At 53.0% G+C, this 50,423-nt stretch carries 47 protein-coding genes, 1 tRNA gene and 1 pseudogene; 18 read left to right on the forward strand and 31 right to left on the reverse strand.

Annotated features, from left to right (window positions below):
* The first annotated feature begins 279 nt into the window (after positions 1-279).
* Positions 280-1,578, forward strand: a complete 1,299-nt coding sequence (locus DXU84_RS22405; RefSeq protein WP_013574070.1) for an MFS family transporter — start codon at positions 280-282, stop codon at positions 1,576-1,578.
* A 189-nt stretch (positions 1,579-1,767) separates the two neighbouring features.
* Here DXU84_RS22405 and pssA read toward each other — a convergent pair whose 3' ends face one another.
* The 4 genes from pssA to trxC form a co-directional block, all read right to left on the reverse strand.
* Positions 1,768-3,123 carry a CDP-diacylglycerol--serine O-phosphatidyltransferase gene (gene pssA / locus DXU84_RS22410; RefSeq protein ID WP_153376683.1) on the reverse strand — a complete coding sequence of 452 codons (1,356 nt, stop codon included), beginning with the start codon at positions 3,121-3,123 and terminating at the stop codon, positions 1,768-1,770.
* A gap of 84 nt (positions 3,124-3,207) precedes the next feature.
* Positions 3,208-5,928, reverse strand: coding sequence for a bifunctional acetate--CoA ligase family protein/GNAT family N-acetyltransferase (locus DXU84_RS22415; protein ID WP_153376678.1), 2,721 nt, complete (start codon positions 5,926-5,928; stop codon positions 3,208-3,210).
* 31 nt (positions 5,929-5,959) lie between these two features.
* Positions 5,960-6,664: a tRNA-uridine aminocarboxypropyltransferase gene (locus tag DXU84_RS22420; RefSeq protein WP_013574073.1), complete on the reverse strand. Its 705-nt coding sequence runs from the start codon at positions 6,662-6,664 to the stop codon at positions 5,960-5,962.
* Between the two features lie 129 nt (positions 6,665-6,793).
* A complete protein-coding gene (gene trxC, locus DXU84_RS22425) occupies positions 6,794-7,213 on the reverse strand; it encodes a thioredoxin TrxC (protein ID WP_013574074.1) in 420 nt (139 codons plus the stop codon).
* A gap of 244 nt (positions 7,214-7,457) precedes the next feature.
* Here trxC and DXU84_RS22430 point away from each other — a divergent pair, with 244 nt between their 5' ends.
* A complete protein-coding gene (locus DXU84_RS22430; protein WP_013574075.1) occupies positions 7,458-8,561 on the forward strand; it encodes a tRNA/rRNA methyltransferase in 1,104 nt (367 codons plus the stop codon).
* A 75-nt stretch (positions 8,562-8,636) separates the two neighbouring features.
* Here the strand turns inward: DXU84_RS22430 and emrB are convergent, their stop codons facing one another.
* The 15 genes from emrB to DXU84_RS22505 form a co-directional block, all read right to left on the reverse strand.
* Entirely contained in the window at positions 8,637-10,172 is a 1,536-nt protein-coding gene (gene emrB / locus DXU84_RS22435) for a multidrug efflux MFS transporter permease subunit EmrB (RefSeq protein WP_015689403.1), read from the reverse strand.
* 17 nt (positions 10,173-10,189) lie between these two features.
* Entirely contained in the window at positions 10,190-11,365 is a 1,176-nt protein-coding gene (emrA, locus tag DXU84_RS22440) for a multidrug efflux MFS transporter periplasmic adaptor subunit EmrA (protein WP_013574077.1), read from the reverse strand.
* Positions 11,366-11,390: 25 nt separating this feature from the next.
* Positions 11,391-12,845: an efflux transporter outer membrane subunit gene (locus DXU84_RS22445; protein ID WP_126124629.1), complete on the reverse strand. Its 1,455-nt coding sequence runs from the start codon at positions 12,843-12,845 to the stop codon at positions 11,391-11,393.
* A gap of 23 nt (positions 12,846-12,868) precedes the next feature.
* Positions 12,869-13,390 carry a transcriptional repressor MprA gene (gene mprA / locus DXU84_RS22450; RefSeq protein WP_013574079.1) on the reverse strand — a complete coding sequence of 174 codons (522 nt, stop codon included), beginning with the start codon at positions 13,388-13,390 and terminating at the stop codon, positions 12,869-12,871.
* A gap of 174 nt (positions 13,391-13,564) precedes the next feature.
* Positions 13,565-13,903 carry an L-valine transporter subunit YgaH gene (gene ygaH, locus DXU84_RS22455; RefSeq protein ID WP_013574080.1) on the reverse strand — a complete coding sequence of 113 codons (339 nt, stop codon included), beginning with the start codon at positions 13,901-13,903 and terminating at the stop codon, positions 13,565-13,567.
* Positions 13,893-14,654 carry an AzlC family ABC transporter permease gene (locus DXU84_RS22460; RefSeq protein ID WP_126124630.1) on the reverse strand — a complete coding sequence of 254 codons (762 nt, stop codon included), beginning with the start codon at positions 14,652-14,654 and terminating at the stop codon, positions 13,893-13,895. The genes ygaH and DXU84_RS22460 overlap by 11 nt, the downstream gene beginning before the upstream one ends.
* A gap of 174 nt (positions 14,655-14,828) precedes the next feature.
* The gene (locus tag DXU84_RS22465) at positions 14,829-16,013 is read right to left on the reverse strand and encodes an MFS transporter (RefSeq protein ID WP_119261265.1); all 1,185 of its coding nucleotides are present in this window, start codon (positions 16,011-16,013) and stop codon (positions 14,829-14,831) included.
* Positions 16,014-16,182: 169 nt separating this feature from the next.
* On the reverse strand, positions 16,183-16,614 hold the full coding sequence (locus tag DXU84_RS22470) for a type II toxin-antitoxin system HicB family antitoxin (RefSeq protein ID WP_013574083.1): 432 nt from the start codon (positions 16,612-16,614) through the stop codon (positions 16,183-16,185).
* Positions 16,615-16,635: 21 nt separating this feature from the next.
* Positions 16,636-16,818, reverse strand: coding sequence for a type II toxin-antitoxin system HicA family toxin (locus DXU84_RS22475; protein WP_013574084.1), 183 nt, complete (start codon positions 16,816-16,818; stop codon positions 16,636-16,638).
* Positions 16,819-16,934: 116 nt separating this feature from the next.
* Positions 16,935-17,930 carry a glycine betaine/L-proline ABC transporter substrate-binding protein ProX gene (proX, locus tag DXU84_RS22480; protein ID WP_013574085.1) on the reverse strand — a complete coding sequence of 332 codons (996 nt, stop codon included), beginning with the start codon at positions 17,928-17,930 and terminating at the stop codon, positions 16,935-16,937.
* A 24-nt stretch (positions 17,931-17,954) separates the two neighbouring features.
* On the reverse strand, positions 17,955-18,965 hold the full coding sequence (gene proX, locus DXU84_RS22485) for a glycine betaine/L-proline ABC transporter substrate-binding protein ProX (protein WP_153376679.1): 1,011 nt from the start codon (positions 18,963-18,965) through the stop codon (positions 17,955-17,957).
* A gap of 105 nt (positions 18,966-19,070) precedes the next feature.
* Positions 19,071-20,270, reverse strand: coding sequence for a glycine betaine/L-proline ABC transporter permease ProW (gene proW / locus DXU84_RS22490; protein ID WP_013574087.1), 1,200 nt, complete (start codon positions 20,268-20,270; stop codon positions 19,071-19,073).
* Entirely contained in the window at positions 20,267-21,463 is a 1,197-nt protein-coding gene (proV, locus tag DXU84_RS22495) for a glycine betaine/L-proline ABC transporter ATP-binding protein ProV (protein ID WP_013574088.1), read from the reverse strand. Before proV ends, proW begins: the two co-directional genes overlap by 4 nt.
* A 588-nt stretch (positions 21,464-22,051) precedes the next feature.
* Positions 22,052-22,765 carry a response regulator gene (locus DXU84_RS22500; protein ID WP_112152328.1) on the reverse strand — a complete coding sequence of 238 codons (714 nt, stop codon included), beginning with the start codon at positions 22,763-22,765 and terminating at the stop codon, positions 22,052-22,054.
* The gene (locus tag DXU84_RS22505; protein ID WP_119261267.1) at positions 22,758-24,410 is read right to left on the reverse strand and encodes a sensor histidine kinase; all 1,653 of its coding nucleotides are present in this window, start codon (positions 24,408-24,410) and stop codon (positions 22,758-22,760) included. Before DXU84_RS22505 ends, DXU84_RS22500 begins: the two co-directional genes overlap by 8 nt.
* Before the next feature lie 319 nt (positions 24,411-24,729).
* Between DXU84_RS22505 and DXU84_RS22510 the strand changes: the two genes are divergently transcribed.
* Both DXU84_RS22510 and DXU84_RS22515 read left to right on the forward strand, forming a co-directional pair.
* The gene (locus DXU84_RS22510; RefSeq protein WP_013574091.1) at positions 24,730-26,085 is read left to right on the forward strand and encodes a 2-hydroxycarboxylate transporter family protein; all 1,356 of its coding nucleotides are present in this window, start codon (positions 24,730-24,732) and stop codon (positions 26,083-26,085) included.
* Between the two features lie 296 nt (positions 26,086-26,381).
* Positions 26,382-26,840, forward strand: a complete 459-nt coding sequence (locus DXU84_RS22515) for a C40 family peptidase (RefSeq protein WP_223510322.1) — start codon at positions 26,382-26,384, stop codon at positions 26,838-26,840.
* Positions 26,841-26,887: 47 nt separating this feature from the next.
* On the opposite strand, the gene mgrA is transcribed toward DXU84_RS22515, so the two are convergent.
* The 6 genes from mgrA to DXU84_RS22545 all read right to left on the reverse strand — a co-directional run bounded on the left by mgrA (position 26,888) and on the right by DXU84_RS22545 (position 32,541).
* Positions 26,888-27,931 (reverse strand): L-glyceraldehyde 3-phosphate reductase, encoded by a 1,044-nt coding sequence (mgrA, locus tag DXU84_RS22520; protein WP_112152331.1) that lies wholly within the window; start codon positions 27,929-27,931, stop codon positions 26,888-26,890.
* 117 nt (positions 27,932-28,048) lie between these two features.
* Positions 28,049-29,032 carry a class 1b ribonucleoside-diphosphate reductase subunit beta gene (nrdF, locus tag DXU84_RS22525; RefSeq protein ID WP_013574094.1) on the reverse strand — a complete coding sequence of 328 codons (984 nt, stop codon included), beginning with the start codon at positions 29,030-29,032 and terminating at the stop codon, positions 28,049-28,051.
* Positions 29,033-29,053: 21 nt separating this feature from the next.
* Complete coding sequence (gene nrdE / locus DXU84_RS22530; RefSeq protein ID WP_112198036.1) at positions 29,054-31,216, reverse strand: class 1b ribonucleoside-diphosphate reductase subunit alpha; 2,163 nt, start codon at positions 31,214-31,216, stop codon at positions 29,054-29,056.
* A complete protein-coding gene (gene nrdI, locus DXU84_RS22535; RefSeq protein ID WP_013574096.1) occupies positions 31,198-31,602 on the reverse strand; it encodes a class Ib ribonucleoside-diphosphate reductase assembly flavoprotein NrdI in 405 nt (134 codons plus the stop codon). The genes nrdE and nrdI overlap by 19 nt, the downstream gene beginning before the upstream one ends.
* A 10-nt stretch (positions 31,603-31,612) precedes the next feature.
* Positions 31,613-31,852, reverse strand: coding sequence for a glutaredoxin-like protein NrdH (nrdH, locus tag DXU84_RS22540; protein ID WP_013574097.1), 240 nt, complete (start codon positions 31,850-31,852; stop codon positions 31,613-31,615).
* Positions 31,853-32,109: 257 nt separating this feature from the next.
* Positions 32,110-32,541: a carboxymuconolactone decarboxylase family protein gene (locus DXU84_RS22545; protein ID WP_013574098.1), complete on the reverse strand. Its 432-nt coding sequence runs from the start codon at positions 32,539-32,541 to the stop codon at positions 32,110-32,112.
* 123 nt (positions 32,542-32,664) lie between these two features.
* Here DXU84_RS22545 and DXU84_RS22550 point away from each other — a divergent pair, with 123 nt between their 5' ends.
* Positions 32,665-34,116, forward strand: a complete 1,452-nt coding sequence (locus tag DXU84_RS22550) for a PLP-dependent aminotransferase family protein (protein WP_131638645.1) — start codon at positions 32,665-32,667, stop codon at positions 34,114-34,116.
* Positions 34,100-34,273 carry a hypothetical protein gene (locus DXU84_RS25425; RefSeq protein WP_015689408.1) on the forward strand — a complete coding sequence of 58 codons (174 nt, stop codon included), beginning with the start codon at positions 34,100-34,102 and terminating at the stop codon, positions 34,271-34,273. The genes DXU84_RS22550 and DXU84_RS25425 overlap by 17 nt, the downstream gene beginning before the upstream one ends.
* A gap of 237 nt (positions 34,274-34,510) precedes the next feature.
* Here DXU84_RS25425 and DXU84_RS22560 read toward each other — a convergent pair whose 3' ends face one another.
* Positions 34,511-34,816, reverse strand: a complete 306-nt coding sequence (locus DXU84_RS22560; protein ID WP_013574100.1) for a YqjD family protein — start codon at positions 34,814-34,816, stop codon at positions 34,511-34,513.
* Between the two features lie 272 nt (positions 34,817-35,088).
* On the opposite strand from DXU84_RS22560, the gene DXU84_RS22565 reads away from it, so the two are divergent.
* Both DXU84_RS22565 and DXU84_RS22570 read left to right on the forward strand, forming a co-directional pair.
* Positions 35,089-36,285: an MFS transporter gene (locus tag DXU84_RS22565; RefSeq protein WP_153376680.1), complete on the forward strand. Its 1,197-nt coding sequence runs from the start codon at positions 35,089-35,091 to the stop codon at positions 36,283-36,285.
* 126 nt (positions 36,286-36,411) lie between these two features.
* Positions 36,412-36,747: a DUF2002 family protein gene (locus tag DXU84_RS22570; protein WP_013574102.1), complete on the forward strand. Its 336-nt coding sequence runs from the start codon at positions 36,412-36,414 to the stop codon at positions 36,745-36,747.
* A gap of 64 nt (positions 36,748-36,811) precedes the next feature.
* Here DXU84_RS22570 and DXU84_RS22575 read toward each other — a convergent pair whose 3' ends face one another.
* The 3 genes from DXU84_RS22575 to pfkB all read right to left on the reverse strand — a co-directional run bounded on the left by DXU84_RS22575 (position 36,812) and on the right by pfkB (position 39,370).
* Positions 36,812-37,699, reverse strand: a complete 888-nt coding sequence (locus tag DXU84_RS22575) for a GyrI-like domain-containing protein (protein WP_153376681.1) — start codon at positions 37,697-37,699, stop codon at positions 36,812-36,814.
* A 126-nt stretch (positions 37,700-37,825) separates the two neighbouring features.
* A complete protein-coding gene (locus tag DXU84_RS22580) occupies positions 37,826-38,266 on the reverse strand; it encodes a DUF1198 domain-containing protein (protein ID WP_013574104.1) in 441 nt (146 codons plus the stop codon).
* A gap of 159 nt (positions 38,267-38,425) precedes the next feature.
* Positions 38,426-39,370 (reverse strand): 6-phosphofructokinase II, encoded by a 945-nt coding sequence (pfkB, locus tag DXU84_RS22585; protein WP_112152335.1) that lies wholly within the window; start codon positions 39,368-39,370, stop codon positions 38,426-38,428.
* A gap of 184 nt (positions 39,371-39,554) precedes the next feature.
* Here pfkB and DXU84_RS22590 point away from each other — a divergent pair, with 184 nt between their 5' ends.
* Entirely contained in the window at positions 39,555-40,085 is a 531-nt protein-coding gene (locus DXU84_RS22590) for a class IV adenylate cyclase (protein WP_013574106.1), read from the forward strand.
* Between the two features lie 48 nt (positions 40,086-40,133).
* Here DXU84_RS22590 and ygfZ read toward each other — a convergent pair whose 3' ends face one another.
* Complete coding sequence (ygfZ, locus tag DXU84_RS22595) at positions 40,134-41,126, reverse strand: tRNA-modifying protein YgfZ (protein ID WP_013574107.1); 993 nt, start codon at positions 41,124-41,126, stop codon at positions 40,134-40,136.
* A 278-nt stretch (positions 41,127-41,404) separates the two neighbouring features.
* On the opposite strand from ygfZ, the gene sdhE reads away from it, so the two are divergent.
* Positions 41,405-41,671, forward strand: coding sequence for an FAD assembly factor SdhE (gene sdhE, locus DXU84_RS22600; protein ID WP_037035260.1), 267 nt, complete (start codon positions 41,405-41,407; stop codon positions 41,669-41,671).
* Complete coding sequence (locus tag DXU84_RS22605) at positions 41,652-42,104, forward strand: protein YgfX (protein ID WP_112198031.1); 453 nt, start codon at positions 41,652-41,654, stop codon at positions 42,102-42,104. The genes sdhE and DXU84_RS22605 overlap by 20 nt, the downstream gene beginning before the upstream one ends.
* A gap of 45 nt (positions 42,105-42,149) precedes the next feature.
* On the opposite strand, the gene fldB is transcribed toward DXU84_RS22605, so the two are convergent.
* Entirely contained in the window at positions 42,150-42,668 is a 519-nt protein-coding gene (fldB, locus tag DXU84_RS22610; RefSeq protein WP_013574110.1) for a flavodoxin FldB, read from the reverse strand.
* 99 nt (positions 42,669-42,767) lie between these two features.
* On the opposite strand from fldB, the gene xerD reads away from it, so the two are divergent.
* The 7 genes and pseudogenes from xerD to DXU84_RS22645 all read left to right on the forward strand — a co-directional run.
* Positions 42,768-43,727 carry a site-specific tyrosine recombinase XerD gene (gene xerD, locus DXU84_RS22615; RefSeq protein ID WP_072012276.1) on the forward strand — a complete coding sequence of 320 codons (960 nt, stop codon included), beginning with the start codon at positions 42,768-42,770 and terminating at the stop codon, positions 43,725-43,727.
* A gap of 25 nt (positions 43,728-43,752) precedes the next feature.
* A complete protein-coding gene (gene dsbC, locus DXU84_RS22620; protein WP_013574112.1) occupies positions 43,753-44,472 on the forward strand; it encodes a bifunctional protein-disulfide isomerase/oxidoreductase DsbC in 720 nt (239 codons plus the stop codon).
* A gap of 6 nt (positions 44,473-44,478) precedes the next feature.
* A complete protein-coding gene (gene recJ / locus DXU84_RS22625) occupies positions 44,479-46,212 on the forward strand; it encodes a single-stranded-DNA-specific exonuclease RecJ (RefSeq protein WP_370461821.1) in 1,734 nt (577 codons plus the stop codon).
* Between the two features lie 130 nt (positions 46,213-46,342).
* Positions 46,343-47,441, forward strand: a protein-coding gene (gene prfB / locus DXU84_RS22630) for a peptide chain release factor 2 (RefSeq protein ID WP_013574114.1) whose coding sequence is annotated in 2 segments (ribosomal slippage) — positions 46,343-46,417 and positions 46,419-47,441 — 1,098 coding nt in all. Because the reading frame shifts where the segments join, the coding sequence is not laid out codon by codon here.
* 9 nt (positions 47,442-47,450) lie between these two features.
* Positions 47,451-48,980, forward strand: coding sequence for a lysine--tRNA ligase (gene lysS, locus DXU84_RS22635; protein ID WP_013574115.1), 1,530 nt, complete (start codon positions 47,451-47,453; stop codon positions 48,978-48,980).
* A 151-nt stretch (positions 48,981-49,131) separates the two neighbouring features.
* Positions 49,132-49,205, forward strand: a tRNA-Gly gene (locus DXU84_RS22640).
* 164 nt (positions 49,206-49,369) lie between these two features.
* Positions 49,370-50,353, forward strand: a pseudogene (locus tag DXU84_RS22645) (tyrosine-type recombinase/integrase); the annotation flags it as partial.
* Positions 50,354-50,423 lie beyond the last annotated feature (70 nt).

The following is a 50,423-nucleotide window of genomic DNA, read 5'->3' on the forward strand; positions in this document are numbered from 1 at the left end:
GCGCCGATGGTAGTGTGGGGTCTCCCCATGCGAGAGTAGGGAACTGCCAGGCATCAAATAAGTGGAAAGCCCCGTACAAAAGTACGGGGCTTTTTGCTATGCGGAATTTAACTAAAAGTTACCTTTAACCACGCGCTGCATCACAAAAAACAACGCAAACGCAGGTAACTCGTCAACTTTCCTCTCTTCCTTATCCATTCGTTGCTTAACTCAATATTTCCTATCGATAAAAAATAGTCATAACCACGCTTATAGCAGGAACTATTGGGAGAAAATAATATGAAGGATACTCTGGGATCTCAATCTGAGAATCATGATCAGCAAGATAAGAAGAAACGTATTTTTGCGATTGTGGGGGCATCTTCGGGAAATCTGGTCGAATGGTTTGACTTCTACGTCTATTCCTTTTGTTCGCTCTATTTTGCTTCTTCATTTTTCCCCAGCGGAAACAGTACAACCCAGTTATTACAAACTGCAGGCGTTTTTGCCGCAGGATTCTTTATGCGCCCTATTGGAGGATGGTTATTTGGTTATATCGCCGATAAACATGGGCGCAAAAACTCAATGATGATCTCGGTCTGCATGATGTGCTGCGGTTCGCTGGTGATCGCCTGTTTGCCAACCTACGCGACGATAGGCAGCTGGGCACCGGTCTTATTACTGGTCGCCCGTCTATTCCAGGGGCTTTCTGTTGGTGGGGAATACGGAACAAGCGCAACTTATATGAGTGAAGTTGCGATTAAAGGACGTCGCGGTTTTTATGCTTCATTTCAGTATGTGACCTTGATCGGTGGGCAACTATTAGCACTTCTGGTTCTGGTTATACTGCAGCAGATATTCTCCAATGATGAGCTTAAATCCTGGGCGTGGCGGATCCCCTTTGCCTTAGGCGCTGTGCTTGCTGTCGTGGCGTTGTTCCTGCGGCGTTCACTGAACGAAACATCAGATAAACAAACTCGTGAGCATAAAGATGCTGGTACCCTCTCGGGTTTATGGAAGCATAAAAAGGCATTTATGATGGTATTAGGGTTCACGGCGGCAGGATCCCTGACCTTCTATACCTTCACCACTTATATGCAAAAATATCTGGTGAATACTGCCGGGATGGATACCAAAACAGCGAGTGCCTTAATGACCGTCGCCCTGTTTGTCTTTATGTGTTTGCAGCCTATTATTGGCGGGCTCTCGGATAAAATAGGTCGACGCAGTTCTATGTTGATATTCAGCGGCCTGGCGACTGTTTTCACCATCCCGATTTTGTATATTCTGCAAACCGTTACCAGTCCTTATATCGCCTTCGGACTTATTGTTTTGGCACTGCTGATTGTCAGTTTTTACACATCAATCAGCGGATTATTAAAGGCGGAAATGTTCCCGCCGGAAGTGAGGGCATTGGGTGTCGGATTATCTTATGCGGTTGCAAATGCTGTGTTTGGTGGTTCGGCAGAATATGTCGCCCTGACCTTTAAATCCTGGAATATAGAGGAAGTATTTTTCTGGTATGTCTGCGTAATGTGTTTGATCGCTTTGGTCGTATCGATGAAATTGCACCGCAAAGGAAAGGAAATACAGCTGTAATTCTTACGGAGAGAGTGCAGGGATGCACTTTTAATAATGGATAAGATGGTAAGCGCTGTAGCCAGCAGCTGCGCCTGCTATAAGCATAATGACAGGAAGCCTGAGAGCCAGGAGAATTTTTGCATCACAAAGTGGAATTCCAAATACAAAAAAGCCCGATCACGATGATCAGGCTTTCAGTATAGCCAATTACAGAATCCGGCTGATTAATCTGTCGATACGTATCCGGCGCAGACGGCGGATAAGCTTACGGACTTTCACCGGGTAATTAGGAATACTTTCCAGCTCCATATAATGCGAGACAACCTGCGTGTGCTGGCGTATTTCTTCCAGTTCTTTGTGTCGCGCGATCGCCAGCTCTTTATGCGGATCATGGATCAAAATGGCATTCTCCAAATCCAGACGCCAGGCGCGAGGATTCAGGTTATTACCGGTAATAAGTTGCCAGCGGTCATCCACCCACATTCCCTTCAGGTGATAGCTGTTATCACCGTCTTTCCACAGGCGGACAATCAACTGTCCGCTGTCCACGAAGCGTTGTAAACGGCTCAGGAAACGACGCAGATTAATTTCATACAAATACGGTAAGGCACCGATGATTTTGAATGGCTGATCCTGCGGAATATAAAAATCGTTTGCGGTTTTGTCACCCACGATAATTTCAACCTGCTTACCACGACGCAGCAGATGAATAATATTACGTGCCAGCATGGCAGGCATATTGAAATAAGGCGTACACAACGTCAGCTTATGTTCCGTACTGGCCATGAGATGATGGATAGTACGGTTAAGCTCATTTTGTTTGCCCAGACCGACGATAGGGGTCACTGCCAGCTCATCATTCCCTGCGCTGTCTTTGAAATGATAACCGCTGCTGCGCAGATTCTGACGGAACTGACGCGTTTCGTTTTTAATCTCAATGCTTTTCGGGCGATCTTCACGATCAAGACGCTGTACCGCTGCGGCTGTCAGGATCGACTTCTTCATAAAGTCGATCATGGCATCTGCCAGCGGGGCGTTGGACAGTAACTGATAGCGATCGTAGCGGTATTTTTCATGACGATGCAGATAAACATCATTGAGGCTCGCGCCGCTGTAGATCACCTGATCGTCAATAACAAAGCCTTTGAGATGCAAAACACCTAACGCTTCACGGGTATTGACCGGAACGCCATACACCGGCACGGAAAGCTCAGGATGCTCTTTTGCCATGCGACAATACCAGTCAGCATTGGTGTTTGACGCTGCCGCGCCAATGCGACCACGCTGCGCGCGGTGCCAGTCAACCAGCACACAAATCTCCAGTTCAGGACGTTGCTGCTTGGCGGCATATAGCGCCGACAATACATCACGACCGCCATCATCGTTCTCTAAATAGAGCGCGACCAGATAAATCCGTTGGGTGGCGTTGGCAATGGCTTCGAGCAGCGTCTTACGGAAATCTGCAGGGCAGTAGAGTGTTTTTACAGCATCAACCGTTTGGGGGAGTTTGGGCAGCTGAGCAAGGTGTTGTTGATGTTTATTACGTTTAAATTTTGACAACATCACAGTGCGCTTCTTCTCTCTTCATGTAATGGCTTTAGCGGCACAAGCAGACAGTGGTAACCGCACAATCGGTCGATAATACCATTAGTCCTGCCCCATGTGCGCATCTTTTGCCTGTTCATGGCGCAGGCTCGCGGCTTTCTGCTGCGAAATCCGGGTCTTTTCCAGTGCCAGTGAGAGGTTCACAATGCCGTCCTGGATCTGAATATCGACGTCGAATTCGAGTTTTCTGGCCAGCGTGATCATGCCACGGTTATTGGGCATCGTAATGCCGGTCAGACGTTGCAGGCCGTGCTCTGCCGCGTAATGGATCATCTTATCAAGCAGCCGCCTTCCGAGCCCCAGACCTTTCAGATCCGACCGCACCAGTACCGAGAATTCAGCATCAATATTATCCGGATCCGAGACCGCCCGGGTGACGCCAATAATTTCACTTTCATCATTCACAGTACGAATGGCGACGAACGCCATTTCACGGTCGTAGTCGATCTGTGTCATGTTCGCTAAATCTTCATGGGTGAACTCATTGATCTCACTGAAGTAGCGGTAATACAGGTCTTCCTTAGTGACTTTCAGGATAAATGCTTTAAGCAGCGGCTCATCTTCCGGAAGGATTGGCCGGAACAATGCCGGTGATCCGTCTTTCAGTATAACGCGCTCTTCCAACTCGCGCGGATAAGGGCGAATCGCCAGTCGTGACGGTGCCTCTGCTCCCTGTGCACAAAGCTGCATGGACACATCCAGCAGGCTGAGCTCACTGCCGGAAATCAGCAGAGGATGGATATCCAGCCGTTCGATCTCCGGGCAGTCGATAATCAGGTTCGACACATTCACCAGCAACTGACTCAGCGCCGGTATATCAAGAGGATGCAGGGCATGGCGACCACGAATTTTGCCACTCTTCAGCGCCTGAACTATCTGATAACGTGCAAGCGTCATGTTCAGCGGCGGCAGGGAAATCGCCGACTGTCTTTCAGGTCGCCAGTCGGTACCGCCTTCGGCCAGCATGATCAGCGGGCCGAATACCGGATCCTGTTCGACCACCACGCGCAATTCTTGTGAGCCTGGCCGGTTGGCCATGGTTTGCACCAGCAGCCCCAGAATTCTCGCCTGCGGAAACGCCTGTCTGGCACGGTCAAAAATGGCATTCGCCGCCTGCGCGACTTCGCTGGCGGTACGCAGATATAACATCACGCCCTGTACTTCAGAATTATGCGGGATGTCAGGGGAGCGTAATTTCAGCGCCACCGGATAACCCACCTGGCTGGCGATATTCACCGCTTCTGCGCTGTCGCTGGCAATCCACGTCGGCAGCACATTCATGCCGTACGCCTGCAAAATCGGGCGTACCTCATGTGTATCCAGCTGTGTCGTGCCTTCCGCCAGTGTGCGGGCGATCAACTGATGCACCTGATCAGTGTTCTGCTCGAGGTCGGCCGGAAGTGCCGGTGTTTCTTTCAGCTGCTTTTGGTTCCGGCGATATTCCACCATATGCATAAACGCCGTCACCGTTCCTTCCGGTGTCCGGTAAGTCGGGATCCCGGCTTCGGTGAATAACTTGCGGGCTTCCTGCGAGGAAAACTCGCCGCACCAGTTGGTTAGCAGCGTGATGTATTTGCCACGCGAATGCTTATGCACAGCATCGATCAGATGGCTGGCGGTCACCGTACCGTGTGCGACGGCGCTGGGGGCGTGGATCACCAGCAGCGCATCGTAATCAGTGCTGTCCAGCAGGGTGGTCATCACAGCCTGATACAGCTGCGGTGTGGCGTCATCATGCAAATCCAGCGGATTCGAGACGGCAATATTGTCAGGCAGAATGGCACTCAGTTTTTGGCAGGTTTCATCGCTCAGTTTCGCCAGTTTGCCGTTACGCGAAAGCAACTGATCCAGCGCCATCGCGGCAGGAGCGGCACCGTTACTGATGATAAACAAACGCTCACCGCGTAACGGGCGCATATGGCTCAGCGTTTCAACGGCGGAAAACAGCTCGTGCGTATCCTGCACGCGCAGTAAACCGGCGCGCTGAATAGCCGCATCATAGGCGGCGTCGAGGCTAAGCGGGCTGTTGAGTAATTGCTGCGCCTGTCCGCTGCGACCACTTTTGATCACCAGAATCGGTTTATTGCGTGAGGCACTGCGTGAGGCAGAAAGAAAGCGCCGTGCATCGCTGATGTGTTCGAGATAGAGCAAAATAGCGCTGGTTTTACTGTCGCGGGCGAGGAAATCGAGCAGGTCATCGACATCAATATCCAGGCTGTCGCCCAGTGATACGAAATAGGAAAAGCCGACGGCACGCTGTTGCGCCCAGTCCAGAATCGTATTGGCGACCGCAGCCGATTGCGAAATAAACGCCAGCTTACCGGGCAGGATGGGCACCGGCGAAAAACTGGCGTTTAGTTTTTGCCACGGTGCAAGAATGCCCAGGCTGTTGGGTCCGAGCAGGCGCATCGAAAAGCGCTGGGCGCTGGTTTTGAGTTCAGCGAATTGTTGTGGCTGTGAGGAAAGCACAATGACCGTCTTGCAGCCACGTTCGCCGAGCTGTTCGAGCAATGCAAGATTGCGGTCAGCGTGCGTACAGAGAATGGCGAGATCGGGCGACATCGGCAGGCTGGCGACATCCCGCCAGGTCAGTACGCCGCACACCGCGCGATAAGCGGGTGTAACCGGCAGCACCGGGCCATTGAATCCGCTGTCGAGCAGATTGCGCATCATCAGATATCCGGCCCGCCCCGGTTTATTGCTCGCGCCAATGACCGCGATAGATTCAGGTCGTAATAAGGCTTCCAGTCCGCGCTGACTCATAACGTCTCCGGTTCATCATGTTCCCATGATTCTAGAGGTTTTCTTCGTTCTTTGCTGTGAGCTGGTGCACCGGATGATGGGGTTTTCCGGCCAGATACTGGGTGCGGAAATGGGTAAAGTGGCGTGAGAGGCCCGCTGAAGCATCGAGATCACCGGCTTTTTCCAGCAGGGCGGCGGCCACTTCCACGGTGCAATGCAGTTCCGGGCGCGAGGCTTCCCGAAGGATATAGCCGGAGCTGGCGCTTACATCGAGAGAGAAAACCGGCAAATTATCCAGATACGGGCTTTTGCGGAACATTTTGCGCGCTTCGTTCCAGGTGCCGTCGAGCATAATGAATAAAGGCGGTTTGCTGCCCGCCGGAACTTCGGTAAACACCTGACGCGGCGGTTCGGCGAAAGAGGCGGGAAACACCACATAAGCCTGACGCTGCGGGTCCGCAATTGCTTCCAGCAGAGCCGGATCGGTTTGCGTGCGTGACCACAAAAACGCCTGCGTATCCGGCAACACGTCCGCGATTAAGCGACCCGTATTGCTCGGTTTCATCGGCTCCGTGTCAAACATCACCAGACAAAAACGGCTGGTGGCCTGATGAATTTCGCGCGTGGCGCAGATGCAGTGGCGTTTGGGCAACAGGCAGGTCTGACAGCGTATCGCCCGTGAACCACGCGCAAGAAAAGGACGGGTGGATCGGGCTAAACGCTGCTCACGCAGGCGAAGGACGGCATTGTCTGACATAGGCATTCCGGTATGCGAAAAACGGCTATTCTAATCGCCCGGTGGTGGCAGGCAAGTGGCTTGTGTTCGGAACAGAAAAAGGCCCGTGCGGTGACGGGCCTTCAGCAGGGCTTTATAGCGGCTTATGCGTTACAATGATTCATTAAGCCAGTTGTTGAACGGTGCTTTAGGCATTGCTCCACTCAACATATCGACCATTTTGCCTTCATTAAACACCATAATGGTCGGAATACTGCGGATACGGAACCGCGCGCTCAGTTCAGGTTCAGCTTCGGTATTAACCTTGATGAAGCGGATTTTACCGGCGCGTTCCTGTGCAACGTCTTCAAAAATCGGCGCAAAGTTAACACAAGGGCCACACCACGGTGCCCAGAAATCGACAACCACCGGCAGATCATCCTGCAGGTATTTGTCCAGCGTGGCGGCAGTCGCGTGAATGACATCGCCTTCAAAAAGTGCATGACCGCAACGGCCGCATTTTGCGCCGTCGTCGATACGATCCTCAGGCAGGCGGTTGGTGGCCTGACATGATGAACAAACCGTATTCATAAAATAGCCTCTACATTGCTTAACGTGAGAATGGTATCAACCACAACCCCGGTTTTATCCTTAAAAGCGGTAAAGAACACGGCTGATATGTTACTTATATGTTGTAAGTATGGGGTCGATACGTCACGTAAACAACGTGGTTTATTCAATGATTACGATAGTTTTTAGCTTTTGGTCCAAAGCCTGTGGCTTAGCTCACAGACATCAGGTAATCTTCGCGCCCTGCGCGTAGGTGGAGAGAAAAATGAACGATTCATTCAGTGGCAAGAACGGCAAAGTCAAAGTGATGTACGTCCGCAGTGACGACGACGGCGATAACCGCAATAACGATAAACGTCCTTCTAACAATAAAGGACGTCCGGGCGATAAACCTCGCCAGGGTTCCCGTCCAGACGATGCCCGCCGCAATGAGCGTCGCAGCAGCGATTCCCGTGGCGATTCCCGCGGACCGGCACCACGCCGTGGTGATGATCGCCCGCGTCGTCCGGCGCGTGACGACGACGGCCCGTACTCTTCGCCGTGGAAAACAGTTTCACGTCCGCCGGCAGATGAATCTGTTCCGGATCACGGCGGTATCAGCGGTAAAAGCTTTATCGATCCTGAACAACTGCGTCGTCAGCGTCAGGAAGAAACCCGTGTGTATGGCGAAAACGCCTGTCAGGCACTGTTTGCCAGCCGTCCGGACGCGATTGTGCGTGCATGGTTTGTGCAGTCCGTGACTCCGCGTTTCCGCGAAGCGCTGCGCTGGATGGCGGCGAACCGCAAAGCCTACCATGTGGTTGAAGATGACGAACTGGCGAAAGCCTCCGGCACCGAACACCACGGCGGCGTGTGCTTCCTGATCAAAAAACGTCAGGGTTTGGATGCAGAAACGTATCTGCAAACGGCTCCGGCGAAAGACTGTGTGCTGGCGCTGGAAAACGTCGGTAACCCGCACAACCTCGGCGGTATCATGCGTTCTTGTGCGCATTTTGGTATCAACGGGATGATGGTTCAGGATCCGGCCCAGCTGGAATCTGGCGCAGCAGTCCGTACGGCAGAAGGCGGCGCGGAACACGTTAAAGCCATCAGCGCGGATAACTTCCTTGAAGTGCTGGAAACCTTCCGTAAAGCGGGATACACCATCGTGACCACGTCGAGCCATAAAGGTACGGCGCTGGGCAAAGCGCAGTTACCGGCCAAAATGGTGCTGGTGCTGGGCGAAGAAAGTGATGGTTTATCTGACAGCGCATGGCAGCAGGGCGACCTGAGCGTGTCTATCGGCGGTACCGGTAAAGTGGAAAGCCTCAACGTTTCCGTGGCATCCGGTATTTTGCTGGCAGAATGGTGGCGTCAGAACCAGGCGTAATCGCCCGGTTTCAGCCATAAAAAACGGACGCATAAGGCGTCCGTTTTGCTTTCTGACATTCAGGGTTTATCTGAATCAGTGCGCACCACCCGCGCCACCGCCACTGGTGAATGGCGGTCGGGCGAACCAGATTAAAATCAGCAACACCAGGAACGCCCCGCCGGATAACCAGAAAATCTCGTTGGCAGAGATAATTAATCCCTGATTGGTGATCTCCCGCGCTATCCATCCTGAAGCCTGCTGGTGGCTCATACCGAGACCTTCGAGCTGCTGATAAGTCTGCGTCGCCGCCGGATTATACGGCGTGATGTTTTCCGTTAACTGGGCGTGATGCAGCGATTCACGGTTCGACCATAACGTGGTGGTGATTGACGTACCAATCGACCCCGCCAGTGTACGGATAAAGTTCGACAGACTCGATGCCGCCGCCATCCGTTCCGGCGGTAATCCCGACAGAATAATGGTGGTCAGCGGCATGAAGAAGCAACCCACCGCGAAGCCCTGAATAAACTGCGGCCAGGCGGATGCGCCAAAATCCATCCCCGGTTCGAACGTATACGCACGCCAGAAGAAGCAGTAGGCATACATGATAAAGCTGAAGGTCACCAGCTTTCGCATATCCAGACGGTGCGCGAAACGCCCGATAATCGGCGACATCAGTACCGGCAAAATACCCACCGGCGCGGACGCCAGACCGGCCCAGGTGGCGGTATACCCGTAAACCTCCTGCAACAGCTGCGGCAGCAACACAATCGCGCCGAAGTAGAGCATGTAGGCCAGGCTGATACACAGCACGCCGATGGTAAAGTTTCGCGATTTAAACAGTGACAAGTCGACGATCGGATGGTCGTCGGTCAGTTCCCAGACCACAAGGAAACAGAGCGCGACCACCGCCACGACCGCCAGCACGATAATTTCCGTCGAGTTAAACCAGTCGAGTTCTTTACCCCGGTCGAGCATCACCTGCAAGGCACCGATACCCAGCACCAGCAGCACTAATCCCACACTGTCGATCGGACGGATCTGCGTGGCGGTTTCGCGTCCCTTCAGCGTTCTGAGCGTCAGGAACACCACGGCCAGACCAATCGGCACGTTAATAAAGAAGATCCATCCCCAGTGATAGTTATCACTGATATACCCGCCGAGGATCGGCCCGCAAATCGGGGCGACGATCACCGTCATCGACCAGAGCGCGAGCGCGGTACTCCGCTTGGCCGGTGGATAGTTATTCAGTAACAGACTTTGTGATAACGGGATCAGCGGACCTGCCACCACGCCCTGCAACACACGGAAGAAGATCAGCATTTCCAGACTGTTGGACATCCCGCACAACCATGAAGCGAGGGCGAACAGTACTGTGGACCACAGGAACAGTTTGACCTCACCGATGCGTTTTGCCAGCCAGCCGGTGATCGGGATCGAGATGGCATTCGCCACCCCGAATGAGGTGATAACCCAGGTACCCTGTGAGTTCGAGGCACCCAGATTCCCGGCGATGGTCGGGATCGCCACGTTGGCGATCGTCGAGTCCAGCACCTGCATAAAGGTGGCCATAGACAAAGCCACCGTCATCCAGGCCAGCGGGGCGCCTACCAGCGGTTTATTTGCCACAGAGGCCTCCGGATGTTTTAGCCTGCATTGGCATGAATAACGTCAGCAATAATGGCGTTAACCGGTGCCAGATCCAGCGTCAGTGCTGAAGTCTGATACAACGGTTCGGTACGGACTTTATCGGCCAGCACCAGGCCATCGCGATTCTGAGTATCAACCGTTACCAGTGTCGATAAACCGATACGCAGCGGATGTTCAGCCACTTCCTGATCGTTAAGTTCGATACGAACCGGCAGACGCTGAACCACTTTGATCCAGTTGCCGGTGGCATTTTGCGCAGGTAACAGCGAGAACGCGCCGCCGGTGCCCATGTCCATACCGACGACTTTGCCGTGGTATTTCACGTCATCGCCATACATATCGCTGACCACGGTTGCCACCTGACCAATACGCATATTCGCCAGCTGGGTTTCTTTAAAGTTGGCATCAACCCAGATGTGATGCGCTGGCACCACGGCCATCAGGGACGTTGTCGGGCTGATCTGCTGGCCGATTTGTACGGCACGGCGTGAAACGAAACCGTCAACAGGGCTGCGCACTTTAGTCCGTTGCAGGGCAAGCCATGCGTCACGAACCTGCGCGGCGGCCTGCAGAACTTGCGGCTGTTTATCGACCGGCGTATCCAGAATCATCGCCTGATTGGCGTTGTACTGCTGAACAGCGACATCGTATTGCGCTTTCGCGGTATCGACGGCGTCACGGGCGTGTTGCAGTTCTTCGCGGCCAATGGCATCGACATTACCCAGCACAATGCGGCGCTTAAGGTCAGTCTGTGCCTGTTGCAGTTGGGTCTGACGCAGCGCGATATTGGCCTGATATTGCTTGCCGTTGATGATCAACTGATGCGTCTGACGCACGCTGTTTGCCAGCGCCGTTTTAGAGCGCTCGAAAGCCTGCTCTGCATCGGTCGGATCGAGGGTCACCAGCACGTCGCCTTTTTTCACAAAGTCGGTGCTGTCGAAGTTGACGTCGGTCACGCTGCCCGACACCTGCGCCATAATCTGTACCTGATTACCGGCCACGTAAGCATCGTCGGTAGACTGGAAATGACGTAATACCAGCAGCCAGTAGAACAGGTAGGCGATGGCAATAATAATGAAAATTCCGGTTAACAAGAGCATCGCGACTTTGCGCGTCTTTTTCTTATTTTTCGGAGCTTGCGGCGTTGCCTGAGTGTCGGCATTTGCGCTCATGGTCTTCTCCACACTGAGTCTTTTATTATGATTTTTGGTCCGCGGCAGGGGCCTGATAGCCACCCCCAAGCGCACGGATGAGACTGATTTTTGCCTGCATCAACTGACTGCTGGCAGTGAGTTGCGCCTGCTGTTGTTGCAGGAGTGCTGACTGGCTGGTTAACAGCTCATCCCGTCCGATGACGCCAGCGTTGTATCTTGCATCTGAAACGCGATACACCTCTTCCAGCGATTTAGCGGCAGAAGACGCCTGCTGCAATTGTTCAACGCTGCTTTTCGAGACAGTAATGGCATCCGCAGTTTGCTGGATGGCGTTCAGGATGGTCTGGTTATACGACTCAACAGACTGGTCATATAACGCGGACTCTTCGCCCAGTTTGGAGCGCAGCGCACCGGCGTGGAAAATTGGCAGCGAAATGGCTGGCGCGATATTCCAGGCTTTACTGGCTGCTTCAAAAAGATTCGGGCTGGTGCCGCCGTAGTTGGTGGTTGTCAGACCGCCGAAGGCACTGATGGAAAGGCTTGGATAAAATTCTTTTTTCGCGGCACTGACCCGCTGGGAATAGGACTCCACCAGATCACGTTGTGCAGCGATGTCCGGGCGTTTGCCGAGTAAATCCAGCGTCAGTTCCCCTTTCGGTGCCAGCGTGTCAGGCGACGGCAATGCCACGGCGTGCAGCCCGTTCATGGCATCCGGGCCACGTCCGGCCAGCGCGGAAAGCTGATGTCTTAGCTGTTCGGTTTGCGCTTTCAGATTGATGATTTGCTGTTTGGCACTGTCGGCCTGAGCCTGGGTTTGTTGCGGAATTTCAACACCGTACACGCCTGCCTGATATTGCGCTTTACGCAAATCAGCCAGATGCTGATTATTGTCCACTTCGTGTTGCAGAACATCCTGCAAGGCAAGATCTGCCTGCAACTGATAATAGGCTGACGCCACCGAACTGGTCAGCGTCAGAGCGGCTTCAGCCTGTTCAGCACGGGCGGAATCCACCTGTGCTTTCGCGGCATTCACCTGATTGCGGTATTTCCCCCACCAGTCAAACTCATAGCTCAGATTCAGCCCGAGGCTGTTGCTGCTGTCGTAAATTGGCGCTTCGGGATAACTGGTCAAAAACGGCGGGATCGTGTTTTTTGCGACACGTTCACGACGCGTTGAACCGTTCAAATCCAGATAAGGGCCATTGGCGGCATCAGCTTCTCCCATCACACTTTGCGCTTCGCGCACGCGGGCGGCTGCCTGACGTAATGATGGCGAGTTTTGCAACGTCGTAGTCATCAGATTATCGAGTTGCGGGTCATTAAGACTGCGCCACCACTGAGGACCGATGGTCAGGGAACTGACTTTTTCCTGCTGCAGATGAAGCTGTTGCGTATCCAGCAGCGACGACTGAGGAGCAATATTATTACTGGAGGCGCAGCCGGCCAACGTCAAAACGGCAAACAGCGGCGTAAGCCTCCAGCGAGCTTGGAGTGACATGTGTGGTTTACCTGAACAGAAATCTAGAATTGTTGTGGTGCTGTCGCATCCATCTGATCAAGGCGAGTTAACAGTTTGCGCGTCAGGGTTTCTAACTGCTTCTGTTCATCTGCGTCTAATGTCGACCAGAGAAAATGCAGGCTCTTATGTTGAGGCGGCAGTAACTTCTGAATAAAGGCTTCACCGTCAGCCGTCAGGTGCAAATGCAGACACCGGCGGTCGTTATCGCTTTCACGGCGTTCGATCCATCCGCGTTTTTCCAACTCATCCGCAATACGGGTGGCGTTGGTGCGGGATGAACCTAGCGCAGAGCTTAGCTCCGAAGGCTGAATGCTGTGACTTTCCTGCGCATCAAGGGTGAGTAACGCCATAAACAGCGTTTCATTAATTCCTTGTGCTTTCAGCATCTTATTACGGTTTTCAAGCAATTTACTTTGCATGTGCATACACAGGCGGGTCAGCAGAATTTCCTGATAAGGGAAATCTTTTTGCTTTTTAGCCCGGAAATTCAACATGTTTTCAATTGGCGCGAACGAACTGTCCATATGAGAAGCCTCATTAGTTACGAATGACATAGTAACGATGGTAATTAATAATATCAATGTCATGAATCACCAATTCTTTAGCAATTAGTGTTATTCATAACTCCGGTGAATTATTCGATGTTTAATGTATCAGGCAGACTTTGCCCGGGTGTTGCCTTACGGTAAAAATGGCCCTCAGCTTGCCAGCAGCATCACCTTGAACACCAGGCCGTACACTACGGCACCGGTCAGGGTGGCAATAATGATGCTTTTGGTACGCCAGAAAATCAGTGCGAGCAGAACGAAACCGGCCAGTGACGGCAGCAGTTTTTGTTGATCGCGCAGAATTTCAGGGGTGCCTGAAACCACCAGCAGCGCGCAAATTGACGCGATACCAATGCTGTCGAGCACGCGGGAGAGCGGGCCATTTTTCAGTCCCGATTTCTGCCGCGAACCCAGGCGCAGAGGCAGATACCGGAACAGGTAATTGACGGTGCCGACGAGCAGACAAACCAGAATGACATCAGTGCTCATCTGAGGTTATCTCCGTGGCAGAAGGGGATTGAGGACGTTGCAGCAGGGCGGCAAGGCACCCTGCGGCCAGACCACCGCCTATGGCAGCGGGGATCGACCAGAACAACAGCCCGCCCAGCGCACCGGCCAGTGAGGCGACAAACACTATGCTCTGCTGGCGCTTAAAAGCTGCGAGCAGGAAACTCAGAAACAGCGCCGGTAACATAAATCCCAGCGCGGCTTCGACGGCCGGGAAATTTTCCAGCGGACCATTACCAAACAGTGCACCCACGGCGGTGCCCGATACCCACGACAGCCACGATGACAGCGCAATGCCGCACATCCAGTTTTCACTCCAGCTGCGTTTATCACGGATCAGCCTGGCGGTGGCGGCAGCGAACACTTCGTCCGTCAGGCCGAATGCCCAGAGCGCCGTTTTTTTACCATTGAGCTTTCCCGCCAGGCGATTGCGCAGCGACGGGCCGTACAGCACGTGCCGGACATCCATCGCCATCACGGTCAGGGCGGAAACCCACAACGACATTCCTGCACTGAGCAGCGCGGTGATCACAAACTGGCTGGCGCCAGCGTAGATAAGAATGGAAAACAGCAGACTTTCAGCGGGAGTGAAACCTAGTTTGACCGCGCTGAGCCCGAATGCAAAAGCAATGGGCAGATAACCAATCACGATAGGAAGGCTATCGGTAATACCTTGTGCGAAAGTGGAAACGCGGACGGGGTCAGGTGCTTCGAGATCTGGATTGGTTTGCATGGATATTTGAAACATTGTGAAACCGGATGGTTGCCGGCGAATAATTCATGGCGTAAACATTACCAGACTGTAAGTATTGTTGACACCCTTTGGTTCAAATAAATTTCACAAATGACTATTCGCAAGCTAATCAGGAGGGGTGATGATTCCCGCCTGATGTAGTTTCGTACGTTATCAGGCCAGTGTGTACTTATGACCCTTCCACCAGACCAGTAAATTCAGTATACACATGACGATGCCTGCTGCTGAGACCCCGTACCAGCCTGCCGCCTGATAGGCTGAAGCCGACACCAGTGAACCTGCCGCACCCCCGATAAAGTACGTCGTCATGTAACCCGCCGTCAGGCGGTTACGCGCTTCCGGCATCGTTTTATAGATAACACTTTGGTTAGTGATGTGTACGCCCTGAACCGAAAGATCCAAAACGATGATACCGATAATCAGCGAAATCACCGAGTGTTGTCCCAGGGCAATCGCAGCCCATGACAGTAACAGCAGCACCAGCCCGGCGGTCGTGGTCAGATGCGCTTTGCCTTTATCCGCCAGATTCCCTGCACGGGTGGCCGCCAGTGCCCCCGCCGCCCCCACCAGACCAAACAGGCCGATTACCCCTTCGGAATAGTGATACGCCGGGCCAGCCAGCAGGAACGCCATCGACGTCCACAAAATGCTGAAGTTGGCGAAGCAGAACATGCCGATCAGCGCGCGGGTACGTAACACCGGCGTGTGGATGAACAGCGTAAAAATGGATTTCAGCAGTTGTAGATAATTCAGATCCGTTTTTTGCTGATGTTTCGGCAGCTTGCGCCACAGCACCAGCGCCATCACGATCATCAGCGCACTGGCAACCCAGTACACCGTCCGCCAGCCGCCCAGCGACGCCAGCGCACCAGCGACGGTTCGCGCCAGCAGAATACCCAGCAGCAAGCCAGACATAATCAGTCCGACCACTTTACCGCGACGCTCCGGTTCCGCCAGTGTGGCGGCCAGCGGCACCAGAATCTGCGCCACGACCGAGAACAGTCCTGTCAGCGCCGTCCCGACCAGCATGACGGTCAGCGTGGGCGCCATGGCGGTGATCAGCAGTCCGGCGGCGGAAAGCAGCGTCATCAGCACGATTAAACCGCGACGCTCAAACATATCGCCCAGCGGCACGATAAACATCAACCCACAGGCGTAACCGAGCTGCGCCACCGTCACAATAAACCCGGCCTGATTGACGGAAAGATTAAAAGCGCGGGCGATGGTTTCCAGCAACGGTTGCGGATAATAGTTACTGGCGACGGCAAGCCCGGTGGCCACCGCCATCAGAATAATCAGTGCCGGGCTGAGTGGGGAATGTGTGGTCGTTTTTTTCATAATGAGATTTAACAGATCTTATTGAAGAATCAGGGGAAATTCGGATGATGATTATCGTTTTGGTTGAAATATTAAACCAATGAATAGTTTTAATGGCAACTATTTGGTTTTGTAATAGACACAGTGGCAAGAGAGCCGACAACAGGAGGGGCTTCCTGCTGTCAGATTGTCAGGTCAGCAATTCTTTACGTGCGGCCATCGCCAGAAAATGGCTGCGGTCGCGATATGACGGATGATTTTTAACTTTATTATCAATGCGTTTGATCAGGGTGTCAGGCAGCGAAATATTGATTCGATGCGCTTTCCCTTCGAATTCCGAGAGATCAATATCAATCAAAAACCAGGTATCGAAGTCGGCATATTCGGGATTAGCGGCATACACCAAATGGCCTGCATCAAAAATATCGTCAACAACAAAGCGTTCGCTTTCGATCAAATCTTCTACTGTCATCAGGATGGCTTCGCGAACCATAGGGGCGATTTCTTCACGGGTATCCGCTGCAGAGAAGCATCCGTAATCAAACGCGGTAAATGCAGGTACCACCATACCGTAAGCGGTTTTGTCATCTTTTGGTGTTTCAAGACCGACTGAAAAGAACATATTCAACCTCCAGTTGCAGGATCATATCCCTGCCATTTTTCTAATGGATTTGAGAGTTCCCACAGGTAAATCATTTTTGGGGTGGGGAACGGGAAAGGTTTTGTTGGTGACAGGTGACCACCAAATTTGATGACTTCCTCCCCGGTGACGCTTGAGTTCACAACCCGCTGCAAGCAGCGCTTTAATCAATTCCGTTGATTTCATGGGCTCTCCTTGGTGATGGATGATTATACACACCAATACACACACCAGCAATCACCCACAAAAAAACGGGCGGAGATCTCTCTCCGCCCGCTGGCCTTACTGAGTCTGTGACTGCGTTATTTCGCTGCGGCAGCCGCTTCTTTTACCCAGCCATCAAATTCTTCCTGATGGGCTTTGATCCAGCCGTCGGTCTGTGCAGCGATATCCGCATCTGAATTTTTACCCGCGTGCATCGCGGCGTTCTGCGCATTGATGTCTTTCAGAGGCAGTTTCATGATGGCAAACAGTTTTGCTGCCGCCGGGTTTTTCTCAGCCCAGGCTTTGTTCGCCACGATGTGCATAGTGCTCACCGGGAAACCGTAGTTTTTGCCATTTGGCAGTTTGGTATCGGCGTTTTTATCCCCTGGCACCACGGAGAACGGTACCTGCATCCACAGCACGTCTTTGCCCGGGATCAGCACATTGCTCACCCAGTACGGCGTCCAGGTGTAATAGAAGATCGGTTTACCTTCTTTGTAACGCGTGATGGTGTCAGCGATCATCGCAGAGTAGTTACCCTGATTGTGCGTCACGGTCGGTTCAAGACCATAGGCTTTCAGCTGTTCATTCAGCGCCGCTTCGCAGCCCCAGCCCGGTGTACAACCGGTCAGATCGGCTTTGCCGTCGCCGTTGGTATCAAACAGTTTGGCCAGTTTCGGGTCTTTCAGCTGTTCGATATTAGTGATGTGGTATTTCTCAGCGGTTTTCTTATCGATCAGCCAGCCCTGTGCCGCGCCGGTCACGTAAGTCCCTTCACGGTAAAACACTTTGTCGCCACCGGCGGCTTTATACATTTCATCATGCAGCGGTGACCAGTTGACGGCGGTGAAAGTGGCATCACCGGCAGCCAGGGTGGTGTAGCCGACGTTGTAATCGACCTCGCGGGTTGGCTGAACGTCATAGCCCAGTTTCTCCAGCGCCTTGCTGACCAGTTCTGTCTGAAAAGACTCTTCGCTGATGGTGCTCTGAACGGGTGTCACGCTGATGCCTTTACCCGGCAGATCGGCGGCGAATGTGGTGGCTGTTGCAAATGTGGTGAGGGCGGCAACTGCCCAGATTCCTGTCTTTTTCATAAATTCCTCGATTTTTATAATGCGTTATTTTGCTGCGGCGGCAGCTTCTTTGATCCAGCCATCGAAGGTCGCCTGATGCGCCTTGATCCAGCCATCAACATGCTGCTGGATATCTTCTGATGAGGATTCACCTTCATGCATCCGCAGGTTCTGCGCATTCACGTCGGCCAGTGGCAGTTTCATGATGGCGAACAGTTTCGCGGCCGCCGGGTTTTTCTCAGCCCAGGCTTTGTTCGCCACGATGTGTTCGTTATTGACCGGGAAACCATAGTTCTTGCCGTTCGGCAGCGTGGTATCGAGATCTTTCTGCGAACCCGGATTGGCCGAGAACGGCACAGTCAGCCAGACCACGTCTTTGCCCGGTCTCATCTCGTTGCTGACCCAGTACGGCGTCCAGGTGAAGTACAACACCGGCTTACCGGATTTAAACCGGGTGAGGGTGTCAGCGATAATCGCCGAATAGTTCCCCTCGTTTTGCGTCACGGTATTGCTCAGACCGTAGGCTTTGATTTGGGTGTTGATCACCTGGCCGCAGACCCAGCCCGGATTACAACCCGCCATATCCGCTTTGCCGTCGCCGTCAGCATCAAAGAGTTTGGCGATCTTCGGATCTTTCAGCTGTGACAAATCGTGGATGTGATATTTGTCGGCGGTTTTTTTATCGATCAGATAACCCTGCGCTGCGCCGCTGATGTAGGTGCCCTGACGGTAGAATTTCTGGTCGCCACCGGCTGTGTTATACATGTCTTTTTGCAGCGGCTCCCAGTTCACCGCCATGTAGGTAGAATCGCCGCTGGCGATGGCGGTATACGCCACGTTGTAATCCACTTCGCCGGTTTGCTGAACGTCATAGCCCAGTTTTTCCAGCGCGCGGTTAACCAGTTCTGTCTGGAAGGCTTCTTCCGCGATGGTACTTTGCAACGGTTTGACGACCACGCCTTTGCCCGGTAAATCGGCAGCGAAAGCGGCGGGAGTTGCCATGGATACTGCGAGGATGAGTGCTTTGATCTGTGTTTTATTCTGAGTTGTGCGCATGGTGAACCCTTATTCTTGCTGTTGAATACGTAAGAGTGGACTGCGTTTTTTTAGCTTTTTGAGAGTTCCCGGCAGCGAGCCGCCGGGAAAAATGCAGTGTGTGAATCAGGCTTTCTTCGTGAAAGGCTTCATCACCAGACCGACAGGACCGCGGGTGAACCAGCGGTGACCGCCTTTACTGCGGCTGTCGCGTCCCATCGACTGGGTGAGACGGTCGAGGATAATAGCGAGAATAACGATACCCGCACCACCGACTGACGCCAGACCCATATCCAGACGACCAATACCGCGCAGTACCATCTGACCCAGACCACCGACGGCGATCATCGAGGCGATAACCACCATCGACAGCGCCAGCATCAGCGTCTGGTTAATACCGGCCATGATGGTCGGCATCGCCAGCGGCAACTGAACTTTAAACAGCAACTGACGCGGGCTGGAACCAAAGGATTTCGCGGCTTCGATCAAGTCTTCCGGCACCTGATTGATACCCAGAATGGTCAGACGCACCACCGGCGGCAGGGCGAAGATAATCGTTACCACTACGCCCGGCACGTTACCGATACCAAACAGCATCACGATCGGCACCAGATAGACGAACGCCGGTGTGGTCTGCATGGCATCAAGCAGCGGCCTGATAATTTTCGCCGCTCTCTGACTGCGCGCCAGCCATATCCCGAGCGGAAGGCCGATCAGGATACAGAAGAACAGCGAGGTCAGAACCAGCGCCAGCGTCACCATTGCCTGTGACCAGGCACCGATTGCGCCAATCAACACCAGCGAAACCAGCGTGGCAGCACCCATGCCGAAACCGGCCATCTGCCAGGCGAGCAGGGCGAAGACCAGGATCGCAATCGGCGCTGGCAGGGATTCCAGACCATGCTGGAAACCGCTCAGGACGAAATCGACCGGAACACGGATCCCCTGAAATACCGGGCGGAAGTTACCGACCAGCCAGTCGATCCCCTCCGTCACCCAGCGGTCGAGCGGGATCAGTGTGCTGTGAAACGGATCGAGAATATTAAAATGCTGATGCTGTTCCGGGGCGACGCTCAGCCAGTCGTTGGTCTGTGCGGCGGCATGGTGCGTCGCGTCTGGTGTGCTGGTTGCGGCATCGCTGCTGCCGCCCCACGGATCACTGCTGCCTGCATCGGCTGGCGCGGCATGGGTGGCGGCGTCAGCTTGTGGCGCGACACCGCCACTGGCGTTATCGGCACTCCACGGATCCACGGAAGGATCGAGAGCCTGGGCCTGAGCGGCCTGCGCGTGCTGTGTAATGGTGTTCGTTATGGTTGAAGTGCTCATTCGTTACCCCCTTCTTTGTCCAGAGCCTGAAGCAGCATGGCTTTGGAAATAATGCCGATATAGTTATTGTCCTCATTGACGACCGGCACAGCGCAAGGCGCGGCGGCGACATGGGAAATCAGTTCGCTGAGCGGCATGTCTGCCTGCACGGCTGCCGGAGATTCCAGCAAGGCGCTTTCCAGCGACTGATTGGTTTTGAGCGCGGTTTTCAGGGATTCAATCGACACCACGCCAATGAATTTCTGTCCACGTTCAAGCACATAACCATATTCGCGGTCTTCATCTTCGAGCAGCTTGAGAGCGGCACGTGGACCAAAACCGGGGGTTTTACGAATAAGCGCGCCACGGCGGCGGGCAATGTCTTTGGCACTGAAGACCTGACTGATATCCACACCACGGAAGAACGTGCGCACATAGTCGTTGGCCGGATTATTAAGAATGTCTTCCGGCGTGCCGACCTGTACCACTTCGCCGCCCTGCATAATGGCGATGCGGTCGCCAATACGCATGGCTTCGTCCAGATCATGAGAAATGAACACAATGGTGCGCTGATGCTGAGCCTGCAGCTTCACCAGTTCATCCTGCATTTCGGTACGAATTAACGGGTCAAGTGCAGAGAAGGCTTCATCCATGAGCAGAATGTCAGGGTTGTTGGCCATAGCACGCGCTAAACCGACACGCTGGCGCATCCCGCCTGACAATTCATCCGGATAAGAGTTGGCATAGTTTTCCAGCCCGACCTGACGCAGCGCGTCAAGCGCTTTGGTATTGCGCTCTTCGACCGGCACACCAGCCAGCTCCATACCAAACGCGGTGTTATTCAACACGGTCAGGTGTGGCATCAGCGCAAAGGACTGAAATACCATACTGATTTTACTGCGGCGCACCTGGCGCAATTTTGCTTCTGAGATTTTGGCGATGTCTTCGCCGTCGATCAGGACTTCGCCACGGGTGGGCTCTATCAGACGATTGAGAAGGCGTACCATGGTGGATTTACCGGAACCGGATAACCCCATGATGACGAAAATCTCGCCTTCTTCAATGGCCAGACTGGCATTCTTAACGCCAAGTGAAAGACCGGTTTTCTCAAAAATCTCTTCTTTACCCTTGCCTGCATCAATCATCTTGAAAGCGCGATCCGGGTTTTCGCCAAATACCTTATAAAGATTCTTTACTTCGATTTTAATTGCCATGCAATGTGCATTCCTTGGATATAAATAGCCGTATCGGCTCGATGTCTAATTTTTGTGTTGGACCGTATAGGATTTTGCCTGTAACGAAATAGTGAACGCGTTATACCCTAACACATCGAAATTCTGAGACAAGTCTCAATGTTTCCGGTGAATATTCATGATTGGGTTTCTGGTTACGTATTTATCTGTATTTGCGGTGTTTAATTTCGGTAAATTCAAACTGACAATTAATGACAATTTATCCCGCCAGAATACTTTGGGTTTTTGCCTAATTTCACGACGGATGGCTTCGCTAAAAATATAAGTAATTTACTGATTTTATGGGTTTTATTGTCTTTTTTATTTGTGTGATTTTAGAACGAAATCATTGAGGTATTACCCTGAGGTTAATGCGTTTTATGAGGAGGGGATTTGCAAGGGTAAATAGAGATTTGAGCTTTGCGTGAAAGCCGTGAATTTACCGCTTGTCTGAAAGATGACTACGTAATGAAATAATCACCTGAACAGGCGGGGTATGCGGGAAATTCGCCGGTGATGACACCGGCAGGGAAGGGGAAGTTCTTCACGCAAAACGGCCGGAATTCGGCCTCAGGATACGGATTTTTCTTCGTCTGCTATTTTGCGATACAGACGTCTCGGATGACCGATATTTCCGTACTGCATCTCGACGCCGATAAAGCCAATTTCCACGCAATATTCCAGATAGCGGCGACCGGTCGTTTTGCTGATCCCAACCTCTTCAACCACCTGTTCCACCGACCAGCTGACGTCGGGTTTCGCCGTGAAAACCCGCTGAACCAGTTCGAGCGTATTCGGCTCGATGCCTTTGGCAGAAGGGGCTGCCGGTGTATCGCTGGCGGGCAGATTGAACAACTTATCCAGGGCCCGCTGATCGACCACTTTCACATTACGCAGCGTTTGCACCAGTTGCATAAAGCGCTCGAGTGAACTGCGCAGACGATGGAACGACACCGGCTTGATGATGTAATCGAACGCGCCGCTGCGCATGGCCTGGCTACAGGTTTGCATATCGCTGGCAGCGGTAATGAAAATCACCGAGCAATCGAAGCTTTTCAGCAACGGGCTGTCGATCAGATCGACACCCTGACCATCCGGCAAATAGTTATCGAGTAAGATCAGACGCGGCTGATGCAGGCGCAGCAGAGAACGCGTCTGCTCCAGTGTGGCCGCAATGCCGACGACGCGCAGGTTGAAATTTTGCTCGATAAAATCACGATGCAGACCAGCCAGATGTGGCTCATCTTCCACAATCACGACATCGAGTGCGCTGCTGTTATTCATGGTTCTGTCCTGTTAACGCTTCTGCCGGATACGGGATAAAGACTGAAAATATTGTACCTTGCGGCGTGTTGTCTGAGATTTCGATGCTGCCACCCGCCTGACGGACATAACCGGCCACCAGATACAGGCCGATACCGTGTTCTGCACCCGTGGCGTCCTGCCCGCTGGAGGGCTTGCTGGTGACGCCTTGTTCAAACAGGTGCGGCTTGAGTGCATCTTCCACGCCGCTGCCCTGATCGGCGACTTCAATCAGCAGTTCCCGGTTCCGGTCGGAAATATACAATTCGACCGGTGCCGGGGGCGTCAGTGCTTTCAGTGTGGCGTCCACGGCGTTATCCAGCAAATTACCAATCACTGACATCAGTTCGGTTTCACTGATGGCTGCCGGTATGCGGGTGAGCTGACAGGCGGGATCGAAACTCAGTTCGACGCCTTTTTCGCGTGCACTGACGTATTTCCCCAGCAGCAGGCCACAAAGTGCTGGCGAGGTAAAGCGTGCTGAGACGAAATCCAGCACGGCCTGCGCGCCTTCCGACTGCGCCTGAATATAGCGCATTGCATCGTCGTAACGCTGCATTTGCAGCAAGCCCGCCAGCGTCGCAGTCCAGTTCAGTTGTTCATGGCGCATAATGCGAAGGTTATCGGCGTAGCGCTTCACCTGACTCAGCTGGCTGCTCAGCGTATTAATGTCGTTTTTATCACGGAAACTGAATACCCAGCCACTTTCTGCACCGGGTTCAAGTTCGATGGGTACGCGGTTGACGATCACCTGTCTCTGATTGAGTACCGTAATCTGATCATGCTGACTGTTGTTTTCACTGACACCACGTTGCGTAAAGAACGTGGGCGGCGTCTGAAGCACCTCCGCCAGCGGTTTACCCAGTAGCTCGTTTTCGGGCTGGCGGATATCCAGTAACTCGCGTGCGGCCCGGTTAATTGAAATCAGTTGCCTTTCGGCGTTGATCGCAAATACGCCCTCATACATGGCTTCCAGCAACGCTTTTTGCTGGCGGACCAGCAGGGCAATATCTTTGGGTTCCAGCCAGAACATCTGTTTTTTAACGTTGCGGGTGAACATCCATGAAAAAATAAACAGCAGTAATAAAAGCAGTAAACCGTATAAACCGGCCTGCGCCAGACGGCGGCCATTAATATTATCGATGTAAGAGGTGAGATAACCGACCGAGACAATGCCGATCACCTGATTACTGGCATCCAGAATCGGGGCTTTGCTGCGCAATGAAACGCCGATGCCGCCCTGACGTACGGAAATAATGGTTTTACCGGCCAGCACACCGGCGTTATCACCGCCAATCATCGGCAGGTCTATGCGCTCCGGGGATTCGGAATGATAAAGATGCAGCTCGCGGGTATCGCCGATAACGATATAACTGGCGTCACTTTTATCGCGTAATGGCTGGATTAGTTTCGCGATGCCGGGGATATCGCGGGCCTGCACCTTTTGCGCCAGCCCCGGCATCAGAGCGATCTCGCTGGCCTGAACCCGTGCACGCTGGCCCAGATCATGATGTAACTGACGGTCAATAATATGAAATAAAATAGCCCCCAGCAGTGCCAGCAACACGCAGGAAAATACCACCAGAGATAAAAAGAGTTTTACCTGAAAAGGTAACCTGAATTTCATACGACCTGCTGCACGGCGAACCTGAGATATACATTCAATAAGCCTATCACGGCGAAATGTGAGTCGTAATCGCAGAGAAGCGGAGTTGTGAACAGAAGATTAAAATAATGATTATTTCACACAGTAATAACAGGGTTAATAGCGGGATTTACTACTAATCTTATAATCCTTATAAATCAGGGTGCATTAACACCATAAACACCATAACAACCTTTATCCCTGCGGTTTTAATTTGAACAACCTCACACCCGGCTGACCGCCTGTTTTCATATGCTCAGACCATCAATAAGAAAAGTCTTCAGAAGAAAGAGGCAATGTCATGAGCACAACCGACGATTCCTACATCGCTGTCAAAGAAACGAAAACCTCCGGCCTCTCGGCCAGACAAAAATGGTGGCACATTCTTGATCACTACAAGATAGGCATTATCCCGCTGCCCTTTTTCCTGCTGGCGGGCGTGCTGATCCTGCTCGATTGCCTGAATGGCAAGTTGCCGAGTGACATCGTGGTGATGGTCGCCACGCTGGCCTTCTTCGGTTTTGCCTGTGGCGAGTTGGGTAAACGCTTACCTGTGGTGGGTAAACTGGGGGCCGCGGCGATTTGTGCCACTTTTATTCCTTCGGCGATGGTGCATTACGGCCTGCTGCCGGATGTTGTTGTTGATTCCACGGTCAAATTCTATAAATCCACCAATATTCTCTACCTTTATATCTGCTGCATTATTGTCGGCAGCATCATGAGCATGAACCGTCAGGTGCTGATCCAGGGCTTTATGCGTATTTTCGTACCGATGCTGTGCGGCGAAGTGGTCGGCATGATTGCCGGTATGGCGATGGGCACTGTTTTAGGTTTACCGCCAATGCAAACCTTCTTCTTCCTGATCCTGCCGATCATGGCTGGCGGTGTCGGGGAAGGTGCGATCCCGCTGTCGATGGGTTACGCGACCATCCTGCATATGGAGCAGGGCGTGGCGCTTGGGCGCATTCTGCCGATTGTTATGCTCGGTGGCCTGACGGCCATTGTGCTGGCGGGCGTGCTGAACCAGCTCGGTAAACGTTATCCGCATCTTACCGGCGAAGGCCAACTGATGCCGTCGAAAAAAGGCCAGATGGGCAGTGGCACCGATGAATTTGAGGGCAATCCGGGCGTCAACGCGCTGGCCTGTGGTGCGCTGCTGGCCATCCTGCTGTACATGGTCGGGATGCTCGGCCAGAAATGGATCGGCCTGCCAGCGCCGGTCGGCATGCTGTTTGCTGCGGTGCTGGTGAAACTGGCGAACGGCGTTTCGCCGACTATTCAGCACGGCTCGATGACGGTGTATAAATTCTTCCGTACGGCGGTAACTTATCCGGTGTTGTTCGCGGTGGGTGTCGCGATCACGCCCTGGCAGGAACTGATCAACGCTTTCACCCTTCAGAACCTGCTGGTGATTGTGACCACAGTGCTGGCGCTGGTCGGCACCGGTTTTTATGTGGGTAAGAAAATTGGCATGCACCCTATCGATGTGGCGATTGTTTCCTGCTGCCAGAGCGGGCAGGGCGGCACGGGCGACGTGGCGATTCTGACCTCCGGCAACCGCATGACGCTGATGCCTTTCGCGCAAATCGCTACCCGTATCGGGGGAGCTATCAACGTTTCTGTCGGCCTGTTTGTTCTGGCGAAGTTCTTCTCATAACACCTTCACCCACCCCTTCAGCCTAAGGGGTGGGTTTTCCTGAGAAAAAATCCCCAGTCCAATTTTGGACTCAATTCAACCTGCTTATTTATTGTCCGGCGGTTATTATTTGCGCACTCAGAGACGAGTCACCCGCCCCGTGAGCAGGTTCCCACGTAAGGAAGAGCACTATTTTTTGACGAAAGAATCCACGCATGTTCCGTATTAAATCGCTTGTTTCTGCCTTACTGCTTCTCGTTACCGGTTTGTTTAGCATCCACTCCTTTGCTTTTGATATGCCTAAAGAATTTGAGTCTATGGACACCTACAAATTTTTCCATAGCGAACTTTTTAATGGAAAAGGGTCCACCGTGACTGCGGTCAATACGGGCAACTCAGACAATATTAAAAGCGCCCTGCTGGCGGAATATCCGCGCTGGAAGGGGACGCATTACCGCTGGGGGGGCACCACCCACAAAGGCGTGGACTGCTCGTCGCTGATGCAGCATCTGTTTAATGATTCCCTGCAAACACGCCTGCCAAGAACCACCTTTCAGCAAATCAGGAACGGCAGAAAAGTGAGTAAAAATAATCTGAAACCGGGAGATTTAGTGTTTTTCAAAACGTCGCCGGGCGATCGTCATGTCGGCGTGTATGTCGGGGATCATCAGTTCATTCATGCCTCGAAAATTGAAGGCGTCACTATTTCATCACTGGATAATCAGTATTGGGTTGATCATTACGAAACCGCACGTCGTTTAGAACTGATGAGCTAAAAAAAAGGCGGATCCTTTCAGGAGATCCGCCCGTTTGTTTTGGATGGTTATTTATCTGACGAAGCCTGCCAAAGATTCAGCTGACCATCCGCCACATGCTTATCAATCGCTGTCAGTTCTTCAGCGGTGAAGCGCAGATTATCCAGCGCTTTCACGTTTTCATCCAGTTGCTCAGGGCGGCTGGCACCAATCAGCACCGACGTCACGCGATCGTCTTTCAGCAGCCAGCTCAGCGCCATCTGCGCCATGGTCTGTCCGCGCTGCTGCGCCATCTCATTGAGCAACCGCAGGCTGTTCAGGTTATCTTCTGTCAGCATCTTGGCGTTCAGCCCGCGCACCTTATTCCCTTCCACCTGCATGCGCGAGCCGTCAGGGATGCCGTTGAGATACTTGCCGGTCAGCAACCCCTGCGCCAGCGGCGTAAAGGCGATGCAACCTGCGCCATTTTGGTCCAGCGTATCCAGCAAACCACTCTTATCCACCCAGCGGTTCAGCAGATTGTATGACGGCTGATGGATCAGCAGCGGTACTTTCAGCTCACGCAGTAACTCCGCCATGATCTGGGTACGTTCCGGCGAGTAAGAGGAGATCCCGACATACAATGCCTTACCGCTTTGCACCGCATAAGCCAGCGCCGCTGCGGTTTCTTCCATCGGCGTTTCTTCATCCACCCGGTGCGAATAGAAGATATCGACGTAATCCAGCCCCATGCGTTGCAGGCTCTGATCGAGGCTGGCCAGCAGATATTTGCGCGAGCCGCCGGAACCGTACGGTCCTGGCCACATGTCGTAACCGGCTTTGGTGGAGATGATCAGTTCATCGCGATATGGCGCGAAATCCTGCTTCAGCAAACGGCCAAAATTTTCTTCCGCAGAGCCCGGAGGCGGGCCGTAGTTATTCGCCAGATCAAAATGGGTGATGCCTAAATCGAAGGCTTTTTGCAGCAATGCACGCTGGGATTCCAGCGGACTGACATGGCCGAAGCTGTGCCACAGGCCAAGAGAAAGGGCAGGGAGTTGTAAACCGCTCTGACCGCAACGGCGGAATTGCATGGTTTCGTAACGGGAGGATGAGGCTTGATAGGGCGTCATGATGTTTCCTTTTTCTGATCGCGTAGGGTTTTGAAACACTGTTTCTATACTAACGCTGAGAAAAATAACGGCAACATCCGTTTTCCTCCTTCCCCTCTCACGAGGGGAAGGAGCTGTTTAGAAATCCCAGTCCTCGTCTTCGGTGTTGACGGCTTTGCCGATCACATATGACGAACCGGATCCGGAGAAGAAGTCATGGTTTTCGTCGGCGTTTGGCGATAATGCGGAAAGGATCGCCGGATTCACATCCGCCATGCTGGCCGGGAACAGGGCTTCGTAGCCGAGATTCATCAGCGCTTTGTTGGCGTTGTAATGCAGGAATTTCTTCACGTCTTCGCTCCAGCCTACACCGTCGTACAGTTCTTCGGTGTAGCGGATCTCGTTATCGTACAAATCCTGAATCAGATCAAACGCCTGCTCCTTGATCTGACGCTGACGCTCTTCGCTTTCCAGCGCCAGCGCTTTCTGGAATTTATAGCCGATGTAGTAACCGTGAACCGCTTCATCGCGGATGATCAGACGGATCAGATCGGCGGTGTTGGTCAGCTTGGCGCGGCTCGACCAGTACATCGGCAGATAGAAACCGGAATAGAACAGGAACGATTCGAGGAACACGCTGGCGACTTTCTTCATCAGCGGATCTTCGCCGTCGTAATACGACAAAATGATTGCGGCTTTGTTTTGCAGCGCGACGTTTTCCTCACTCCAGCGGTAGGCTTCATCCACGTCCACGGTGGCGCACAGCGTCGAGAAAATCGAACTGTAAGAACGCGCATGCACCGCTTCCATAAAGCAGATATTCGAGTAAACCGCTTCTTCGTGCGGTGTCACCGCGTCCTTCATTAGCGTCGGTGCGCCGACCACGTTTTGCACGGTATCCAGCAGCGTCAGGCCAGTAAACACGCGGATCGTCAGCTGTTTCTCTTTTGCGCTGAGCGTCGCCCAGGACGGAATATCGTTCGACAACGGCACCTTTTCCGGCAACCAGAAGTTCGACGTCAGGCGGTTCCACACTTCCAGATCTTTATCGTCCTGGATTTTGTTCCAGTTAATGGCTTTGCTGACCGGCTGTGGCACTAACAATTGTTTTACTGCGCTCATCTTTTAAATCCTTTCAGTCGGTTACAGCGTGCAGGAAACGCAGCCCTGAACTTCGGTGCCTTCCAGCGCCATCTGGCGCAGACGGATGTAATAAATGGTTTTGATGCCTTTGCGCCAGGCGTAAATCTGCGCTTTATTGATGTCGCGCGTGGTGGCGGTATCGCGGAAAAACAGCGTCAGCGACAGCCCCTGATCGACGTGCTGCGTGGCTTCGGCGTAGGTATCAATAATTTTTTCCGGGCCGATTTCATAGGCATCCTGGTAGTAATCCAGATTGTCGTTGGTCATAAACGCCGCCGGATAATACACACGGCCAATTTTGCCCTCTTTGCGGATTTCTACGCGGGACACAATCGGATGAATACTCGACGTCGAATTATTGATGTAGGAAATAGAACCGGTGGGCGGCACCGCCTGTAAATTCTGGTTATACAGGCCATGCTGCATCACGGAGGCTTTCAGCGCCGCCCAGTCTGCGGTGGTCGGAATGGCAATACCGGCATCTGCAAACAGTTCGCGCACGCGCTCTGTTTTCGGCTGCCATTTCGCCGCCAGTGCGTCATCGACATATTTGTCGAAATACGCGCCGCTGGCGTAAGTGGAATCGCTGAAGCCTTTAAACGACTGCTGGCGCTCGATGGCGATCTGGTTCGATGCGCGGATCGCGTGGAAAGCCACGGTGCAGAAATAGATATTGGTGAAATCCAGACCTTCTTCCGAACCGTAGTAAATACGCTCGCGGCACAGGTAACCGTGCAAATTCATCTGGCCGAGGCCGATGGCGTGCGAATCCTGATTCCCCTGATCAATAGATGGCACTGAGCGGATGTGGCTCATGTCAGACACCGCCGTCAGCGCACGAACCGCCATTTCGACAGTATTGCCGAAATCCGGTGAATCCATCGCCGAAGCGATATTCAGCGAACCGAGGTTACAGGAAATGTCTTTGCCAATTTCCTGATAAGACAGGTCTTCGCCGTAGATCGTCGGCGAATTCACCTGCAAAATCTCCGAACACAGGTTGCTCATATTGATGCGACCTTTGATCGGATTGGCGCGGTTAACCGTGTCTTCAAACATCATGTACGGGTAGCCGGATTCGAACTGAATTTCCGCCAGCACCTGGAAGAATTCACGCGCGTTGATTTTGCTTTTATGAATGCGCTTGTCATTCACCATCTCGCGATATTTCTCGCTGATGCTGATTTCAGACATCGGCACGCCGTACACTTTCTCCACGTGATACGGCGAGAACAGGTACATATCTTCATTATTTTTCGCCAGTTCGAACGTGATATCCGGAATAACCACACCCAGCGACAGTGTTTTAATCCGGATTTTTTCGTCGGCGTTTTCGCGTTTGGTATCGAGGAAACGCAGAATATCCGGGTGATGAGCGTTCAGATAGACCGCCCCCGCGCCCTGACGCGCACCGAGCTGGTTGGCGTAAGAGAAGGCATCTTCCAGCATCTTCATGATCGGAATAACGCCGGAAGACTGATTTTCGATGCGCTTAATCGGCGCGCCCACTTCACGGATGTTGGTCAGCATAAACGCCACACCGCCGCCGCGCTTGGAAAGCTGCAGCGCCGAGTTGACCGAGCGCCCGATGGATTCCATGTTGTCTTCAATGCGCAGCAGGAAGCACGACACCAGCTCACCGCGCTGTTTTTTGCCGCAGTTGAGGAACGTCGGCGTGGCAGGCTGGAAACGGCCGGAAATGATCTCATCAACAAAATGCCCGGCGAGCTGAATGTCGCCGCGCGCCAGCGTCAATGCCACCATGCACACGCGATCTTCATAACGTTCAAGGTAGCGTTTGCCGTCGAAGGTTTTCAGCGTGTAGCTGGTGTAATACTTGAACGCGCCCAGAAACGTCTGGAAGCGGAATTTTTTGGCGTAAGCCTGTTTGAATAACGCTTTAATATCGTCAAAAGCGTACTGATCCAGCACGCTGGCTTCGTAATAGCCTTCTTCCACCAGATAACGCAGTTTCTCCGCCAGATTGTGGAAAAACACCGTGTTCTGATTGACGTGTTGCAGGAAGTATTGGCGCGCGGCCAGGCGGTCTTTATCAAACTGGATCTGGCCGTTAGCATCGAACAGATTCAGCATCGCATTAAGCGCGTGATAGTCCGGGCCGCGGGTGCCGGGGTCGGTAATTGCTAGTTCTGTCGCTGCCAAAATTCTGTTACTCCCTGTCTGACCTTTGCAACGTCTTCCGGCGTTCCCAGCAACTCAAAACGGTACAGGTAAGGCACCTGACACTTTTGGGAAATAATATCGCCGGCAATACAATACGCTGCGCCGAAGTTGGTGTTTCCGGCGGCGATAACGCCGCGGATGAGTGAACGGTTATGTTCGTCGTTCAGAAAACGGATCACTTGTGTCGGCACCGCGCCTTTGGCCGAACCGCCGCCGTAGCTCGGCACCACCAGAATATACGGTAAGTCCACACGCAATTTTTCAGGCTGACGATCTACCGGGATACGGATCGCCGGCAATCCTGTTCTGCCGACGAAACGATGGGTGTTTTCTGAACTGCTGGAAAAATAGACCAACGGATTCATCCGCCAGCCCTCAGAACGCGTTCTGGAGCTGGCGCAGGGCGCTGATTTTGTCCGGACGGAAACCAGACCAGTGATCGTCACCGGCCACAATCACCGGAACCTGCTGATAGCCCATCGCACGAACCTGGCCGAGCGCCTGCTCATCCTGAGTCAAATCCACAACTTCGTAAGCGATGCCTTGTTTATCTAATGCACGGTAGGTCGCGTTGCACTGGACACAGTCTGGTTTACTGTAAATAATAATGCTCATGATTCGTATTTCCATCTTGTAAGAAATCAGAGACAATTTTTGCCTTCCCGTTGTGCGGCTGCTTCAGCCGGGGGAAAGGCGCGAGAGTCGGTGCCATCGTGGCGTCCCGATGAACTGAATACTAGATGTAGTGATTTGGATTTTCAACCACACAATATGTAGATTTTCTAAATTTGCTTATTGCAAAAGCGGCAAAGCCCGCAGGAAGCGGGCTGGCGAGGAAAAACTTTTTTCAGTTCGTTTTTTAAGCGGTCAAATTACTGGCGCATACCCACCGCGAGGCGGTTAAACGCATTCATCAGACCGATGGCGAAGGTCAGTTCCGAGATTTCCACGTCGCTGAATTGCGCTTTCAGCGGCTCAAAGGCGTTGTCCGGTGCGCCGGTAGCGGCAACGAATGTCAGTGATTCGGCCCACGCCAGTGCGGCACGTTCACGCTCAGAATACACGTGGCTGACCTGCCAGCCCGCCAGCTGATCCAGTTTGGTCTGCGCGACTTCCATTTTACGCAACGCTTTGGAATGCATATCCAGGCAATAGGCGCAGCCGTTAATTTGTGACACACGCAGGAACGCCAGCTCGATAATCACGTTATCCAGCGGACCGTTTTCCAGTGCGCCGAGCGCGGCTTTCATCGGTTCCATCACCGAAGAAGACAGGGAATAGTAAGGCAGGCGAAGTGCAGTCATGATGATTTCCTCTGGGCGTTTCGGGCTAAACAGCGACGCAGGGTGCGTCTCAATGACCGCTACTTTACGCTGCGTATGGTCTATACTACAGGGCCATAAAATGTCTCTTTAAGCAGGTCATGAATGAACCGCTTCGACCTTGCCTTTCATCTCGATCCCCGACACAAAGCACCGCTTTACCGGCAGATTTATCAGCGGGTGAAACAGGCGATCATGGCAGGACAGCTTAAACGCGGCAGCCGTGTGCCGTCGGTGCGGGCGCTGGCCAGCGAACTCGGCGTGGCACGCGCCACGGTTGAAAATGCCTATGGCTTGCTGATGGCAGAAGGCTTTCTGCAAAGCCGCGGACAGGCCGGAACGGTAGTCAGCGCGCCGGAAAGTTTATCCGCGCCCGCACCCTCGCCGGTCAGAGAAGATGCCGGGCGTAAACCCGTCAACCCGATGTTACCTTCCGTTTCTTCCCTGCCTTTCCAGCTCGGGCTTCCGGCACTGGATGCGTTCCCGCGTGCGATCTGGTCGCGCATTGTTTCACGGCAAATTCGTCACACCAGCATGAATGATTTAGGCCATCCGCCGCTGGCAGGGACGGACGTTTTACGCCACGCCGTCGCCCGTTATCTGCAACTTTCCCGCGGATTTACCTGCCGTCCTGAACAGATATTTATTTGCGGCGGCTATGCGCCGGTGCTGGATTTGATCATCGGCAGCCTGCTGCAACCGGGCGACGGCGTCTGGCTGGAAGACCCGGGTTATCCGGTCACGCAGGCATTTTTCCGTGCCGCCGGTGCCACGCCGATGGCGGTGAATGTTGATGATGAAGGCATGAATGTTCCGCAGGCGGTGGCGCAGTTTGCGAACGCACGATTTGCCGTGGTGACGCCCGCTCATCAAAGTCCGACCGGTGTGACCATGAGTTTAGCGCGGCGTATGGCCTTGCTGGATTGGGCAGCGCAGCAACAGGCGTGGATTATCGAAGATGATTACGACAGCGAGTTCCGCTATCACGGCCAGCCTTTGCCTTCGCTGAAAAGCCTCGATACGCAGGGAAGGGTGATTTACGCGGGAACATTCAGCAAAGTGATGTTTCCGGCGCTTCGCTGTGGATATGTCGTGGTGCCGGACAGTCTGGTGGAAAAAATCGAAGCGTATTGCCCGCTGCGAATTTGCGGAACGCCGCCTTTGGTGCAAAGCAGTATCGCGGAATTTATCGAGCAGGGGCATTTCTACCGGCATCTGAAACGGATGCGTCAGCTTTATGCTGAGCGGCGCGGCTATCTGGAAAAGGCGCTGACGGCGGCGTTTCCGGCGGACATATTACGTGTGAGCCAGCAGGTCGGCGGGATCCAGCTTTGCACCACACTGAATGCCGCACTGGACGATGCGCTGATCGCCACAAATGCCCGTGAACAGGGGCTGGCAGTGCAGGCGCTGTCCGACTGGCAGGTTGAGCGCCACGTGAGGGGCGAGGCTTTACGTCCGAACGGCCTGCTGATGGGATTTGTGAATATCAGTTCGCAGCAACAGGCGGACGGGCTGGTGCAGCGGCTGGCGGCAGTGCTTGAAAACAGCCGCTGATCAGTGCGGCATTCGCCGCTATCAGCAGGTACTGGAGCTGGAAAACGGCTCGGATGATGGCGATGAATATGACTATTCTCCGGCGCGCGATGAGTGGCTGCTCACGTCTGGCAACCTGGTGGCCGGAGTCAGCTATCAGCATCAGCCGTGGCGATGAAACGCAGGCATCTTCTCAACATAAAAAAGGTGACCTGGGGACGTTTAAATCCTGTCAGTCAAAGAGTTTTCGCGTTCATTTTTAACGTTAAAGGGATCCAAAAATAGAAAACGGAGCCCGGAGGCTCCGTCGTCTTTTTTTAGCAATCGCGCGGCAATGAGGGAGCCACGCGGATGTTTCAGGTTTTTAAGCCATATTCCCGACACAGGAGTGAAACATCGCAAATTGCCTTTTACGTTAGCGGCGTCCCAAAAGAACACCGATAACAATACCGATTGCGGCACCGGCACCGACGCCATACCACGGATTATCTTTCACATAATCATTGGCAGTGGCCGCCGCATCGCGTGCCTGCTGACTTAATTTTTCGCTGTTGAAACGCGCACGGGTTTCACGCAATACACCCTGTGCTTTGCTGCGGATTTTATCCAATTCATCCTTGGATTTATCACCTGCAGACTGAAGCACTTCATCCAGCGTGTCCGCCAGCAGGGTTACGTCCTGATCGATATTTTTTTCTACTTTATCTGTTCTCTTAAACATTCCGTCTCTCCTTGTGTGACTGTTATATTAAGCATAGACCATAATGTTGTACCGGATGGTTCTTTAAGGACAAATGTCTATGATTTTGGGCCTTTTCAGGCCATGGTACTGTGTCAGAAGTCAGGCGGGACGAGGGCTGGCGTGATGCGGCTCAGATTTCTCTGCAAAACAAAATCCGCGTTACAGCCGATAACATTTTTAGCCCGTTTTGAAGGCCAAACCTGTTTATACTGTTTATTCCACTCTCAGTGATCTCATTTTCGGGTCCGCCCATGTCTTTAAGTACATTGCGTTCTAACGCTCTGCTCAACAAACGCATTTTGTCGTTCATGCTGTTCACTTTCGTTGTTTATCTGACCATTGGCTTGCCGCTCGCGGTGTTGCCGGGCTTTGTGCATAACACGCTGGGATATAACTCGGTGCTGGCGGGGCTGGTGATCAGTGTTCAGTATTTCTCGACGCTCATCAGCCGGCCGCACGCCGGGCGATATGCCGATCTCCTTGGCCCGAAACGGGTGGTCATTTTTGGCCTTATTTGCTGCGGGATCAGCGGTATTTTTTACGCGATGGCGTTTTGGTTTTCGGCGTTTCCGCTGGCGAGCCTGCTGATGCTCTGTGTTGGCCGCATCTTTCTGGGTGTCGGTGAAAGCTTCGGCAGCACCGGAACCACGCTGTGGGGAATTGGTGCGGTAGGCGCGAAACATACCGCACGCGTGATTTCCTGGAATGGTGTGGCGACTTACGGCGCAATGGCCGTCGGTGCGCCGCTCGGCGTGTTACTCAACCATGCTTACGGGCTGATGGGGGTGGCGGTACTGATTATCGTCGCTGCCGCGTTTGCCGCCATACTGGCCAGCATGAAAGCCGCGATTTCCGTCACCGCCGGTAAGCGGATTGCATTCAAAGCGGTGGTCGGGCGCATCTGGCTGTATGGCCTCGGGCTGGGATTCGGCACCATCGGGTTCGGCGTTATCGCCACCTTTATTACCCTTTACTACGCTGATAAAGGCTGGAGCGGGGCGGCATTCACGCTCACCTTATTCAGCCTCGGATTTGTCGGCGCGCGCCTCGTCTTCGGCAACATGATTAACCGGTTCGGCGGCCTGCGGGTCTCACTGGTGTCCTTTGTGTTTGAAGTCGCAGGGTTACTGATGATCTGGCTGGGACACGATCCGTTGTCGGTGCAACTGGGCGCCTTTCTTACCGGTTCCGGCTTCTCGCTGATTTTCCCTGCGCTGGGTGTGGAAGCGGTAAAACAGGTACCGCCACAAAATCAGGGCACGGCGCTGGGGCTGTATTCCGCCTTTCTGGATCTCGGGCTCGGTATTACCGGACCGGTAGCCGGGCTGATTATTTCGCATTTTGGGACGCCGTCTATTTATCTTGCGGCGGCATTTATGGTGGTGATTGCCTGGCTGCTGACCCTCAGATTATGGGTAAATACTTCGCGGCAATCTCATGCTGAATAGCCCTTCAAATTGCAGGGTTAAGGCATTTAGATAAATCCTAAATACGCCGAAATCGGGGATAAACGCATTGTCTGGCAGAGTTATTGCGGTAAGGTCGCCTTGCGGTTAAAGAAGCGAGGAGCAACCATGTATTTACGGCCAGATGAAGTGGCACGTGTTTTAGAAACCTCAGGGTTTGAACGTGATTTTATTGATGATAAAGCTTACGGTTACCGCCGGGGCGAGCATTATGTGTATGTAAACCGGGAAGCGCGGTTTGGCCGGACTGCCCTGGTAATACACCCGGCGCTGAAAGAGCGCAGTGAGCGTTTTGCTGAACCCACAGCATCGTTTCGCAGCAGTGAAGCCTACAAGAATTTCCCGCTGGATGTCTCCAGCGACAATGAAACTTACTATGGCATTTGCCATGGTTTCAGTTCACGCCAGATCCTGGCGAGCTATCTGGACAACGTGTTCAGATAATCCGGCGACGGAACAGAAACAGACAGCGCTGATTTCACCAGCGCTGTTTCCTCAGGTTTTTATCTCATTTCAGCGGCAACAAAATATCGGTTTGCTGCGCATGCTCCGGTAATTCCTGATCAAGATGCAGGTAGCGGAAATAAACCGGAAAATCCCGTAATTCCTCTCCGCTGTGCGGCAACCATTCGCGATAAAGATAATAAACACTGTCACTTATCCGGTCATACGCTCCGACGTGTCGAACCACCGCGCAACGTCCACCCGGCAGCGTTTTGCCGATCACTCCCTGCGGATTTTCCGGCACGGTGCCATTAGCCTGCGGGTTAAGTTCGCCGCAGACATCGAAGCGGAATTCCTCGCCCGGCGTGACCAGCGGATCGTTATACGGAATACCGTAAGTGCCGCGCTGTGTGTAATCCGAAAGCCCGGAAGCTTTGCGCCATTCGATAAACGTTGCGACCGTATTGCTCACCCGCATCGGATCCCCGAGATGTTCCAGCACCGCGACCTGCATGGGTTCCACTTCAATGATTTTGACTTCCATATTTTCCAGCCTCTGCTGATTTTCCCTGCCGGGAAATTGAAAATGCACATGCCAGTCGACCCAGACAGGATTTTTGCGAAACTCGCTGGGGCTCAGGCCAAAAGTGTTCCTGAAGGCACGGGAAAACGACTCCGGATTTTCAAATCCGGCATCCAGCGCGATACCAATCACCTTCTCGTGCGGGTTTTGTACCAGCCGGAACGAGGCGCGTTTCAGGCGCATCAGCGTGATGTAGCGGCTGACGCTGCCCCCACAGAACTGGCTGAACTGCCGGTGAAAGTGAAAACGTGAGAAACAGGCGACTTCACTTAGTTGCTCCACGGTCATCGGACTGTCCAGATGCTGTTCTATATAGGTAAATACCTGCTGAAAACGTCGCTGATAAAGCTGGCTTTTGTCGTGATTCATTTCCTCTCCTTCATGGCGTTTACTTTGCCCGCCGTGTGAGGGGTTGTCCTGACTGAGATTGCTTTTTCAATGCAGCAGAAAAGAAAATGGCCCGGATAAGGGCCATTTCTGAGGCGAACCGGAACGTTAAACCAGATGGATTTGGTTATAGGTTTCGTTGTAGTCGCGGCGAAACTGCGCCAGCTCGAAGGGTTCGATATCCAGTTCGGCAAAATAGAACAGCGCCAGCTCGGCGTGTTCGCTGCTTAACTGTGGCGGCAGATGCGCGCGCACTAAAATGTTTCGCCAGCGGACGATATTCTCTTCCGAGGGATCTTTAATAAACGTCTGATAAATAAAAACAACATAAGCAGCTTTGCGGATTTCTTCAGCATAGCCACCGCTGATTGAGCGGATAAACATCTGGCTTTGACGTTTACCCATTTCCAGCAACATGGAATCGATATAAACCGGCTTTATTTTCAACAGACTGGCGAGAGAATCATTCGCTTTACGGGTATCTGCTGTCATAAACCAATAACCCACAATAAAAACCACAACAATTGCAGCAAGCATAATCCATATCATTCTGGACTCTGGCCTCCGGCCTTTTCTGGCGTGATGTGAAAGGTGCATGCAACACCCGATGCTGCGAGTTTATCTGCTAATCAGGGTAAATACGTGAAGGAGTGACAAAGAATTTTCGCTTCGTGAAGGTGCTGAGCCTTCACGAAGCGGGGTTTGGCTCTAATGAGCCGGTGTTTGCTGGCACAGATACTGATAAATTTGCTGAGTATCTTTATCCGAGCACAGACGCGTACCGATATTGAGTGTTGCCGCGCTACCAGCGGCCACGCCAAAGCGAACCATGTCGAGTAAATCAGCCCCTTCGGCCAGTTTGAGGGTCATCGCGCCGACCATGCTGTCACCTGCGCCAACGGTACTCATTTTTTTCACCGGCGGTGGGACAACCTGGAATGAGCTGTTCGCGTCCACGGCCAGCGCACCCTGCGGCCCCAGTGAAACGACCACGCGTTCAGCACCACCGTCACGGATAATTTGCTGAGCTGCAGCCAGAACATCCCCCGGATTTTCCAGAGAATGCCCGACCAGCGCGGCCAGTTCATTCTGGTTCGGTTTTACCAGCGCCAGCCCGCCGAGCTTCAGACCCGCAGCCAGTGCATCACCCGAACTGTCAAGAATGCAGCGTAAACCGGCTTTCTGCGCTTTCCTGATTAACTCTGTCAGTGCCGTAATGTGCGTGCCCGGTGGCAAACTGCCGCTGATGACCAGTATTGAGCCGGCTGGGATCTTTTCGATTTTCGCGCTAAGGCCCGCAAATTCAGCCTCCGTAAGTCGCGCGCCCGGCATCACGAAACGATACTGTTCACCGGTATTTTCGGTGTGAACGTGCAGGTTCTGGCGGGTCCAGTCCTGGGTTTCCAGTGTGTCTGTAGTGATCCCCTCGTCGCGCAGCAACTGAACCAGATGTGCACCTGTCGGGCCTCCCGTCGGAAATAATGCGGTAGCCTGGCCGCCCAGATAAACAATGGCACGCGCTACATTAATACCGCCGCCGCCGGGTTCGAACACGGGGGCCGTACAACGCAATTTACCTTCCGGGTAAATCTTAGGGGTGAGAGTGGCACTGTCGAGCGAAGGTGCCAGTGTGAGTGTGACTATTTTGGTCATTATCGTTCCCTCAATTTTCCAAAAACTGAATTCAGGTTAGCATCCTGACCTGTTTTTGCAGCACCTGATTGGCGATTTAACGCGCGAGATCAAACTCCCTTGCGGTTCAACATAATGTCACTGTAAGGTCACTCCATGTTCATTGAATCAGTATAAAAACGCATGAACTTTTAAGGAGTGAAAGATGGCCAGAAACATTGAGATCAAAGCCAGAGTAGATGATTTCTCTGCGCTGTATGAAAAAATCGCGCTGCTTTCCGATGGATTGCCGGACATCATTGAGCAGGACGACACTTTTTTCGTGTGTCCGCACGGACGCCTGAAATTGCGCACATTAGCGCCTGATCGCGGCGAGCTGATTTTCTATCAGCGTCCTGACAAGGCGGGACCGAAAACCAGCTTCTACACACTTTCAGAAACGCATGATCCTGACAGTCTGCGCGAAACTCTGACGCTGGCCTATGGCGCTGCCGGACGGGTCATCAAACAGAGGACTCTTTTTATGATCGGACAAACCCGTCTGCATCTCGACAGGGTAAAAGGGCTGGGCGATTATCTGGAATTCGAGGTTGTGCTTGCGGATGATGAAACGCCTGAGCAGGGCATTGTCATTGCAGAAGACTTACTGGAAAGGTTGGGGATTGACCGCCAGGAACTGGTGGATCAGGCGTATGTGGATTTGCTGAATGCGAAAGGCAAACACCTTCACGAGTAAATTTATAATCACCGCCTTCATATCAGGAAGGCGGCAATAGGTTGAAAGTTACTTTGTTTCTTCCAGCGAATACGGCAGCGGCTGAATGCTCAACTGGCTGGTCGCGTCATCGCGCACCCGCAGACTGGCATCGGCTTCCAGATCGTTATTCAGCACGGCCTGAACCCAAAGCGTGCCGTCGCTGAGCTGAACGGCTGCCAGAACGGTGCCGGTCCGGCGCCAGTTTTCACCCAGTTGCAGTTCGAGATCGTCCGCCGGGGCAGGCACTTTGCTCGCTTTACCTGCCAGCCAGTACAATGCACGTTTGTTCGCACCGCGGTATTTTGCTCGCGCCACCATTTCCTGCCCGGCGTAGCAGCCTTTGGTAAAGCTGATGCCATCGAGCGCATGAATATTGGTGGCCTGCGGGATAAACTGCACGGCGTTGGCGGTATCAATCACCGGGAATCCGGCTTCGATATCCAGCGCCAGCCATTGCTGGCTGTCGTTGCGTTGTGCCTGTTCACCCAGTTCTTCCACCACCTGACGGGCTTTTTCCGGGCTGGTGACAATCAGATAACGTTCGGCTGGCAGGGAGAAATGCAGCAGTGTGGTTTCATCTTGTTGTACGACCTGCTGTTCAGCCGTTGGCAAGGTTGAAAAAAGCCCGGTCAGAGCAGCACTGGCCTGAAAACCTGCCACACCGAGTAACACCACATCATCATCGGCAGTGAACGTCACTTTAGAAAATACGGCGTACTTTTTGATTTCTGTAAGCTGTGTGTCGCGCAAATTGCGGCGTTCAATAAACGCCATACCATCGCCACGCTTGAACAGGCGCAAATTACTCCACATTTTCCCTTTCGCATCACAGTGCGCACAGAGAATATGCTGATCGGCAGCCAGCGCATCGACATCCGCAGTGACCTGGCCTTGCAGGTATTTCACGGTGTCTGCGCCGGTCATGGTCACCAGTGCCCAGTCTTCCAGTGAAATCAATGTCAGCGGCAGGTGAGAAGACGCTGAAGGTTTTTGCGGTGGAAAGGGAAATTCGTTAGCCATTTTCTAATCCCGGTCAATGAAATGTGACTGATGCCCCATGGTAAAAGAGCCCATCCGCTTTGAAAACAGTTATTGGTGCCTTTTCCAGGACGCCTTCCAGAGAATGTAAGACAAACGACAGGTTTGCATCAGGTTTTCCAGCACATCACAGAGATTGACAAAACAGGGCACTGAAAAGTTACGCCCCTGCGCAACGGGCTGTTAGAATCGCTTTCTATATAAAAGAATTCTCATTCTGTATCCTAAAAAAGAGTCTTGTTATGGAAAGCAAAAACCAACTGGATATTAATAATCGTTCCCGCGTTCACTGGGCCTGCCGTCGTGGCATGCGCGAGCTGGATATCTCCATCATGCCGTTCTTCGAATATGAATATGATTCGCTGAGCGAGACCGATAAAGAAGTATTTGTCCGCTTGCTGACCTGTGATGATCCGGATCTGTTCAACTGGCTGATGAATCACGGCGAACCGAAAGACACCGAATTGCAGCGTATGGTCGCCCTTATTCAGACTCGAAACAAAGCCCGTGGCCCTGTGGCGATGTGATCTCAGGGTGTCCTGGCGCAGTCAGCTTATTTCACTGGGATGTTACGGTGCAGTGATGTTGCTGATTTTGCTGGCACCCTGGCCTGCGGGTTACTGGCCGGTATGGATGACGTTGCTTTTGCTGGTGTTGTTTGAATGCATCCGCAGCCAGCGGCGTATTACAGCACGCACAGGTGAAATGATCCTGCTCGAGGATGACCGTCTTTTATGGCGCGGCCATGAATGGCAGATTAAACAGCCGGTATGGATGATAAGCCACGGCGTACTGCTCTCGCTTCGTCGCGAAAAACGTAAAGGCGGGCTGGCGCAGGCGATGCGCAGTTCAAGGCAGCGGTTATGGCTGGCGTCGGACAGCATGAGTCTGGAAGAGTGGCGGCGGTTGCGACAGATATTGCTCAGTGGCACTCCGCGTAGCCCGGTAAAACCGGGCTGAGAGGGGCATGTCCATGGAAGGCTGACGCCGTGTTCTTATGCTGCGTTAAAGCAGGGCGTCCATTTCCAGCAGGATCTGTTCGCACCATTGTTGCAGGCGCTCTTCGGTGAGATCGAACTGGTTCACATCATCCAGAGCCAGCCCGACGAAATGCTTGCCGTCCGCACTCAGCGGTTTCGGGCTGGTAAACTCAAAGCCTTCTGTCGGCCAGAAACCAATGAAATGCACACCAAGGGGAACCAGCTGATGATAAAGCATGCCGAGCGCGTCAAGGAACCATTCGCCGTAGCCGAGTTGGTCGCCCATGCCGTACATGGCGACGATTTTGCCGCGTAGTTTCAGCGTTGGGAGTTGATTCCAGACCGCTTCCCAGTCTTCCTGGATTTCGCCAAAATCCCATGTCGGGATGCCCAGGATCAGGATGTTGTAATCTTCCATTCTGTCGGGATCAACATCTTTTATGTTATGCAAATCAACCAGTTCTTCGCCCAAAATATCGCGGATTTTTTCCGCTGCCATTTCGGTATAACAGGTGCTGGAACCGTAGAAAAGTCCGATCTTCATACTTGCTGCCATAACGTTATCAGAATACGAATGGCAGCCAGTGTAGCAGATTTGGGCGCATGAAAGGCATAATGGCCGTCGTGAGTAAGAGGAGTCGGGATGCCAAAACAAGATAATGCGAATCCTCAGGATGTTACGCCTGAGCCGGTGACACCAGCGGTTAATGAGGCCGATCAGAGCCTGACTGAGCAGTTTCTGGATATGCTCTGGATTGAGCGCAATCTCGCGGAAAATACGCTGTCATCCTACCGTCAGGATCTGAAATCATTGCTGGGCTGGCTGCATCATAACAATACCGATCTCCTGCATGTCAGCGCCGAAGATTTACAGTTGTTCCTCTCCGAGCGCATTGAGGGCGGATACAAAGCCACCAGCTCAGCACGATTACTTAGCGCGATGCGTCGCCTCTTTCAGTACATGAACCGTGAGTCCGTGCGTCAGGATGACCCGACCGCGCTGTTGTCTTCGCCTAAATTACCGCAACGCCTGCCGAAAGATCTCAGTGAGGCGCAGGTAGACGCATTGCTGGCGTCACCGAGTGTCGATGTGCCTCTTGAACTGCGTGATAAAGCCATGCTGGAGCTGCTTTACGCCACCGGTTTGCGTGTTTCGGAACTGGTCGGGCTGACGCTCAGTGATCTGAGCCTGCGCCAGGGTGTGGTGCGGGTTATCGGTAAAGGCAACAAAGAACGGCTGGTGCCGATGGGCGAAGAAGCCGTGTACTGGATCGAAAATTATTTCGAACACGGCAGGCCGTGGCTGCTGAACGGACAATCGCTGGATATCGTGTTCCCCAGCAACCGGGCGCAGCAAATGACACGCCAGACGTTCTGGCATCGCATCAAACACTATGCGATTCTTGCGGGCATTGATGCAGAGCGGTTGTCTCCCCACGTTCTGCGCCACGCTTTCGCCACCCACTTATTGAATCACGGTGCGGATCTGCGCGTCGTGCAAATGTTGTTAGGTCACAGTGACTTATCGACCACACAAATCTATACCCATGTAGCGACTGAACGACTCAAACTGCTACATCAACAACATCATCCCCGTGCATAACAGGCCGGAGAAAAAGGACGACATGATGAAAAAAGGTTTAATGCTGCTGACACTTCTGGCTGCGTGTATGAGCTCCGCGGTCCATGCTGATGAAGCAGCAATCAAAGCCACGCTGGGCAAACTGGGCATGAGCCATGCCGACATCCAGCCATCGCCGGTAACCGGCCTGAGTGCGGTTTCTACCGACAGCGGCACCCTTTACATTACCGACGACGGCAAACACGTTTTGCAAGGCCCGCTGTATGACGTCAGCGGCAGCCATCCGGTTAACGTCACCAACAAAGCGCTGGTGAAGAAGATGGATGCGTTACAAAACGAGATGATCATTTATAAAGCCAAAAACGAAAAGCATGTGATCACGGTGTTTACCGATATCACCTGCGGCTATTGCCACAAGCTGCACCAGCAGATACAGGACTATAACGATCTTGGCATAACCATCCGTTATCTGGCCTTCCCGCGTCAGGGGCTGAATTCCAAAACCGAGAAAGACATGCAATCTATCTGGTGTACAGGCAACCGCAAAACCAACTTTGATGCGGCAATGCGCGGCGATGACATCACGCCAGCAACCTGTAAAACCAGTGATATTGCGAAGCAATTTGAGCTGGGCGTTCAGTTCGGCGTAACAGGCACTCCGGCCATCGTGCTGGCAGACGGAACTTTGATCCCTGGTTATCAGCCGCCGAAAGAAATGGCTGCCATGCTCGACCAGCAGGATCCTTCACATAAAACCGGTGGTTGATTTTTCGTGACCTTGCAGACTCAACTTCGCCGTCGTGAGGCGGCGACTGGCGTGGATCTTCCCGCCGAACTCGCCCCGCTGTTACGCCGGCTGTATCTCGCCCGCGGTGTGACACAAAGCCAGGAGCTGGAGCGCGGCGTGCGCGGTATGCTGCCTTATCAGCAGCTTGATGGCATTGATACCGCCGTTGCCTTGCTGCAAAAAGCGCTGGCTGAGCGTCTGCGCATAATTATCGTTGGCGACTTCGATGCCGATGGCGCGACCAGTACGGCGCTGACGTTGCTTTCCTTGCGCAGCATGGGCTGCGGTAATCTGGATTATCTGGTGCCGAACCGTTTTGAAGACGGTTATGGTCTCAGCCCGGAAGTGGTTGAACAGGCGGCGTCGCGCGGTGCAGAGTTGATCCTCACCGTCGATAACGGCATTTCTTCTCACGCGGGCGTGACGCTCGCCCATGAAAAAGGCATTCAGGTGCTGATCACCGATCACCACTTGCCGGGCGAAATATTGCCGGATGCCGAAGCGATCATTAACCCGAATCTGGTCGGTTGCGAGTTTCCGTCCAAATCGCTGGCGGGTGTCGGTGTGGCGTTTTATCTGATGCTGGCGCTGCGCAGTGCATTACGCGAAAGTGGCTGGTTTGAACAAAACGGTCTGGCGATCCCCAATCTCGCGGAGCATCTGGATCTGGTGGCGCTCGGCACGGTAGCGGACGTCGTGCCGCTTGATACCAACAATCGCATCATGGTGTATCAGGGGCTGAACCGCATTCGTGCCGGAAAATGCCGTGCGGGGATCCGCGCGTTGCTGGAAGTGGCCGGGCGAGAAGCCCGTACGCTGTGCGCCAGTGATTTAGGTTTTGCGCTTGGACCACGGCTGAATGCCGCCGGACGTCTTGATGATATGTCGGTTGGCGTGGCGCTGTTACTCAGTGAAGACATCGGTCAGGCGCGTGCGCTGGCAAGCGATCTGGATGCGCTGAACCAGACCCGCCGTGAGATAGAGCAGGGCATGCAGGTCGAAGCGCTGGCGCTGTGTGACAAGCTGGAAAGCAGTACCGACGCGCTGCCGTTCGGGCTGGCGATGTATCATCCTGAGTGGCATCAGGGCGTGGTCGGCATTCTGGCATCACGTCTGAAAGAGCGTTTTAATCGCCCGGTGATTGCGTTCGCACCGGCGGGTGAGGGCATTCTGAAAGGATCCGGTCGTTCGATTGCCGGATTGCATATGCGCGATGCGCTGGAACGTCTCGATACGCTTAATCCCGGTCTGATGATGAAATTCGGCGGACACGCGATGGCAGCCGGTTTGTCGCTGGAAGAGAGCAAGTTCGACGAATTTCGTGATCGTTTCGCTGCACTGGTCGGTGAATGGCTGGATCCTTCGCATCTGGAAGGTGTGGTCTGGTCGGATGGCGAGCTGTCGGCCCGTGAACTGACGATTGATACGGCTGAAATGCTGCGCGACGGCGGCCCGTGGGGACAGGCGTTCCCGGAACCGACCTTTGACGGCAGGTTCCGTATCCTGCAACAGAAACTGCTGAAAGAGCGTCATCTCAAGCTGATGATTGAACCCGTCGGCGGCGGTCCGTTGCTCGATGGTATTGCTTTTAATATCGATCCGACTTTCTGGCCGGACAGCAGCATCCGCGAAGTGCAACTGGCCTACCGGCTGGATATCAATGAATTTCGGGGAAATCGCAGCGTTCAGTTGATTATCGAACATTTATGGCCGAAATAAGCGATTTACGCCGGTAATAAACCCTGCAAAAAAACGGCTCCTTGCTATAAAAAGACCGCTAATTCCGTTAGAATCTGCGGTTCGAATGGCATTGGGCCAACTCCGAATCTAACGTAAGACGCGAAAAATCATGTTTGAAATTAATCCGGTTAAAAACCGCATTCAGGACCTGTCCGAGCGGACAGTCGTTCTTCGGGGGTATCTTTGACTATGATGCCAAGAAAGAACGCCTCGAAGAAGTAAACGCCGAGCTGGAACAGCCGGACGTCTGGAACGAGCCAGAACGCGCGCAGGCGCTGGGCAAAGAACGTTCCTCACTGGAAGCTATTGTTGAAACCATCGATGAGTTGTTGCAGGGCGCGGAAGATGTGACCGGCCTGCTGGAACTGGCGGTAGAAGCCGACGATGAAGACACTTTCAATGAAACGGTTGCCGAACTCGACGTACTGACCGCCAAACTGGAACAGCTTGAATTCCGCCGCATGTTCTCCGGTGAATACGACAGCGCGAGCTGCTATCTCGATATCCAGGCTGGTTCCGGTGGTACGGAAGCCCAGGACTGGGCGAGCATGTTGCTGCGTATGTATTTGCGTTGGGCAGAAGCCAAAGGTTTCAAAACTGAAGTTATTGAAGAATCTGACGGTGAAGTCGCTGGCCTGAAATCCGCGACTATCAAGATCATCGGTGATTATGCGTTTGGCTGGCTGCGTACGGAAACCGGCGTTCATCGCCTGGTGCGTAAAAGCCCGTTTGATTCCGGCGGTCGTCGCCATACCTCGTTCAGTTCCGCGTTTGTGTATCCGGAAGTGGATGACGACATCGAAATCGAAATTAACCCTGCCGACCTGCGTATCGACGTATACCGTGCGTCCGGTGCGGGTGGTCAGCACGTCAACAAAACGGAATCTGCGGTACGTATTACCCACCTTCCGACCAACATTGTGACCCAGTGTCAGAACGACCGCTCCCAGCATAAAAACAAAGATCAGGCCATGAAGCAGATGCGTGCGAAGCTTTATGAGTATGAGATGCAAAAGAAAAATGCGGACAAGCAGCAGCTGGAAGACACCAAGTCTGACATCGGCTGGGGCAGCCAGATTCGTTCTTACGTGCTGGATGATTCCCGTATTAAAGATTTACGCACGGGCGTCGAAACGCGAAATACGCAGGCCGTACTGGATGGCGACCTGGATAAATTCATTGAGGCAAGTTTGAAAGCCGGGTTATGAGGAACCAAAATGTCTGAGCAACAACCAGCAGCGCAAAGCGCAGAAAACGTACCAGATCTTAACAACGAGCTGAAATCTCGTCGTGAGAAGCTGGCTTTACTGCGCGAATCCGGTATCGCTTTCCCTAACGATTTCCGTCGTGACAGCATCTCTGATGAATTGCATGCGAAATATGGCGAAAAGACCAACGAAGAACTGGAAGCATTAAACATCGAAGTCACCGTGGGTGGCCGTATGATGACCCGCCGTATTATGGGCAAGGCATCTTTCGTGACCCTGCAGGATGTCGGTGGCCGTATCCAGCTTTACGTTGCGCGTGATGACCTCGCAGAAGGCATCTACAACGAGCAATTCAAGAAATGGGATCTGGGCGATATCCTGGGTGCGACCGGTAAACTGTTCAAAACCAAGACCGGCGAACTGTCGATCCATTGTTCTGAACTGCGTCTGCTGACCAAAGCACTGCGTCCGTTGCCGGACAAATTCCACGGCTTGCAGGATCAGGAAGCGCGTTACCGTCAGCGTTATCTCGACCTGATCGCTAACGAAGATTCCCGTAAGACCTTCAAAATCCGTTCTCAGATCATGTCTGGTATCCGCAGCTTTATGGTGGAAAACGGCTTCATGGAAGTCGAAACCCCGATGATGCAGGTGATCCCTGGCGGCGCGGCGGCGCGTCCGTTCATCACTCACCACAATGCGCTCGATATCGACATGTACCTGCGTATCGCGCCGGAACTGTATCTGAAGCGTCTGGTTGTCGGTGGCTTCGATCGCGTGTTCGAAATCAACCGTAACTTCCGTAACGAAGGCGTTTCTCCGCGTCACAACCCAGAGTTCACCATGATGGAACTCTACATGGCGTACGCGGATTACAAAGACCTGATCGTTCTGACCGAGACTCTGTTCCGCACCCTGACTGAATCCGTTCTGGGCAGCAGCGTTGTGCAGTACGGCGACCAGACTTTCGATTTCGGCAAGCCTTTCGCCAAGCTGACCATGCGTGAAGCGATTTGCAAATACCGTCCGGAAACCAACGTTGCGGATCTCGACGATCTGGCAAAAGCGACCGCTATCGCAGAATCACTCGGTATCAAAATCGAGAAGAGCTGGGGTCTGGGCCGTATCGTGACCGAGATCTTCGAAGAAACCGCCGAAGCACAGCTGATCCAGCCAACCTTCATTACCGAGTACCCGGCAGAGGTTTCTCCGCTGGCGCGCCGTAATGACGTGAACCCTGAAATCACTGACCGTTTCGAGTTCTTCATCGGTGGCCGTGAAATCGGTAATGGTTTCTCTGAGCTGAACGACGCAGAAGACCAGGCACAGCGCTTTGCTGATCAGGTTTCTGCGAAAGATGCAGGCGACGACGAAGCGATGTTCTACGACGAAGACTACGTGACAGCGCTGGAACATGGCCTGCCACCGACTGCGGGTCTGGGTATTGGTATCGACCGTATGGTTATGCTGTTCACCAACAGCCACACCATCCGCGACGTTATCCTGTTCCCGGCAATGCGTCCGCAGACACAGAAATAAGTTTTCCTCAGAAACACCAAAAGGGCGCTCCGGCGCCCTTTTTCATGCCACAGATCACGGCATATGCTAACTGCTTAAAACTCCAGCGCTTATCCGCAATCACGTCTTGCTCCGCCGTCGTAACCGGTTATAATGCCAGTCGCACACCGATGCGGGTGTAGTTCAATGGTAGAACGAGAGCTTCCCAAGCTCTATACGAGGGTTCGATTCCCTTCACCCGCTCCAAAAGTACTTCCCGGACCTTCCGTAAGTATCCGAAAAAACCAATAAAATCAAATGAATTAGCCGGTTTTCAGTCCGCTAGCGTCCGAGCTCATCCCTTGAAAGCCAGTGTCTGATGTGTATATGATCGCGTATAGTTTTTCTATACACACGGATTCCTATACACAATGCCTCTGACAGAGCTACAAATTAAAAAGGCTAAGCCCACAGAAAAGCCTTACACCCTGAGCGATGGTCTGGGTTTATCCCTTCTTGTTGAGCCCAACGGTAGTAAAGCTTGGCGTTTTCGCTATCGTTTTGACGGTAAACCCAAAATGCTGTCATTAGGAACCTATGAGCACGTTTCCCTGGCTGATGCGCGACAAAGGCGTGATGAATCTCGTCGACTGGTTGCATCAGGTGTTAATCCAAGCACATTGAGGAAAGAGCAGAAAGCCGCAAAAACTCTTTCAGCAACTAACACCTTTGAAGCGATTACCCGTGAATGGTATGAGCATCGTTATGACCGTTGGTCGGCATCATACCGAACTGAGATGATGGATACCTTTGAGAAAGATGTATTTCCGTATCTTGGTTTTCGTCCTATAGCAGAAATTAAGCCTTTAGAGCTTTTGGCAATGCTTAGACAGGTAGAAAGCAGGGGAGCTACAGAGAAAGTACGCAAGGTGCGCCAGAGGTGTGGTGAGGTTTTCCGTTACGCTATTATCACTGGTCGCGCCGAGTACAATCCCGCGCCGGATCTCGCCTCAGCGATGAAACCCCATAAGGCCAATAATTATGCACATCTGGCCGCACATGAATTACCTGAGTTCTTAAGTGAGTTAAACGCTTATACCGGCAGTGTGATCACCAAAATTGCGACCCAGCTACTAATTCTCACTGGATTACGCCCAGGTGAAGTACGTAGGGCGCAATGGTCAGAAATCGACATGGAGAATGAGGTGTGGGAAGTACCCGTCGAGCATATGAAAATGGGGCGTCCTCATTTGGTGCCGTTATCTAAACAGGCCATCGGCTTACTTGAACAAATCAGAATCGTGACTGGCCGTTATGAACACATTTTCCCTGGGCGAGACTTTAGAAAACCCATCAGTGAGGCCTCTATAAACCAGGTGATGAAACGCATTGGTTACAATGACCTGCTCCCAGGATTAGATACAACCGTCAGTTAGTAATGTCGGTTTGTTTACCTTCACATTTTCCATTTCGCCACCGTGCTGC

This window comes from Rahnella sp. RcJ3, assembly GCF_009498575.1.
GTDB lineage: Bacteria > Pseudomonadota > Gammaproteobacteria > Enterobacterales > Enterobacteriaceae > Rahnella > Rahnella aceris.

Coding starts and splice junctions, on each gene's coding strand:
- DXU84_RS22510 (WP_013574091.1), top strand. CDS start 24,730: ATGAGCACAACCGACGATTCCTACATCGCTGTCAAAGAAACGAAAACC.
- DXU84_RS22420 (WP_013574073.1), bottom strand. CDS start 6,664: ATGTCAGACAATGCCGTCCTTCGCCTGCGTGAGCAGCGTTTAGCCCGA.
- DXU84_RS22590 (WP_013574106.1), top strand. CDS start 39,555: ATGGCCAGAAACATTGAGATCAAAGCCAGAGTAGATGATTTCTCTGCG.
- DXU84_RS22565 (WP_153376680.1), top strand. CDS start 35,089: ATGTCTTTAAGTACATTGCGTTCTAACGCTCTGCTCAACAAACGCATT.
- trxC (WP_013574074.1), bottom strand. CDS start 7,213: ATGAATACGGTTTGTTCATCATGTCAGGCCACCAACCGCCTGCCTGAG.
- DXU84_RS22430 (WP_013574075.1), top strand. CDS start 7,458: ATGAACGATTCATTCAGTGGCAAGAACGGCAAAGTCAAAGTGATGTAC.
- proX (WP_013574085.1), bottom strand. CDS start 17,930: ATGAAAAAGACAGGAATCTGGGCAGTTGCCGCCCTCACCACATTTGCA.
- DXU84_RS22465 (WP_119261265.1), bottom strand. CDS start 16,013: ATGAAAAAAACGACCACACATTCCCCACTCAGCCCGGCACTGATTATT.
- proV (WP_013574088.1), bottom strand. CDS start 21,463: ATGGCAATTAAAATCGAAGTAAAGAATCTTTATAAGGTATTTGGCGAA.
- DXU84_RS22460 (WP_126124630.1), bottom strand. CDS start 14,654: ATGCAAACCAATCCAGATCTCGAAGCACCTGACCCCGTCCGCGTTTCC.
- DXU84_RS22580 (WP_013574104.1), bottom strand. CDS start 38,266: ATGATATGGATTATGCTTGCTGCAATTGTTGTGGTTTTTATTGTGGGT.
- ygaH (WP_013574080.1), bottom strand. CDS start 13,903: ATGAGCACTGATGTCATTCTGGTTTGTCTGCTCGTCGGCACCGTCAAT.
- mprA (WP_013574079.1), bottom strand. CDS start 13,390: ATGGACAGTTCGTTCGCGCCAATTGAAAACATGTTGAATTTCCGGGCT.
- DXU84_RS22475 (WP_013574084.1), bottom strand. CDS start 16,818: ATGAAATCAACGGAATTGATTAAAGCGCTGCTTGCAGCGGGTTGTGAA.
- ygfZ (WP_013574107.1), bottom strand. CDS start 41,126: ATGGCTAACGAATTTCCCTTTCCACCGCAAAAACCTTCAGCGTCTTCT.
- DXU84_RS22550 (WP_131638645.1), top strand. CDS start 32,665: ATGAACCGCTTCGACCTTGCCTTTCATCTCGATCCCCGACACAAAGCA.
- xerD (WP_072012276.1), top strand. CDS start 42,768: ATGCCAAAACAAGATAATGCGAATCCTCAGGATGTTACGCCTGAGCCG.
- proX (WP_153376679.1), bottom strand. CDS start 18,965: ATGCGCACAACTCAGAATAAAACACAGATCAAAGCACTCATCCTCGCA.
- nrdF (WP_013574094.1), bottom strand. CDS start 29,032: ATGAGCGCAGTAAAACAATTGTTAGTGCCACAGCCGGTCAGCAAAGCC.
- proW (WP_013574087.1), bottom strand. CDS start 20,270: ATGAGCACTTCAACCATAACGAACACCATTACACAGCACGCGCAGGCC.
- DXU84_RS22470 (WP_013574083.1), bottom strand. CDS start 16,614: ATGTTCTTTTCAGTCGGTCTTGAAACACCAAAAGATGACAAAACCGCT.
- DXU84_RS22405 (WP_013574070.1), top strand. CDS start 280: ATGAAGGATACTCTGGGATCTCAATCTGAGAATCATGATCAGCAAGAT.
- DXU84_RS22560 (WP_013574100.1), bottom strand. CDS start 34,816: ATGTTTAAGAGAACAGATAAAGTAGAAAAAAATATCGATCAGGACGTA.
- nrdH (WP_013574097.1), bottom strand. CDS start 31,852: ATGAGCATTATTATTTACAGTAAACCAGACTGTGTCCAGTGCAACGCG.
- fldB (WP_013574110.1), bottom strand. CDS start 42,668: ATGAAGATCGGACTTTTCTACGGTTCCAGCACCTGTTATACCGAAATG.
- dsbC (WP_013574112.1), top strand. CDS start 43,753: ATGAAAAAAGGTTTAATGCTGCTGACACTTCTGGCTGCGTGTATGAGC.
- pfkB (WP_112152335.1), bottom strand. CDS start 39,370: ATGACCAAAATAGTCACACTCACACTGGCACCTTCGCTCGACAGTGCC.
- DXU84_RS22445 (WP_126124629.1), bottom strand. CDS start 12,845: ATGTCACTCCAAGCTCGCTGGAGGCTTACGCCGCTGTTTGCCGTTTTG.
- DXU84_RS22575 (WP_153376681.1), bottom strand. CDS start 37,699: ATGAATCACGACAAAAGCCAGCTTTATCAGCGACGTTTTCAGCAGGTA.
- DXU84_RS22415 (WP_153376678.1), bottom strand. CDS start 5,928: ATGAGTCAGCGCGGACTGGAAGCCTTATTACGACCTGAATCTATCGCG.
- emrA (WP_013574077.1), bottom strand. CDS start 11,365: ATGAGCGCAAATGCCGACACTCAGGCAACGCCGCAAGCTCCGAAAAAT.
- pssA (WP_153376683.1), bottom strand. CDS start 3,123: ATGTTGTCAAAATTTAAACGTAATAAACATCAACAACACCTTGCTCAG.
- DXU84_RS22570 (WP_013574102.1), top strand. CDS start 36,412: ATGTATTTACGGCCAGATGAAGTGGCACGTGTTTTAGAAACCTCAGGG.
- DXU84_RS22545 (WP_013574098.1), bottom strand. CDS start 32,541: ATGACTGCACTTCGCCTGCCTTACTATTCCCTGTCTTCTTCGGTGATG.
- DXU84_RS22515 (WP_223510322.1), top strand. CDS start 26,382: ATGGACACCTACAAATTTTTCCATAGCGAACTTTTTAATGGAAAAGGG.
- nrdI (WP_013574096.1), bottom strand. CDS start 31,602: ATGAATCCGTTGGTCTATTTTTCCAGCAGTTCAGAAAACACCCATCGT.
- DXU84_RS22500 (WP_112152328.1), bottom strand. CDS start 22,765: ATGAATAACAGCAGCGCACTCGATGTCGTGATTGTGGAAGATGAGCCA.
- DXU84_RS22505 (WP_119261267.1), bottom strand. CDS start 24,410: ATGAAATTCAGGTTACCTTTTCAGGTAAAACTCTTTTTATCTCTGGTG.
- lysS (WP_013574115.1), top strand. CDS start 47,451: ATGTCTGAGCAACAACCAGCAGCGCAAAGCGCAGAAAACGTACCAGAT.
- mgrA (WP_112152331.1), bottom strand. CDS start 27,931: ATGACGCCCTATCAAGCCTCATCCTCCCGTTACGAAACCATGCAATTC.